General features: G+C 47.5%; 57 protein-coding genes, 6 tRNA genes and 1 riboswitch. Of the genes, 45 read left to right on the top strand and 18 right to left on the bottom strand.

The genetic code is table 11. From position 1 onward, the window contains the following. Positions 1–119: 119 nt before the first annotated feature. On the top strand, positions 120–917 hold the full coding sequence (locus XMA152_RS08205; protein ID WP_173483307.1) for a helical backbone metal receptor: 798 nt from the start codon (positions 120–122) through the stop codon (positions 915–917). Between the two features lie 3 nt (positions 918–920). Here XMA152_RS08205 and XMA152_RS08200 read toward each other — a convergent pair whose 3' ends face one another. The 4 genes from XMA152_RS08200 to XMA152_RS08185 all read right to left on the bottom strand — a co-directional run bounded on the left by XMA152_RS08200 (position 921) and on the right by XMA152_RS08185 (position 4845). Next, the gene (locus XMA152_RS08200; RefSeq protein WP_173483306.1) at positions 921–1250 is read right to left on the bottom strand and encodes a hypothetical protein; all 330 of its coding nucleotides are present in this window, start codon (positions 1248–1250) and stop codon (positions 921–923) included. 39 nt (positions 1251–1289) lie between these two features. Next, positions 1290–1853, bottom strand: coding sequence for a cob(I)yrinic acid a,c-diamide adenosyltransferase (locus tag XMA152_RS08195; protein WP_173483305.1), 564 nt, complete (start codon positions 1851–1853; stop codon positions 1290–1292). A gap of 10 nt (positions 1854–1863) precedes the next feature. After that, a complete protein-coding gene (locus tag XMA152_RS08190; protein ID WP_173483304.1) occupies positions 1864–3663 on the bottom strand; it encodes a TonB-dependent siderophore receptor in 1800 nt (599 codons plus the stop codon). Positions 3664–3694: 31 nt separating this feature from the next. Then, positions 3695–3875, bottom strand: a riboswitch (cobalamin riboswitch). Between the two features lie 70 nt (positions 3876–3945). After that, a complete protein-coding gene (locus XMA152_RS08185; protein WP_173483303.1) occupies positions 3946–4845 on the bottom strand; it encodes a ketopantoate reductase family protein in 900 nt (299 codons plus the stop codon). A gap of 67 nt (positions 4846–4912) precedes the next feature. On the opposite strand from XMA152_RS08185, the gene XMA152_RS08180 reads away from it, so the two are divergent. After that, positions 4913–5395: a YajQ family cyclic di-GMP-binding protein gene (locus XMA152_RS08180; protein ID WP_173480538.1), complete on the top strand. Its 483-nt coding sequence runs from the start codon at positions 4913–4915 to the stop codon at positions 5393–5395. A 66-nt stretch (positions 5396–5461) separates the two neighbouring features. Here XMA152_RS08180 and XMA152_RS08175 read toward each other — a convergent pair whose 3' ends face one another. Together XMA152_RS08175 and XMA152_RS08170 are read right to left on the bottom strand one after the other, a co-directional pair. Beyond that, positions 5462–6868 (bottom strand): MFS transporter, encoded by a 1407-nt coding sequence (locus tag XMA152_RS08175; RefSeq protein WP_173480539.1) that lies wholly within the window; start codon positions 6866–6868, stop codon positions 5462–5464. A 111-nt stretch (positions 6869–6979) separates the two neighbouring features. Then, the gene (locus XMA152_RS08170; RefSeq protein ID WP_173483302.1) at positions 6980–7741 is read right to left on the bottom strand and encodes an SDR family oxidoreductase; all 762 of its coding nucleotides are present in this window, start codon (positions 7739–7741) and stop codon (positions 6980–6982) included. A 725-nt stretch (positions 7742–8466) separates the two neighbouring features. Here XMA152_RS08170 and XMA152_RS08165 point away from each other — a divergent pair. From XMA152_RS08165 to XMA152_RS08070, 20 genes are all read left to right on the top strand, one after another. Next, positions 8467–8970 (top strand): FxsA family protein, encoded by a 504-nt coding sequence (locus XMA152_RS08165; RefSeq protein ID WP_173483301.1) that lies wholly within the window; start codon positions 8467–8469, stop codon positions 8968–8970. Positions 8971–9189: 219 nt separating this feature from the next. Beyond that, the gene (locus tag XMA152_RS08160) at positions 9190–9483 is read left to right on the top strand and encodes a co-chaperone GroES (protein ID WP_173480542.1); all 294 of its coding nucleotides are present in this window, start codon (positions 9190–9192) and stop codon (positions 9481–9483) included. Between the two features lie 47 nt (positions 9484–9530). Next, a complete protein-coding gene (gene groL / locus XMA152_RS08155; RefSeq protein WP_173480543.1) occupies positions 9531–11171 on the top strand; it encodes a chaperonin GroEL in 1641 nt (546 codons plus the stop codon). A gap of 284 nt (positions 11172–11455) precedes the next feature. Further along, the gene (locus tag XMA152_RS08150; protein WP_173480544.1) at positions 11456–12805 is read left to right on the top strand and encodes a substrate-binding protein; all 1350 of its coding nucleotides are present in this window, start codon (positions 11456–11458) and stop codon (positions 12803–12805) included. Between the two features lie 89 nt (positions 12806–12894). Then, on the top strand, positions 12895–13911 hold the full coding sequence (locus tag XMA152_RS08145; protein ID WP_173480545.1) for a branched-chain amino acid ABC transporter permease: 1017 nt from the start codon (positions 12895–12897) through the stop codon (positions 13909–13911). A gap of 1 nt (position 13912) precedes the next feature. Further along, the gene (locus XMA152_RS08140) at positions 13913–15028 is read left to right on the top strand and encodes a branched-chain amino acid ABC transporter permease (RefSeq protein WP_173480546.1); all 1116 of its coding nucleotides are present in this window, start codon (positions 13913–13915) and stop codon (positions 15026–15028) included. Positions 15029–15050: 22 nt separating this feature from the next. Next, positions 15051–15806 carry an ABC transporter ATP-binding protein gene (locus tag XMA152_RS08135; protein WP_173483300.1) on the top strand — a complete coding sequence of 252 codons (756 nt, stop codon included), beginning with the start codon at positions 15051–15053 and terminating at the stop codon, positions 15804–15806. Beyond that, a complete protein-coding gene (locus tag XMA152_RS08130) occupies positions 15803–16561 on the top strand; it encodes an ABC transporter ATP-binding protein (RefSeq protein WP_173480548.1) in 759 nt (252 codons plus the stop codon). The genes XMA152_RS08135 and XMA152_RS08130 overlap by 4 nt, the downstream gene beginning before the upstream one ends. A 109-nt stretch (positions 16562–16670) precedes the next feature. Beyond that, a complete protein-coding gene (locus tag XMA152_RS08125) occupies positions 16671–17600 on the top strand; it encodes a hypothetical protein (protein ID WP_173480549.1) in 930 nt (309 codons plus the stop codon). An 87-nt stretch (positions 17601–17687) separates the two neighbouring features. Further along, entirely contained in the window at positions 17688–18239 is a 552-nt protein-coding gene (gene thpR / locus XMA152_RS08120) for an RNA 2',3'-cyclic phosphodiesterase (RefSeq protein ID WP_173480550.1), read from the top strand. A 26-nt stretch (positions 18240–18265) separates the two neighbouring features. Further along, entirely contained in the window at positions 18266–19618 is a 1353-nt protein-coding gene (yegQ, locus tag XMA152_RS08115; protein ID WP_173483372.1) for a tRNA 5-hydroxyuridine modification protein YegQ, read from the top strand. Positions 19619–19773: 155 nt separating this feature from the next. Then, on the top strand, positions 19774–21282 hold the full coding sequence (locus XMA152_RS08110) for a fumarate hydratase (protein ID WP_173480551.1): 1509 nt from the start codon (positions 19774–19776) through the stop codon (positions 21280–21282). A gap of 124 nt (positions 21283–21406) precedes the next feature. Beyond that, positions 21407–22189: an ABC transporter ATP-binding protein gene (locus tag XMA152_RS08105; RefSeq protein WP_173483299.1), complete on the top strand. Its 783-nt coding sequence runs from the start codon at positions 21407–21409 to the stop codon at positions 22187–22189. 27 nt (positions 22190–22216) lie between these two features. Beyond that, the gene (locus tag XMA152_RS08100) at positions 22217–22954 is read left to right on the top strand and encodes an ABC transporter substrate-binding protein (RefSeq protein WP_169450310.1); all 738 of its coding nucleotides are present in this window, start codon (positions 22217–22219) and stop codon (positions 22952–22954) included. 20 nt (positions 22955–22974) lie between these two features. Continuing rightward, positions 22975–23694 (top strand): ABC transporter permease, encoded by a 720-nt coding sequence (locus XMA152_RS08095; RefSeq protein ID WP_254447044.1) that lies wholly within the window; start codon positions 22975–22977, stop codon positions 23692–23694. Beyond that, positions 23691–24383, top strand: coding sequence for an ABC transporter permease (locus tag XMA152_RS08090; protein ID WP_173480553.1), 693 nt, complete (start codon positions 23691–23693; stop codon positions 24381–24383). Before XMA152_RS08095 ends, XMA152_RS08090 begins: the two co-directional genes overlap by 4 nt. 78 nt (positions 24384–24461) lie before the next feature. After that, positions 24462–26657, top strand: a complete 2196-nt coding sequence (locus XMA152_RS08085) for a YgiQ family radical SAM protein (protein ID WP_173480554.1) — start codon at positions 24462–24464, stop codon at positions 26655–26657. Positions 26658–27035: 378 nt separating this feature from the next. Next, complete coding sequence (locus tag XMA152_RS08080) at positions 27036–27248, top strand: cold-shock protein (RefSeq protein ID WP_173480555.1); 213 nt, start codon at positions 27036–27038, stop codon at positions 27246–27248. A gap of 109 nt (positions 27249–27357) precedes the next feature. Then, a complete protein-coding gene (locus XMA152_RS08075; protein ID WP_173480556.1) occupies positions 27358–27909 on the top strand; it encodes an elongation factor P hydroxylase in 552 nt (183 codons plus the stop codon). After that, positions 27897–28406 (top strand): hypothetical protein, encoded by a 510-nt coding sequence (locus XMA152_RS08070; protein WP_173480557.1) that lies wholly within the window; start codon positions 27897–27899, stop codon positions 28404–28406. Before XMA152_RS08075 ends, XMA152_RS08070 begins: the two co-directional genes overlap by 13 nt. A gap of 4 nt (positions 28407–28410) precedes the next feature. On the opposite strand, the gene XMA152_RS08065 is transcribed toward XMA152_RS08070, so the two are convergent. Genes XMA152_RS08065 through XMA152_RS08055 form a run of 3 tightly spaced genes read right to left on the bottom strand, consistent with a single transcriptional unit; the run spans position 28411 to position 29891 of the window. Continuing rightward, positions 28411–28863, bottom strand: coding sequence for a copper chaperone PCu(A)C (locus tag XMA152_RS08065; protein WP_173480558.1), 453 nt, complete (start codon positions 28861–28863; stop codon positions 28411–28413). Positions 28864–28872: 9 nt separating this feature from the next. Further along, on the bottom strand, positions 28873–29457 hold the full coding sequence (locus XMA152_RS08060) for an SCO family protein (protein ID WP_173483298.1): 585 nt from the start codon (positions 29455–29457) through the stop codon (positions 28873–28875). After that, positions 29454–29891, bottom strand: a complete 438-nt coding sequence (locus XMA152_RS08055; protein WP_173480560.1) for a hypothetical protein — start codon at positions 29889–29891, stop codon at positions 29454–29456. Before XMA152_RS08055 ends, XMA152_RS08060 begins: the two co-directional genes overlap by 4 nt. 162 nt (positions 29892–30053) lie before the next feature. Between XMA152_RS08055 and XMA152_RS08050 the strand changes: the two genes are divergently transcribed. Further along, the gene (locus tag XMA152_RS08050; protein WP_173483297.1) at positions 30054–31211 is read left to right on the top strand and encodes a 4-phosphoerythronate dehydrogenase; all 1158 of its coding nucleotides are present in this window, start codon (positions 30054–30056) and stop codon (positions 31209–31211) included. Then, positions 31208–32320, top strand: a complete 1113-nt coding sequence (locus XMA152_RS08045; protein ID WP_173480562.1) for an ATP-NAD kinase family protein — start codon at positions 31208–31210, stop codon at positions 32318–32320. Before XMA152_RS08050 ends, XMA152_RS08045 begins: the two co-directional genes overlap by 4 nt. Here the strand turns inward: XMA152_RS08045 and htpX are convergent. The 3 genes from htpX to XMA152_RS08030 all read right to left on the bottom strand — a co-directional run bounded on the left by htpX (position 32317) and on the right by XMA152_RS08030 (position 34948). Then, positions 32317–33204, bottom strand: coding sequence for a protease HtpX (gene htpX / locus XMA152_RS08040; RefSeq protein WP_173480563.1), 888 nt, complete (start codon positions 33202–33204; stop codon positions 32317–32319). The genes XMA152_RS08045 and htpX overlap by 4 nt on opposite strands. Before the next feature lie 80 nt (positions 33205–33284). Next, the gene (locus XMA152_RS08035) at positions 33285–33653 is read right to left on the bottom strand and encodes a hypothetical protein (RefSeq protein ID WP_173480564.1); all 369 of its coding nucleotides are present in this window, start codon (positions 33651–33653) and stop codon (positions 33285–33287) included. A gap of 80 nt (positions 33654–33733) precedes the next feature. Continuing rightward, complete coding sequence (locus XMA152_RS08030) at positions 33734–34948, bottom strand: pyridoxal phosphate-dependent aminotransferase (RefSeq protein ID WP_173480565.1); 1215 nt, start codon at positions 34946–34948, stop codon at positions 33734–33736. A 163-nt stretch (positions 34949–35111) separates the two neighbouring features. Between XMA152_RS08030 and msrB the strand changes: the two genes are divergently transcribed. Together msrB and XMA152_RS08020 are read left to right on the top strand one after the other, a co-directional pair. Further along, positions 35112–35510, top strand: coding sequence for a peptide-methionine (R)-S-oxide reductase MsrB (gene msrB / locus XMA152_RS08025; RefSeq protein ID WP_173480566.1), 399 nt, complete (start codon positions 35112–35114; stop codon positions 35508–35510). Further along, positions 35510–36181, top strand: a complete 672-nt coding sequence (locus XMA152_RS08020) for a DNA-3-methyladenine glycosylase I (protein ID WP_173483296.1) — start codon at positions 35510–35512, stop codon at positions 36179–36181. Before msrB ends, XMA152_RS08020 begins: the two co-directional genes overlap by 1 nt. Positions 36182–36202: 21 nt before the next feature. Here XMA152_RS08020 and XMA152_RS08015 read toward each other — a convergent pair whose 3' ends face one another. After that, positions 36203–36799 (bottom strand): SecY-interacting protein Syd, encoded by a 597-nt coding sequence (locus XMA152_RS08015; RefSeq protein WP_173483295.1) that lies wholly within the window; start codon positions 36797–36799, stop codon positions 36203–36205. 130 nt (positions 36800–36929) lie between these two features. On the opposite strand from XMA152_RS08015, the gene XMA152_RS08010 reads away from it, so the two are divergent. From XMA152_RS08010 to XMA152_RS07945, 14 genes are all read left to right on the top strand, one after another. Beyond that, positions 36930–37006: transfer RNA gene (locus tag XMA152_RS08010), tRNA-Asp, on the top strand. A 196-nt stretch (positions 37007–37202) separates the two neighbouring features. Further along, positions 37203–37278 (top strand) — tRNA-Val (locus XMA152_RS08005). Positions 37279–37282: 4 nt separating this feature from the next. Continuing rightward, positions 37283–37359 (top strand) — tRNA-Asp (locus XMA152_RS08000). Between the two features lie 51 nt (positions 37360–37410). Continuing rightward, positions 37411–37486: transfer RNA gene (locus XMA152_RS07995), tRNA-Val, on the top strand. Positions 37487–37490: 4 nt separating this feature from the next. After that, positions 37491–37567 (top strand) — tRNA-Asp (locus XMA152_RS07990). A gap of 117 nt (positions 37568–37684) precedes the next feature. Beyond that, positions 37685–37760: transfer RNA gene (locus XMA152_RS07985), tRNA-Val, on the top strand. A gap of 16 nt (positions 37761–37776) precedes the next feature. Continuing rightward, entirely contained in the window at positions 37777–38691 is a 915-nt protein-coding gene (locus XMA152_RS07980) for a 1-aminocyclopropane-1-carboxylate deaminase/D-cysteine desulfhydrase (protein ID WP_173483294.1), read from the top strand. A 96-nt stretch (positions 38692–38787) separates the two neighbouring features. Further along, entirely contained in the window at positions 38788–39672 is an 885-nt protein-coding gene (locus XMA152_RS07975) for an NAD(+) kinase (protein ID WP_173480570.1), read from the top strand. A 2-nt stretch (positions 39673–39674) separates the two neighbouring features. Further along, positions 39675–40637, top strand: a complete 963-nt coding sequence (locus XMA152_RS07970) for a metallophosphoesterase (RefSeq protein ID WP_173483293.1) — start codon at positions 39675–39677, stop codon at positions 40635–40637. Then, positions 40637–41497: a rhomboid family intramembrane serine protease gene (locus XMA152_RS07965; RefSeq protein ID WP_173480572.1), complete on the top strand. Its 861-nt coding sequence runs from the start codon at positions 40637–40639 to the stop codon at positions 41495–41497. Before XMA152_RS07970 ends, XMA152_RS07965 begins: the two co-directional genes overlap by 1 nt. 80 nt (positions 41498–41577) lie before the next feature. Further along, positions 41578–41847, top strand: coding sequence for a YeaC family protein (locus XMA152_RS07960; protein WP_173480573.1), 270 nt, complete (start codon positions 41578–41580; stop codon positions 41845–41847). Beyond that, the gene (locus XMA152_RS07955) at positions 41840–42682 is read left to right on the top strand and encodes a DUF2797 domain-containing protein (RefSeq protein ID WP_173483292.1); all 843 of its coding nucleotides are present in this window, start codon (positions 41840–41842) and stop codon (positions 42680–42682) included. The genes XMA152_RS07960 and XMA152_RS07955 overlap by 8 nt, the downstream gene beginning before the upstream one ends. Before the next feature lie 11 nt (positions 42683–42693). Continuing rightward, a complete protein-coding gene (pepN, locus tag XMA152_RS07950; protein ID WP_173483370.1) occupies positions 42694–45297 on the top strand; it encodes an aminopeptidase N in 2604 nt (867 codons plus the stop codon). 14 nt (positions 45298–45311) lie between these two features. Beyond that, the gene (locus tag XMA152_RS07945) at positions 45312–45698 is read left to right on the top strand and encodes a hypothetical protein (RefSeq protein WP_173483291.1); all 387 of its coding nucleotides are present in this window, start codon (positions 45312–45314) and stop codon (positions 45696–45698) included. A 43-nt stretch (positions 45699–45741) separates the two neighbouring features. Here XMA152_RS07945 and XMA152_RS07940 read toward each other — a convergent pair whose 3' ends face one another. Further along, on the bottom strand, positions 45742–47355 hold the full coding sequence (locus tag XMA152_RS07940) for a GMC family oxidoreductase (protein WP_173483290.1): 1614 nt from the start codon (positions 47353–47355) through the stop codon (positions 45742–45744). Positions 47356–47471: 116 nt separating this feature from the next. On the opposite strand from XMA152_RS07940, the gene XMA152_RS07935 reads away from it, so the two are divergent. Beyond that, positions 47472–48368 (top strand): LysR family transcriptional regulator, encoded by an 897-nt coding sequence (locus XMA152_RS07935; protein ID WP_173480577.1) that lies wholly within the window; start codon positions 47472–47474, stop codon positions 48366–48368. Here XMA152_RS07935 and XMA152_RS07930 read toward each other — a convergent pair. Continuing rightward, the gene (locus XMA152_RS07930; RefSeq protein ID WP_173483289.1) at positions 48347–48961 is read right to left on the bottom strand and encodes a riboflavin synthase subunit alpha; all 615 of its coding nucleotides are present in this window, start codon (positions 48959–48961) and stop codon (positions 48347–48349) included. The two genes, XMA152_RS07935 and XMA152_RS07930, sit on opposite strands and share 22 nt — an antisense overlap. An 80-nt stretch (positions 48962–49041) precedes the next feature. Between XMA152_RS07930 and XMA152_RS07925 the strand changes: the two genes are divergently transcribed. Beyond that, positions 49042–49923, top strand: a complete 882-nt coding sequence (locus tag XMA152_RS07925) for a TIGR01777 family oxidoreductase (protein ID WP_173483288.1) — start codon at positions 49042–49044, stop codon at positions 49921–49923. A 4-nt stretch (positions 49924–49927) separates the two neighbouring features. Here XMA152_RS07925 and XMA152_RS07920 read toward each other — a convergent pair whose 3' ends face one another. Next, positions 49928–50779 (bottom strand): ion channel, encoded by an 852-nt coding sequence (locus tag XMA152_RS07920; protein ID WP_173483287.1) that lies wholly within the window; start codon positions 50777–50779, stop codon positions 49928–49930. A gap of 119 nt (positions 50780–50898) precedes the next feature. Between XMA152_RS07920 and XMA152_RS07915 the strand changes: the two genes are divergently transcribed. After that, positions 50899–51936, top strand: a complete 1038-nt coding sequence (locus XMA152_RS07915; protein ID WP_173483286.1) for a quinone-dependent dihydroorotate dehydrogenase — start codon at positions 50899–50901, stop codon at positions 51934–51936. A 27-nt stretch (positions 51937–51963) separates the two neighbouring features. Here the strand turns inward: XMA152_RS07915 and XMA152_RS07910 are convergent, their stop codons facing one another. Together XMA152_RS07910 and rmf are read right to left on the bottom strand one after the other, a co-directional pair. Continuing rightward, positions 51964–52455, bottom strand: coding sequence for a peptide-methionine (S)-S-oxide reductase (locus tag XMA152_RS07910; protein WP_173483285.1), 492 nt, complete (start codon positions 52453–52455; stop codon positions 51964–51966). A 99-nt stretch (positions 52456–52554) separates the two neighbouring features. After that, positions 52555–52761: a ribosome modulation factor gene (gene rmf, locus XMA152_RS07905; protein ID WP_173480583.1), complete on the bottom strand. Its 207-nt coding sequence runs from the start codon at positions 52759–52761 to the stop codon at positions 52555–52557. A 275-nt stretch (positions 52762–53036) separates the two neighbouring features. Here rmf and rlmKL point away from each other — a divergent pair, with 275 nt between their 5' ends. Continuing rightward, positions 53037–55199 (top strand): bifunctional 23S rRNA (guanine(2069)-N(7))-methyltransferase RlmK/23S rRNA (guanine(2445)-N(2))-methyltransferase RlmL, encoded by a 2163-nt coding sequence (rlmKL, locus tag XMA152_RS07900; RefSeq protein WP_173483284.1) that lies wholly within the window; start codon positions 53037–53039, stop codon positions 55197–55199. Between the two features lie 244 nt (positions 55200–55443). After that, positions 55444–56658 carry an ammonium transporter gene (locus XMA152_RS07895; RefSeq protein ID WP_173483283.1) on the top strand — a complete coding sequence of 405 codons (1215 nt, stop codon included), beginning with the start codon at positions 55444–55446 and terminating at the stop codon, positions 56656–56658. Positions 56659–57102 lie beyond the last annotated feature (444 nt).

Below are 57102 nucleotides of genomic sequence, written 5' to 3'. Positions count from 1 at the left end.
CTCCTTTGTGTGACTCGAACTCTATCCGATAAGAATAAATGAAAGTCGCGCTAAAGCCCATGCTAAACTTGAGGCTTAATTCAATTATTGCTCAGTAATAAGTATTAATGAGGCTAGTTTTGCTGCTGCGCTTTCTGATTATTCTACTCATTCCTGCTTCGGCTCTAGCAGACCTTCGGTTGGTGGTGTTGTCGCCGGACCTTACTGAAAATATTTATGCACTGGGAAAAGGGGGTTGGGTTGTTGGTAGGGTATCTGCCGCGGATTACCCTAAAGAGATTTTAGATGTTCAAGTGATAGGGGACTACCAATCGCTCGATGCCGAAGCGATTGTGAAGTTAGATCCCGATTATGTATTGGCTTGGCAGGAGGGTAACCCCGAACGGCAGTTAACTTACCTTGAATCTCTGGGTCTGAATTTGATCAGGATTAAAGGCGATACTCTCACTGAGATACCTGCTCAGTTAACGGAGTTGGGTAGATTGCTCAATGCAGAGGCAGAGGCGAGTAATTTGATTGCCGAGTTTAATCGCCGCTTGGCCAGCAGCGCCGTCAAGGTAAAAGAGCCTAAGAGAGTTTTTTACCAACTATGGTCAGATCCGATGCTCACGCTTAACGCCCAATCGGTTGTTTCAGAAGCTGTGGATCATTGCGGTGGAGTCAATGTATTCAAAGATCGGCCTGAAATGGCACCGCAAGTCAGTATTGAATCGGTCATCGGTATGAATCCAGAGCTGATTTTAGCATCCGATGGTCTTCCCGATGCTTGGCAAGAGGCTTGGCAGCAGTGGCCATTTCTTGATGCGGTTAGGCACCAGAATCTCTATAAAATCAATTCTGATTATCTGCACCGTTTGACGATGAGAACTTTGGATGGAGTGGATGAGGTCTGTGAAATTTTGAGTCGCTTGGATTAACCACTACTCTGTTGCTTCATCTTTAGGTTTGTCGATCATTCCATCGATAAACGATTTGGTGTTTTCCCAAGCCTTTTTACCCAGATCTTTAGCTTGATCAGCCGTAAATCCTTCAATAAAGGATTTTGACTCTTCTAGTGCTTCTTCACCAAACTCTTTCGCTTTACCCGCCCCGATTTTAGCCGAACAGAGAGTTCTTTCAGCAACGCAACGCGAGATACAACCCGCTTTTTCAGCATCATTGGTAATGAAGCGAAGTTTACAGGATGCTTCGCACACATCTTGATCAAAGGCACAGTCTGCATAACTGGTTGTGCTGAACGTAAGAAACATAAGAAGAGCCAGAAAGCGCATGGTTCAGTTCTCGATAGATTAACTTGTAGGTGAACGTTGTTGCCAGAGTATCTCTTCTTGTCCATCGCGTCGAGCTAGGACTCTGCCTAGTACAAACAGCAGATCCGACAGGCGGTTTATATAGGCTATTGCTTGCGGATTGACGCTACTCTTCTGTGCGAGCTCTACCAAGCCGCGTTCAGCTCGTCGGCAGACCGCTCTGGCAAGGTGAGTATGGGCCGCGTCGGGTGTTCCACCTGGAAGAATGAAATTCTCTAGTGATGGTAGCGTGTCGTTGTAGTGATCCAGCACCTCTTCAAGCCAATTAACCATCTCGAGTGAAATAACCACATAGCTGTCATCAGCAATAGCAATCTCACCGCCAAGGTCGAAAAGATCGTTTTGAATTCTGCGAAAGATTGGCGATAGATCATCAGCTTCTGAGAGGTGTGAATCGACCACACCAATCAGACTATTTAACTCATCAACAGTACCCATCGCTTCAACACGCGGATGTGTCTTATGCACTTCTGCACCAGTGGCGAGGCGGGTAGTCCCTTTATCGCCAGTACGTGTATAGATTTTGGTAAGTCGATTAGCCATATTTTTACCATTAAAAGCTGTAAGTTAACGTTGCTTCAAAGTATCTGCCGCGGCCATTGTAATCATAAGCAACCTGATAATCTTCATCTAAAACATTATCCACTTTTAAAGAGACTTTCATTGAATCTGTATAGTTTTTTATCAAGCCTAAATTGATTGTTGTCGAGGCTGGCAAATGACCGTTGCTACCGTATGTTTTTAATCGATTTATCCAATTTAGTGATGAATTAATACTGAAATCACTCGCTATATCTTGGTTGTAGGATAAAACGAAATTATCCATTGGACGCTCATCCAGTTGGTTGCCGTTTGCATCTTTAGTTTGTGTGAATGAGTAAGATGCAGATAAATCAGCCGATGCCCATCTCTGTTTTAGTGAAATCTCTGTGCCTTCGCTGGTCGCTTTGGCTACGTTTTTCATGCCACCAGAAGAGTATTGAATAAGGTTTTTAAAGTCATTTTTAAAAAATACGATTTCAGAAGTGAAGGAGCTGTTAATTAGATTTCTAACCCCAACTTCAGTTGATTTAACCTCTTCTGGTTTAAGGTCCGTATTACCGTAAACTGGATCTAAGTCTGAGAAGGTTGGTGCGGAAAAGGCTGTTTTCATTGAGCCGAAAATAGATGCCATTTCATTTAAATTATAATTAAATCCCGTCGACCAAGTGTTATTGGTTCCCCATTGGTCGTGATTTTCATGGCGAACGGTACCTTCAATAACCAAGTCATCAATCGTGTGCTCAGCACCCAAATAGAAACCTTTGGTTATGTAATCTCCACTACCGTAGGTGCTACTTCCATACTCTCTTCTTAAATCAATCCCTCCATGAAGGTTGGTTGTATCAGAGAGGCTATAATTTACGGAGGTGTTCCACTCATTGGTATCAATTATAGTCTTGCGAGTATCAGCAGGTTTATTTAACCGCTCGTTTTCCGTTCTGCTTAACTTTGAATCAACAGAGAATTGGCTCGTTGTGTGTTTGAACCCAAGGCTTAAATATTTAGTTGTGTATTCAGTTTCATTATTGTATTTGATGTTCCAAGTTGGGTTATCAAAATCAATGTAGTCATACTGGTTTGTGCCCTTCCAAAAACCAGTATCTAAATTGACCGTTGTTGTATTGCTTAATGATTTAGAAAGGTAAACATCAACATTCTGTTTTTTGTAACCATCATCATCGTTATCGCCACGGATTATAGAAGTGTGAGTGTCGAAACCATCGCTTTTTTCATGGGCTACAACAATTTTGCTTTCAAAACTGTCATCGCCACGTTTGAGCTCGATTTTTTCTTTTAAAGTATTTTGAGAGCCCGCAGTTATGCTTACTTTGTTGCTGTTAGTTTCTGCACCAAAATCTTTAGTGAATATCTGGATGACACCGCCAATTGCATCCGCACCGTATTTGCTCGACAACCCACCACGCACTACTTCGATTCGTTCAATTGAATCTAGAGGTATATTTTCTAGTTCGGCACGGCCATCATTTGTCGATGTAAGTCTTCTGCCATCCATAAGAACAATGCTGTGGTTTGATGATGTTCCACGCAAATAAACTTTAGCTTGCGAACCATTCCCACCAAATCGCTGGATATACACTCCAGCCATTGATTCTAGTGCTTCACTCAAAGAGGAGAATTGTCCGCTTTCAAGTTCCTCACTGGTTAAAATAGATATCGCTTGAGGTGTGGTCGCAATAGAAGAAGTTATTCTTTTTGCGGTCACTGTAACTTTTAATGGGTCAATTGATTCAGCAATAGCAAAAGAGGAAGCTGTCGACGCTGCCAGTAATAGGGTCGTAAATAATTTCATGATCTCTCTTGATGCGCCCACCGCGCATAGTTGGATGGTATTGAGAGTGGGCCGGTATCCGGGCTTGGAGGTCTCTATTTCAACGCCTTCCCAGCTGTCGCCAGTGGCATGATGTTGAAATAACCGTCCTTACCGTTGCGGGGGCAGCGTCAGTTTTTCACTGAACTTCCCGTTTAACCCCATTAAAGGGCACCTACTCCGATGAGTGACGCGCATTGTATCAGCGCGACTAGGTTAGGCAACTTGAATCGATTCAAGCGATGTTGAATGGCATTCACTCTGTTAACGTTCAGCAAGCGTTAGGCTTTGGATGGTATTAAGCATCTTTTTGTTACAGGGAACTTCGACTGCGTACTTTTTAGCGAGATCCACAATGGCCCCGTTAATATGCTCAACTTCAGTGCGTCGACCCTTTGTGACATCCTGCAACATGGATGATCGGTTTTTAGAGGTTAATTCAGCAACGCTTCTAACTTCATCAATGAGAGGGGTTTGACGATCAACCCCTATCTTGATCTCAAGCCGCTCAATTTCCTCTGCCAGGTTGGTTGTCACTGTTGCCCGCTCGTCAGTCGAAAATATTTCGCCATTAGTGCATTGATGTATGGCAGTGACAGGATTTATACAGCAGTTTATCGCGACTTTTCGCCATAAGATGGTATCGATATTATCGATCCAGTCGGCTCCAAAAAGCGGTGATACTTTACTATCTACCTTTTTATTAAGGCTTCCGATTAGCGTAGTGCCATCTGCCGCATGAACCGTATGGAAAGGTGCCCGATTAAATGCACCATCGGTCGTACTGGCAAATAGAATGTTGTGATCTGGAAAGGTCTCTTGAATCGTCTGTTGTACGCCGTAGCCATTGATCATAACGACGATGGTGGCATCGCTCGCTAACTGGTTCTTAACCCTGTTAATGGCATCAAGTGCATCAAACGCTTTAGTAGTGATTAGTAAATGTGTAATGGTGTCTGAAAGATCTTCTGCCCAGGTCGCTTTGCATTGAACCACTCTCAACTCTTTATTAGGGCTCTCAACACGAAGTGATTGTTCGTTGTGATTGAAGGCGTCGACCTGCTCAGAGGAGCGGAGTATTAATGTGATCGCTTCGCCTTGTCGATGTAATCGATCAGCCCAAAGGCTGCCAATCGCACCTGCACCAATAATATGCCAAGTCACACGTACCACTCCTAATGAAAAAAGGTATTATATCGACCATTCATTCGTTTTAAGAGAGGAGAGGGCGATGCCATCGTTCGATATTGTTTCTGAAGTAGATTCTCATGAAGTGGCTAATGCGGTCGATCAAGCGAATCGTGAGATCTCAACACGTTTTGACTTTAAGGGCGTGGATGCCAGTTTTGAGCTAGACGGTGAGTCGGTTAAAGCGGTTGCTGAAGCGGACTTTCAGTTAAAGCAGATGATCGATGTGCTTCGAGCAAAATTGGTTAATCGTAAGATCGATCCAAACTGCATGGACATTCAAAAAGCTGAGCAGAATGGTAAACAGGCTCGCCAGACGATTGTTCTTAAGCAAGGTCTAGATCAGGCGGCGAACAAGAAGCTAGGTAAATTGATCAAGGACTCAAAGCTAAAAGTTCAGACTCAAGTGCAAGGCGAACAACTGCGTGTCACCGGTAAGAAACGTGATGACCTTCAAGCGGTCATGGCGCTGCTGCGTGAGTCAGATTTTGAACTGCCTTTACAGTACAAAAACTTCCGCGACTAGAGGTTACGCTCAATAAAAAAGCGACGTCTGAAAAGAGGTCGCTTTTTTGTTTCTTAAGAGTCGTGATCAGCTTTGCTCACGTTGATTCTGTTCTAGAGTCTTAGCTTGAGCTACCTCCAGTTTGTCGCGCAGCATCCACAGCATGACCAGTGATGGAATGACCATCAAGAAGGTGATGATAAAGAACAGTGACCAGTTACCATCAAGGCCATCTACCATGGTGCCACTGAAGCTCGCCAGCGTTGTACGACCGAGGTTACCCAACGACGCGAGTAGGGCGTATTGAGTGGCACTGAACGCTCGTCCTGTCAGTGCTGTTAGGAAGGCTACAAAGGCAACTGTTGAGAAGGCGGTAGTAAAGTTATCGACGATAATAGTTGCTGCAAACAGCCACTCTACTGGCCCAACTTCTGCTATCAGTGCGAACATTAAGTTAGATGCACCCATTGCGATACCACCAATCATAAGCCCTTTAAGCACACCAAAGCGAACGTTGATGGCACTGCCGATGAGTGTGAACACTACCGTCGCGATCCAGCCTAGCATCTTGGTGTATTCACCAATCTGCTCGTTTGTAAAGCCAACCTCTTTATAGAAGACCACTGACATCCGGCCCAAGAAAGCCTCGCCAATCTTAAACATAAAGATAAAGGCGATTAGTGTGATGGCTACCGACAGACCGTTTCGGCGAATAAAATCGGCAAAGGGTTCAATGACCGTAACTGCGAACCAGCTGGCGAAGCGACCTAAACCAAAGCGGTTTTGGTAGTTCTCTTCCAGTTTGCTCTGAAGGTTGGAGCGGCGATCGACTGGCTCACCCACTAACAGAGTAAATACCATTAATAGGCCCATGATCACTGCCATAACACCGTAGACACCATTCCAGCCCATTGAGTCGGCATTAACGAAGGCTAGGTAGCCTGGAAGCGAGTAGCCAGTCCACCAGCCGACAACGGCCATAGCTGAAGCGGGCGGCATCTTCGTGGTTTCATTGATATCAAACTGGTCGATACGGAAAGCGTCAACTGCAATGTCTTGGGTGGCCGATGCAATGGCGATCATCAATGCGATCAGTGAGATGTAGAGCATACCCGGCACTTTGCCAGACTCTGTGGTTGGTTCTCCCATCGCGGAATAGGCACTGCTTGGGTCTGCCTGAGTGATCAGCAGAATCATAAACAGCATGATGCCCTGACATAAAAATATCCAAGAGCGGCGTTGTCCTAAACGGCTTAAAACCGGCAGGCGAACACGATCGACCAAAGGGGCCCATAAAAAGTTAAATGCATAGACGGCAAAGATCGAACCGAAGAAACCGATGGCGGTTCGAGATAGGCCCTCATCTTTGAGCCAACCGCTCATGTTGGAGCCGATTAGAACCCAGGGGAAGCCGGAGCTACACCCCATCAAGAAGACCCAAAGTAGGCGCTTATCTTTATAAACTCGAAGGGTATCGATCCAGTTTGTTAACATTTTTTATAGCATCCTTAAAACTTAAAGTTGATGCTATCAATTCGTGTATGAACGGTAAATGAAGCAATAAAAAAGCCGGCAGAAGCCAGCTTTTTTAGAGAGCGATTCGAATTAGATTCGAAGACCGCCATCAACCTCGAAACAACGACCTGATACATAGTCGTTTTCAAGGATGAAAGAGACTGTGTGAGCGATCTCTTCAGGTTTACCAAGACGTTTAGCCGGGATGCCCGCAGCGATTTTCTCGCGTGCTTCCTCTTTCATCGCCATAACCATCTCAGTACCGATGTAGCCTGGTGCAATCGATGCTGCACGGATACCGTAGCGAGCAAGTTCTTTCGCCCAAGTAACGGCCATCGCTTCAACACCTGCCTTAGTAGCGGTGTAGTTGGTCTGACCCATGTTGCCACTGCGCGAGATAGAAGAGATGTTGATAATGCAGCCCTCTTGCTTGTTTTTGATCATTTGTGCCGCAGCTTCACGGGCACAAAGGAAAGTACCAGTAAGGTTTACATCCATTACTAGGTTCCACTGATCCATGCTCATTTTCGAGACGATTTCGCCATCTTTTACTTTGATGAATAGACCGTCACGTGTGATGCCAGCATTGTTAACAAGACCGTTTAAGCCACCCATATCAGCAACCACCGATTCGAATAGAGCTTCAACTTCAGCCTCTTTAGAGACATTACATACGTAAGTGCGGCCATCGCTGCCAGCAGCTTTTACTTGATTGAGAGTCTCATCAAGGTCTTCTTGGTTAAGGTCTACCAGTGCAAGACGTGCACCTTTGTTTGCTAGCTCAAGTGCCATTGCACGGCCAAGACCACGACCACCACCAGTGATCACTACTACTTTATCTTTTAGATCCATTTCCGGACTCCTACCAACAATCTAATATTTTCAGCGCTTAAGGCTGATTGCTGCCTGTTTTTATTTTGCGGTGCAATTATTTTTGCATTGCAGTTGGGGAACCTGCGAACAAGTCCCGCACTCCTCTGGCTGTCAGGGCAATTCGAGATAGAGGCAGCGAGTACAGGCGGGCTGGTTGCCCGGCGAAAATCGCTAACGAAGAGATCGACTTGCCCTGACAGCCCCGAAGGGCGAAGCCTTAAGTAGGCAATAGCTTTGTCAGACAGCTTGAAAATGACTTGTCATTCTCTGCACTGCCTTTCGCGCTCTTGCCTACTTAAGGCTCCCGCAGAGAAGATGCGATACTTATTCGCAGGTTCCCTGATGCACTGCACAAACTAAGCCTTCTGCAGTGCAAAATCCATAGCTTTTGTGGAGTTTTTTAAAAATTGAAAAGAATTGTTTGCAGAGGTTCGGGTCAAACCCTTTTTTGTGCATTTAAGTAATTGAATTTATTGTTTATTCAAGTTGGTTATACCCGCCATCTAAGGTATTAGACATAGGTAAAAGATCACTGCACAAAAGTGATATTGCGCTGCAAAAGCCCAGTTGTAGTCCGGTTGTGGCTCGAATGTAGCCCATATGTAAATAGTTGCCTGAATGTAAATTTAAGTTAAACAATCAGCTGTTCACTTTAGATTTCTTCGCAGCCTTGATAGCCTTGGTTAAAACAGAGCGAGAACAGCATGCCAATACTCTTTATTATCTTTGTCGTAATCCCCGTTATTGAAATCACCATCCTTATAAAGGTCGGTCAAGCGATTGGTGGCTGGTATACCGTGGGCCTGGTTCTGCTGTCAGCTTTTATCGGGGTAAATATGTTGCGTTATCAGGGTGTGACGACTCTGTTAAAAGCTCGCAGTCGTATTGAGAGTGGAGAGATTCCGCTATCAGAAATGAGAGATGGGATATTGATAGCGATAGGCGGAGCCCTTTTGGTTACTCCTGGGTTTGTGACCGATGTAATTGGTTTCTCCTGCCTGTTGCCATTCACTCGTGGCCTGTTTTTTAATCTTTTCGGACAACGCATAAGTGATGCGTTTACTAAGAGTGGTGGGCAAGCACACTTTTACTCATCGACCCAGAACTCCCAGGATCCCTTCTCTCAAAATAGAAGTGACATCATTGATGGTGATTTTGTTGAGGTGAATGACCCATCAAGCAATAACGACGACAAACGGTTGCACTAATTTACACTGGGTTGTCCATTAATAAGTCCTGCACTTTCTGCTTATGGCTTGCTAAGACCTAAGTTGGAAATTTAAATTTTTTTCAGCTTGGGTGTTGAAATCTTTTCCCCCCTCCCCAATTAAATATTTCACCTAAGAATTGTCGGTGAATTATTGGTTCACTGGCTTTAAACAAAAAACCAACATCGTATTGGATCCTAGATTCAGGAGAAGAACCAGATGAAAATTCGTCCACTTCATGACCGTGTAGTAGTTCGTCGTAGCGAAGAAGAAGCTACTTCGGCTGGCGGTATCGTATTGCCAGGTGCAGCTGCAGAGAAACCAAACCAAGGTGAGGTTGTCGCAGTAGGCGCTGGTCGTGTCACTAATGATGGCCAGGTTGTTGAGCTGTCTGTCAAAGTCGGTGACAAAGTGATCTTTGGTCAGTACGCGGGCACTAACACTATCAAAGTAGATGGTGAAGAGCTGCTGATCATGCAAGAGAGCGAAATTTACGGCGTACTAGAAGCCTAATTCGTTTTACTGGTAAAGAATTGAATAAATTTAAAGGATTCTAAGAAATGTCTGCTAAAGAAGTACTCTTTGGAAATGATGCTCGTCAGGGCATGCTTGCTGGCGTAAACGTTCTAGCAAATGCGGTTAAAACAACTCTAGGCCCTAAAGGTCGTAACGTTGTACTAGAAAAATCATTTGGTGCACCAACAGTGACTAAAGATGGTGTCTCAGTCGCTAAAGAGATCGAACTTAAAGATAAGTTCGAAAACATGGGCGCACAGATGGTTAAAGAAGTAGCCTCTAAAGCTAACGACGTTGCTGGTGACGGTACTACGACTGCAACTGTTCTAGCTCAAGCGATTGTTAATGAAGGTCTTAAGTCTGTTGCAGCGGGAATGAACCCAATGGATCTTAAGCGTGGTATCGATAAAGCGGCTGCTGCTGTAGTTGCTCAGCTTGCTGAAATGGCTGTGCCATGTGCTGATTCTAAAGCGATTGCTCAGGTTGGTACTATCTCTGCAAACTCTGACGCTGAAGTGGGTAACATCATTGCAGAAGCGATGGAGCGTGTAAGCCAAGATGGTGTCATCACTGTTGAAGAAGGTTCTGGTTTCGAAAACGAACTAGACGTTGTTGAAGGTATGCAGTTCGATCGCGGTTACCTATCTCCTTACTTCGTAACTAACCAAGACTCTATGGTTGCTGAACTAGAAGATCCATTCATTCTTCTAGTTGATAAGAAGATCTCTAACATCCGTGAGCTGCTTCCAGCACTTGAAGGTGTTGCTAAATCATCACGTCCACTGCTTATCGTAGCGGAAGACGTTGAAGGTGAAGCGCTAGCGACTCTTGTAGTGAATACTATGCGCGGCATCGTGAAAGTGTGTGCTGTTAAAGCGCCTGGTTTTGGTGATCGTCGTAAAGCAATGCTAGAAGATATCGCTATTCTTACTGGTGGTCAGGTGATCTCTGAAGAGGTGGGTCTGAGCCTAGATGCAGTTGAACTTGAGCAGCTTGGTCAAGCTAAGCGCGTAGAGATTAGCAAAGAGAATACTACCATTGTTGACGGTGCTGGCGCTAAAGCAAACATCGACGCTCGTGTTCAAGCGATCCGTGTACAGATGGAAGATACTACATCTGAATACGACAAAGAGAAGATGCAAGAGCGTGTTGCTAAGCTAGCAGGCGGTGTTGCAGTGATCAAAGTGGGTGCTGCGACTGAAGTTGAGATGAAAGAGAAGAAAGCTCGTGTAGACGATGCACTTCACGCAACTCGTGCAGCCGTTGAAGAGGGTATCGTTCCTGGCGGTGGTGTTGCTCTGATTCGCTCACTTCAGGCTGTCGAGAGCCTAGAGGGTGACAACCATGATCAGACGATCGGTATTCAGCTAGCACTACGTGCAATGGAAGCACCACTTCGTCAAATCGTAGCAAACGCAGGTGGTGAGCCATCAGTGGTTGTCAACGAAGTTCGTAACGGTAAAGGTAACTACGGTTACAACGCGGGTACAGAAGTCTACGGCGATATGCTTGAGATGGGTATCATCGACCCTGTTAAGGTAACTCGTTCGTCACTTCAGGCGGCAGCGTCAATTGCGGGTCTAATGATTACGACTGAAGCGATGGTTGCTGAGATCCCAGAAGATAAGCCAGCTATGGGTGCACCTGATATGGGTGGCATGGGTGGTATGGGCGGCATGATGTAATCATCCCCCCCCCAAATGTGAAGCCCCGAGCGGTCAGCCGCTCGGGGTTTTTTTATGTCTATAATTCAGTAGTTGAAGAGGTTCTTTATACCGCTAAGTTTTTGTATTTACTTTAATATTTTTACTTTGGTTATAGGTTGGTATGAGATTTCATATCTTGAAAGAGTTTTCCTAGTACATTGGTCTAAATCAACCTTTAGTAGGGTAGTCACTCAGTGTTGACTCTAGTAGTTTGCAGTTTCCGATTGTAATAAAAACAAACCCAACAACGGAGTTACAAAGTAATGACTGATAAGACTCAAGGCGTTTCACGCCGTACGGTACTTAAAGGCACTGCAGCTTCTGCAGCGGCTATCGCAGTACCAAGCTTCTACATCCCAACTGCTTCTGCTGCAGGTTCGTTCCGTAACGACCCTAAGGCTTCTGGTAAGTGTGTCCTAGGTTTTAACGTACCTCAATCAGGCGCTTACGCAGATGAGGGTGCAGACGAACTACGCGCATTCAAACTTGCTGTTAAACACCTTAACGGCGAAGGCGATGGCGGCATGATGCAAACCATGAAACCAATGAACCTTAAAGGTAACGGTATTCTTGGTATGAAAGTTGAGTACGTAACTGGTGATACTCAGACTAAGTCTGACGCAGCACGTGCATCGGCTAAACGTATGATCGAGAAAGATGGCGTTATCATGTTCTCTGGTGGTTCATCTTCAGGTGTAGCTATCGCAGTTCAGGCTCTAGCTGAAGAGATGGGTACCATCTTCATGGCAGGTCTAACACACTCAAACGATACAACTGGTAAAGACCGTCGTCGTCACGGTTTCCGCCACATGTTCAACTGTCACCAATCAGCACTAGCGCTACGTCCAGTACTTAAAAACGAGTACGGTACAGATCGTCAGGTTTACCACCTAACAGCTGACTATACTTGGGGCTGGTCTCAGCAGGACTCTATCGAGAAGGGTATGGCTGCTGAAGCAAACTGGAACACAGTTGCTAACGTTAAAACACCAGTAGGTGCAGGTGACTTCTCTCAGTACATCACACCAATCCTAAACTCTGGTGCAGATACTCTTATCCTTAACCACTACGGCGGTGACATGGTTAACTCTTTGACTCAGGCGATTCAGTTCGGCCTGAAAGATAAGCAAGTTAACGGTAAGGACTTCCAGATCATCGTTCCTCTATTCTCTCGTCTAATGGCGAAAGGTGCGGGCGACAACATGAAGGGCATCCTAGGTTCTACAAACTGGAACTGGAAGCTAACTGACGAAGGTTCTAAAGCATTTGTTAAGTCGTTCGGTCAGGAATACGGTTTCCCACCATCACAGGCTGCTCACACTTGTTACGTACAGACTATGCTTTACGCAGATGCTGTTGAGCGTGCTGGTACTTTCGATCCACAAGCAGTTATCGCTGCTCTTGAAGATCACGAGTTCGATGGCATGGGTAACGGTGCTTCTCTATACCGTAAAGCGGACCACCAGGTAATGAAGAATGGCCTAGTGGTACGCGGTAACATGAACCCAACATCTGACTTCGACCGTCTTGAAGTATTGGATGTGGTTTCACGTGAGAAGCTTACTTACGATCCAAACGAAGGCCCATTCGCCGGCGGCGCTCAGTGGTCTTAATCCAAGTGTAATTTTAATTACACCTTGGCACGCGAAGGGGTCCAAGGGACCCCTTCGTTTTTTATTAGCTTTTTTGGAGATTCATAGCTGTGGATGCAATAATCCTCCAGATCTTGAACGGTCTAGATAAGGGTGGTGCTTATGCACTGATTGCCCTAGGTCTAACGTTGATTTTCGGTACCTTAGGTGTCGTGAACTTTGCTCACGGTGCTCTTTTCATGTTGGGTGCTTTCGTCGCAGTTTCAGTTCGCGAAGTACTTACTATTTCAACAAAAGTTAAAGATGAGTCGGTTACTTTCTTTGAAGCATTCAAAGAGATCCCATACCTAGAGCTCTGGCTCGGTGATACGGGTAGAGCCATTATCGACTGGTCTGTTCCAATATCGATTTTAATCGCTATACCTATCATGCTTGTGATTGGCTTGGTGATGGAGCGTGGTCTAATTCGCCACTTCTACCGTCGCGCACATGCTGATCAGATCCTTGTAACTTTCGGTCTTGCGATCGTTATTCAAGAGATCATCAAAGCTATCTACGGTGCAAACCCGATTCCACAGCCAGCACCAGAAATGTTTGAGGGTACAGCGAACATCGGCGCACTCTTGGGCTTAGGTGACAATATCGTCTACCCGAAATGGCGTCTTGTTTATTTAGGCTTTGCTGCGATTGTCATCGCTGCAGTGTTTGCCTTCTTGCAGTTTACAACCTTTGGTATGGTGGTTCGTGCCGGTATGGCGGATCGTCAAACGGTTCAGTTGTTGGGTATCAACATCACCAAACGTTTCAGTATCGTCTTCGGTCTAGCTGCGGTCGTCGCAGGTTTGGCAGGTTTGATGTACACACCAATACTCTCTCCTAACTACCACATGGGTATGGACTTCCTAGTTCTGTCATTCGTGGTTGTAGTAGTGGGTGGTATGGGTTCACTACCGGGTGCGGTAGCGGCAGGTTTCCTACTCGGTATCCTCCAATCGTTCGCATCGATGAACGAAATCAAACAAATCATCCCAGGTATCGACCAGGTAATTATCTACCTAGTTGCAATGATCGTACTGCTCGTTCGTCCACGTGGTCTAATGGGTCGCAAGGGTGTAATGGAGGACTAAGATGCATATTGATAAATTTACACCTAAATCAGACATGATGATGCTGCTGGGCTTTGCAGCAGCCGTCCTGCTAATGCCACTTTGGCTTCAGCCATTCGGTGCAGCCTACCCAGACTTAATGCAGCGTTTCGCTATCTTCGGTCTGTTCGCAATTGGCTTTAACATTCTATTCGGTCAGACAGGTTACCTGTCGTTTGGTCACGCAGCGTTTATCGGTGTGGGGTCTTACACAACGGTTTGGATCTTCAAGCTGTTTACACTGAACATCCTTCCAGCGATGGTTGCCGGTGTTGTGGTGTCAGGTATCTTCGCCCTAGTCATTGGTTTCATCTGTCTTCGTCGAACAGGTATCTACTTCTCGATCCTGACACTGGCTTTAGCTCAGATGAGTTACAACCTTGCTTACTCTGTACTCACACCTATTACCATGGGTGAGACAGGTCTGCAGGTTGAAGCGGCTGACCCACGTGCTTGGGATGCGCCTCTAGCTGAAGGTGCGGTACCTCGTACTAACCTATTCGGCATTGAGATGACAGACTTTGGTGGCCTAGCAGGCTTCTACATCTGTGCAGCATTCTTGATTGTTGGTTTTTATGTCGCTCTACGTATCACTCGTTCACCTTTCGGTTCGATGCTACGTGGCCTTAAAACTAACCAAAACCGTATGTCATACACAGGTTTGAACACTCGCCCATATGCACTGGCAGCGTTTGTAATATCAGGTATGTATGCGGGTCTTGCTGGTAGCTTAATGGCAGCGATGGACCCTCTAGCGGGTGCGGAGCGTATGCAGTGGACTGCATCAGGTGAGGTTGTTCTTATGACAATCCTTGGTGGTGTCGGCACATTGGTTGGCCCGTTCCTTGGTGCGGTAGCTATCAAGTACTTCGAGAACATCTTCTCTGCTATCGATGGTGCAGTTCTGACTAGTGCTCTAGATTTCCTACCAGACTTCTTGGTTTCTGGCCTTGTTCCAGTACTGTCTCTGTTCGTAGGTAAAGGTTGGCACCTAACGCTAGGTCTAATCTTCATGCTGGTCGTTATCTTCCTGCCTGGTGGCATCATGGAAGGTTACCGTCGAATCAAAGCTCGCTTCTCGAAGCAGGGCGAAGAGTAACTCAAGCTAACAGGATATTTATATGTCAGTACTAGAAATCTCTGGCGTAAACAAAACATTCGGTGGCTTGAGAGCACTGGATGACGTCAACTTAAAAATTGAAGAGAAAACCGTTCATGCGGTCATCGGTCCGAATGGTGCCGGTAAATCAACACTGCTGAACGCAGTCATTGGTAAGTTGATTCCAGATAACGGCACGATTTCGTTCTCTGGTAACAGCATGATTGGCCTTAAGCCACATAAGATTAACCAGTTGGGTATTTCACGCGTATTTCAGACTCCTGAGATCTTTGCTGATCTTACGATCATGGAAAACATGATGATCCCACTGTTGGCTCACCGCGATGGCGAATTCAAGCTAAATGCTTGGAAACGTTCTGATCAGGATGCAGACCTGCAAGAGAAGGCTGCTAAATACCTAGAGTATGTGAACATGCTAGGTAAATCTGATACTCACGCGGGCAGCATGAGCCGTGGTGATAAGCGTCGTCTTGAGTTGGCAATGTGTCTCTCTCAAGAGCCAAAACTACTACTTCTTGATGAACCAACCGCGGGTATGGCACGTGCCGATACCAACAACACCATCGATCTGTTGAAGAAGATCAAAGCGGATGGAATGACGATGGTCATCATCGAGCACGATATGCATGTAGTCTTCTCACTCGCTGATAAAGTGAGTGTAATGGCAGCAGGTCACGTGATCGTTGAGGGTTCTCCAGATGAAATTAAAGTGAACCCTAAAGTTCGTGAAGCATACTTGGGAGGAGCGGAAGTATGACCAATACAGTCGCAACTGAAGCCGTTAGAACTCAAAACCTGGGTACACCGGTTACCTACTGTTCTATCCACGATATTCATGGTTACTACGGTGAGTCTTACATCGTTCAGGGTGTGAGTTTCAATATCCATGAGGGTGAGATTCTTGCTCTACTTGGCCGTAACGGTGCCGGTAAAACATCAACGTTGCGTACCATCGCACGTTGTGATGACCCAGTATTAAAAAGCGGTGAGATCTGGTTGGATCACCAAAATATTCACGACATGACAGCGTATGAAGCGTCACAAGCGGGTATTGCACTGGTTCCTGAAGATCGCTGTATCATTCCTGGTTTGACGGTAGAAGAGAACCTGCAGCTGGCTCAAATTGCGCCTCCTAAAGGTTGGAATATCGAACGCATCTACGAGCTATTCCCTCGTCTGGGCGAGCGTCGTAACCAAGAGGGCGTCACTCTGTCAGGTGGTGAGCAGCAGATGCTTGCGATCGGTCGCGCGCTCTGTCGAGACATCAAAGTTCTTCTTCTTGATGAACCTTATGAAGGTCTGGCTCCTGTTATCGTTCAAGAGATTGAGCGTACTCTACGTGAGATCAAAGAGCTGGGTATTACTACCGTGATTGTCGAGCAGAATGCAATTGCTGCACTGAAGCTTGCTGATCGCGCAGTGATCCTTGATACCGGTAACGTTGTATTCGACGGAACCGCTCAAGAAGTTCTTGATAACGAAGCGCTTCGTAACGAGTACCTAGCGATTTAATCGCGCTCTTATCAGTACTCCACCTGTGCCCAGCTTTGCTGGGCACTCTTTTTTGGGGGGGATAAAACTGGTACTGTATCCCTTTCTAATTGAGTAAGAACCCTCTTCAATGTCTGAACGTCGCGAACCAGGATTCAATTTAGATCAACTGGCCGAGCCAGTGCCTACTCTTGAACCTGAAAAGCAAAAACCTCAAGTGCCTAACAACCCCACTAATGCCGCCGTTAAGCCCTCTTCTAAAAGTAGTGGTTTAGCAACGGGTGTTGCTGTTATTGCACTGTTAGTGGCTGTGGCTATGGCTGTATGGAACTACCAACTGACTCAAAAGATGGATCAACAATCCGTTCTTCTGGAACAGATGAACTTATGGCTTGAGAGTACCGATGCAACGCTGACGAAGACAACGACTTCAGCGTCACAATCAGGTGAAACCCTCTCTTCTCGATTAGAGCAGCTTAATGGTCGTGTTGAAGATCGTATTAAGCATTTTGACTCTGAGATCGCTAAGCTTTGGACCGTTTCGTATCAGCGCAATAAGCCTCAGTTGGAGAAGCAGGGCAAGACGATTGAAGCACAAGCTAAACTGATTAAATCTCAGGCTGAATCGATAAAAAGCATTCAGTCAGGTGTGGATCAAGTTCAAGCACAAGCTAAAAAGAGCGAAGGGTCTGTTAATAAACTGTCCAAATCAGTATCAGAATTTGATAGCAGTTTGAAAAAACGTGACCAGCAACTATCAAAACTTAATGACCTAGTTGCCAGTAAAGATAAGCAGATCGCTCAATTAAGTGAACGGGTAGCTCAACTCAACAGTGACCTTGAGTTTCAGCTCTCTATTGAACGGGACGAGAGAGCAAGGCTTTCAGAGCAGCTTGAACAAGTTAAGGCAGGTTCCAATTCCAGTGATCTTGATGGCCGTTTAGCGACCATTGAAGATCGTCTCCGCTCCATTGATTCTAGTCGCCAGTCGGTCAATGCCGAACTATTGAACATCAAACAACAGCTCAATACGCTGCTGCTTGAAGGAGCTATTCGTTAGTTGAATTATTCGCAACTGATCAATACTTGTCCAAATCCTTGCCAATGGGCACAATACGCGCCACATGAAATGGAGCTGAGTTAAGACGTGAAGCTAAGAACCTTTTTTGCTTTACGCATTCCTGATAGAACGGCTCGAGAGCTCGCTAATCTTTCTGATGAGTTGTGTCAGTTTGATTTAGGGCTGGACGCAACCTGGTTTGATTCATCTGGCTATCACCTGACGCTCTGCTTTTTAGGAGATGTCAGCCTAGAACAGATAGAACAGCTCGAGAAACGTGCCACTCAAATAGATTTTGGTAGTCGTTTTACCGTTCAGCTAGATCAGGTCAGTTATTACGCCGTTAATCCGAGACTCTCCCTGATCGCGGCGATGACCGCGCAGAATAGTCAGCTAACGATGCTCCATGAGCAGTTAGTGGCGTTAGCCGAAGAGGTTGGCATTGTTTGTAAAGATCAGAACTTTATGCCCCACGTCACCTTGGCACGCTTGCCAGCGGACAATCGATTTGCTGTCGACAGAGAGTTGCCGCCTATCGATCATAGCCTGCCGGCTGACTCGATTGTGCTTCTTCAGAGCACTGAGGGTGATCATGGCAGTGTCTATAAGCCGCTTTTCGAAGTGCCACTTACACGCTAAACCGTTTAACCAATTTTGAGAACATGATGCGAAAACCCGAGCTATTGTCCCCTGCAGGGACCTTGCGAAATATGAAGTATGCCTTTGCCTATGGTGCTGATGCGGTCTATGCCGGTCAACCGCGCTATAGCCTTCGTGTACGTAACAACGACTTTACTCTTCAGAACCTTGAAGAGGGGATCAATATTGCGCATCAACTGGGTAAAAAGTTTTTTGTCGCCAGTAACATTCTGCCGCACAATTCAAAGTTGGGTACCTACATGAAGGATATTGATCCTGTTGTAGCGATGAATCCTGATGCCATGATCATGTCCGACCCTGGCCTGATTATGATGGTCAAAGATAAGTATCCAGATCTTCCGATTCACCTCTCTGTTCAGTCGAATACTATGAACTGGGCTGCAGTGAAGTTCTGGGAGCGAGCAGGTATTGAGCGAATCATCCTGTCACGTGAACTCTCGCTAGATGAAGTGGCTGAAATACGTCAACAGTGTCCGGATATTGAGCTTGAGGTCTTTGTTCATGGCTCACTCTGTATCGCCTACTCAGGTCGCTGTCTGCTATCGGGTTACATCAACCACCGAGATCCAAACCAGGGTACTTGCACAAATGCTTGTCGTTGGAAATACGATGCTCATGAAGCTCAGGAAGATGAGTCCGGTGATGTGGTTCCCGTTCAGAGCTTTGATCCAAGCGAAGAGAAGCAGCCTGCCCTAGGTGAAGGTAAGCCATCAGATCAGATCTACCTGCTCCAGGAGGAGACTCGCCCTGGAGAGTATATGCCGGCCTTTGAAGATGAGCACGGTACCTACATCATGAACTCAAAAGATCTGCGCGCCATTCAGCACGTGCATCGCTTGACGGAGATGGGCGTCGACTCTCTGAAAATTGAGGGACGCACTAAGTCGCACTACTACGTTGCCAGAACCGCGCAAGCTTACCGTCAAACCATTGACGATGCAGCGGCTGGTCGCCCATTCGACAAGGGGCTAATGGATGTCCTTGAGAATCTTGCAAACCGAGGATACACCGAAGGTTTCTACCGTCGTCATGTTCACGACGAATACCAGAACTATGAAACGGGTAACTCTGTGGGTGTGCATCAGCAATTTGTCGGTGAAGTGGTTGAGCGTGACGCGGACTCTGGCAAGCTTGTTATCGATGTGAAGAACAAATTTGAGGTGGGTGACACACTTGAGTTGATGACCCCTCAGGGTAATCGTCGCTTCAAGCTTGATGAGCTGTATGACAAGAAAGGTGCTCGAGTCCATGTTGCCCCAGGTTCAGGACACCGTGTGACACTACCACTCGATTTTGATACTGATATGGAATACGCGCTACTGATGCGTGATCTTCCAAACGCTCCAGAGAGGGCGTAAATGATAGCCGGCGACTGAGCCGGCTTTTTTGTCTCTATAGGTTCTGCTTAGCCGTTAGACAAAGTGTGGTCATCCCATCTGATTTGGATGATGTATAATCTGGCTGCACTGCAGGGGTGGAGCCCCCTGATCATCACTATAAATGGAGTTTTCCAATGAGCGTTATTCGCCAAGACGACCTTATTGATAGCGTTGCTGATGCGCTACAGTTCATCTCTTACTACCACCCAATCGACTTTATTGAAGGTGTGCACGAAGCCTACCTGAAAGAGGAGAACCCAGCCGCTAAAGATGCGATGGCGCAGATCCTAATCAACTCGCGCATGTGTGCTGAAGGTAAGCGTCCTATCTGTCAGGACACCGGTATCGTTACCGTATTCCTTAAAGTGGGTATGAACGTTCAGTGGGATGCTTCAATGAGCGTCACCGATATGGTCAATGAAGGTGTTCGTCGAGCCTACATGCACCCAGATAACGTCCTACGTGCCTCGATTCTTGCTGACCCTGCTGGCAAACGTCAGAACACCAAGGACAATACTCCTGCTGTTATCCACTACGAAATTGTAGAGGGCGATGAGGTAGAAGTTCATGTGGCTGCTAAAGGTGGTGGTTCAGAGAATAAATCGAAGATGGTGATGTTGAACCCATCTGACAGCATCGTGGATTGGGTGGTTAAAACGGTACCGACTATGGGTGCTGGTTGGTGTCCACCAGGTATGTTGGGTATTGGTATTGGTGGTACTGCCGAGAAGGCAGCAGTCATGGCCAAAGAGTCTTTGATGGACCCTATCGATATTCATGAGCTACGTGAGCGTGGTCCGCAGAACCGTGTCGAAGAGCTACGTTTAGAGATCATGGATGCGGTCAATGAGCTAGGTATTGGTGCACAGGGTCTTGGTGGTCTGACAACGATTCTAGACGTTAAGATCATGGACTACCCAACGCACGCGGCATCTTTGCCAATCTGTATGATCCCTAACTGTGCTGCGACTCGCCATACTCATTTTACTTTGAAAGGTGATGGGCCGGCCGTTCTCACACCGCCAAGCTTGGATCAGTGGCCAGAAGTGACCTTTGAAGTCGGTGCTAATACACGCCGCGTCAATCTAGATGAGATCACACCTGAGTCGGTTAAAGAGTGGAAGGTTGGTGAGACTATTTTGCTTAATGGTAAAATGTTGACCGGTCGTGATGCCGCCCATAAGCGCATGGTAGAGATGCTTAACAACGGTGAAGAGTTGCCAGTTGATCTGAAAGGGCGATTCATCTACTACGTGGGTCCTGTCGACCCTGTCCGTGATGAGGTTGTAGGCCCTGCTGGCCCAACAACGTCAACACGTATGGATAAGTTCACACGTCAGATTCTAGAGTCAACGGGCCTACTGGGCATGATTGGTAAATCAGAGCGTGGTCCAATCGCTATTGATGCGATCAAAGATAACCAAGCGGTCTACCTAATGGCTGTTGGCGGTGCTGCTTACCTTGTCTCTAAAGCGATCACTGACTCAAAAGTGCTAGCCTTCCCAGAGATGGGCATGGAAGCGATCTATGAGTTTGAAGTCAAAGATATGCCGGTGACTGTGGCTGTAGATGTGAATGGTGAGTCTGTTCATACATCTGGTCCAGCTAAATGGCACGACATAATCGTTAAAGCGAAAGGCTAAACGAAAACTCACATTAAGGGCCGCGTTTATCGCGGCTTTTTTGTTTGTGGAATATAGAAGGCTTGCCGTGTGTCACTATTCTCGCTAAAGTCCATTGATTACATGACTGTTTGGTTAAGTTTTAATGTCTCAAGATTCACAACCCGCTACTGCGCTTCGCATGATCGATATTCATAAATCCTACGGATCCCTGAACGTTATCAAAGGGGTCTCACTGGAGGCGAAAGATGGCGATGTGATCTCTATTCTCGGTTCGAGTGGCTCGGGTAAGAGTACGCTACTGCGTTGTATTAACCTGCTTGAAAATCCAAGCAAGGGTGAGATCTATCTTGGGGATGAGAAACTTGAGTTGGTGCCATCTAAGAGTGGCGAGTTGCAGGCTAAAAGTCGAAAGCAGCTTGAAAATATGCGTTCGCGTATCGGTTTTGTATTCCAGAACTTTAATCTCTGGCCGCACCGTACTGTGTTAGAGAATATTACAGAAGCTCCCATTCAAGTTTTAAAACAGTCTAAAGATGAGGCGGTGGGGCAGGCAAAACTGATCCTAGAGCAGGTCGGTCTCGTAGATAAGATTGATGCCTATCCTAGTCATCTTTCAGGTGGCCAGCAGCAGCGTATTGCGATAGCACGTGCTTTAGCGATGGATCCACAGCTGTTATTGTTCGATGAGCCAACTTCAGCGCTTGATCCTGAGTTGGTCAATGAAGTGCTGGCGGTCATGCGGGATCTGGCCTCACAGGGACGCACTATGCTGATAGTAACCCATGAAATGCGCTTCGCACGTGATGTTTCGAGCCAGATTGTCTTTCTTCATGAAGGACATATCGAAGAGCAGGGAACACCAGAGAAACTATTCGAAAATCCTTCATCTGCAAGGGTGAAGGCCTTTATGTCGAGTCATCAATAGGACAGTAGATCCTAATAGGAGAAAATAATGAAATTAAAAAACCTCGTCGTTGGTCTTACTTTGAGTGCTGTTGCAGCCTCTTCAGCTTTCGCAGGCGATAAAATCCGTATCGCTACTGAAGGTGCATACGCGCCTTTCAATATGGTCGATGACAAAGGTCAGCTTCAGGGCTTTGACGTAGATATCGCTAATGCACTTTGTGCTGAAATGAAAGCAGACTGTACGCTAGTGGCACAGGATTGGGACGGTATTATCCCTGGTCTTATGAGCCGTAAGTACGATGCAATCATCGCATCAATGTCGATCACAGAAGAGCGTCTAAAAGTTGTCGACTTCACTAACCCATACTACTCAAACGTTCTCGCTTACGTGGGTCCTAAAGGTCAGTCTATGGGTGACATGAAGGGTAAAACGCTTGGTGCGCAGCGTGCGACTATCGCTGGCCAGTACCTTGAAGACAACATGTCAGGAAGCGCGAGCGTAAAACTGTACGATACTCAAGATAACGCATACTTAGACCTTGCTGCCGGCCGTCTTGATGGCATGCTGTCAGATAAGTTCCCAGCATACGACTGGCTACGAACTGATGACGGCAAAGGCTTTGAGTTCAAAGGCCAGGATATCGACATCGACGATAAGATCGGTATCGCAATTCGTAAAAACGATGCTCTAAAAGAGAAGTTCAACAAAGCACTTCAAGCGATTGTTGATAACGGTACTTACGCGAAAATCAACGCTAAGTACTTCCCATTCTCGATCTACTAATCGGGACAGGCTGTGCCTAAATGGCGCAGCCAATATCTTACTCTATGTTTGATCTTCACGGCTTCGGTCACCTTCTTTGGGAGGGTGCCTGGATAACTATTCAGCTTGCGCTCGCTAGCCTATTTTTTGGCCTTATTATTGGGCTTGCTGGTGCCTCTGCGAAACTATCCTCGATTGCGCCACTTCGCTGGTTAGCAACCGGATACACAACGCTGATTCGTGGAATACCGGAACTGCTTTTAGTGCTCACCATCTACTTTGGTGGCTCGATGCTGTTGATGGCTATCGCAGAGCGTTTTGGTTATACAGATTACATAGAGGTGGGTGCTTTTGCAGCGGGTGTCACGGCGCTCTCTATTGCATTTGGTGCCTACGCTACTGAAGTTTTTCGAGCGGCTATTCAAGCGCTCCCGAAGGGCCAGTGGGAGTCAGCCTATGCTTTGGGCTTGCCTCGCCTGACGACCTTCTATCGAATTATTCTGCCCCAGGTTTGGCGTCTTGCGCTGCCAGGTCTTGGCAACCTTTTCCAAGTACTTCTAAAAGATACCGCACTCGTCTCTGTTGTTGGTTTGAACGACATTATGCGACAGGCCTACGTTGCGACGGGGTCTACAAAAGAGCCGTTCACTTTCTACATGGCAGCCGCACTGATCTATCTTGGTCTCACGGCAATATCTACTTTGATAACTACTTATCTTGAGCGCGCATCAAATCCTGCTGAGAAGAGGGTTGCAGCATGAACTGGTCATGGGATGTGATCTGGGAATATTTTCCACGCCTCTTTGATGGCGTTTGGTTAACACTAGAATTGGTTCTCTATTCAGCCTTAACGGGGCTAGCGATTGCAGTGCCTCTTGCGCTGATGCGTGCCTCTAAAAATCGCTTAGTTTCTGCGCTTCCTTGGGCATACATCTATTTCTTCCGTGGCACGCCGTTATTGGTCCAAATATTTTTGATCTACTATGGCTCAGCTCAGTTTGATCTCATTCGAAATACATCCCTTTGGGAAATTTTCAGTGAACCCTTCTGGTGTGCACTGATAGCGTTAACGCTGAACACTGCAGCGTACAGTGCTGAGCTTGTTCGTGGTGCAATCCAGTCTATTCCAAAGGGGGAGATTGAAGCTGCAGAGGCTTTTGGTATGTCGAAACTGGTTCAGATACGACGTATCGTCCTGCCTCGTGCTTTCGGTATTGTGCTTCCTGCTTACGGGAATGAGTTAATTCTGATGTTGAAGGGTAGTGCGCTCGCCTCAACCATTACTCTGTTGGATCTTACGGGTATGGCGAGAACCATTATTGCTCGTACTTATACCCCGCTGGAGATCTTTTTTGCGGCAGGTATGTTGTATCTTGCTATCGCTGCGCTATTTATTTTGGCGTTCCGGTTTATTGAGCGCTGGCTAAATCGCTATCAATACCCGCGATAACTTTTATCGATTCTGAGCAGATCTTCTAACTGCTCTCACGTATAATTTCACCATACTCATTAGATCTCTGGATTGATCATGCAAGCCACTCCAACAATCACCTCGATTGCTCAGCGTAACGATGCTCCGCACGCACCGTTTTTGCCGCTGTCTAAAGCTGAGATGAAGAAGTTGGGTTGGGACCAGTGTGACATCATTATCGTGACCGGTGATGCCTATGTTGATCATCCATCGTTTGGTATGGCCATCATTGGCCGTCTGCTGGAGTCGCAGGGTTTCAAGGTAGGTATTATTGCTCAGCCAGATTGGCAGAGTGCTGAGGCCTTTAAAGTATTGGGTAAGCCTCGCTTATTCTTTGGTGTTGCGGCGGGTAACATGGATTCTATGATCAACCGTTATACGGCCGATCGTAAAATTCGTTCTGATGATGCCTATACGCCGGGTGGTAAAGCCGGTAGCCGACCTGATCGTGCCAGCATTGTCTACAGCCAGCGCTGTCGAGAAGCTTATAAAGAGGTTCCCATTGTATTGGGAGGTATCGAAGCGTCACTGCGTCGTATTGCTCATTATGACTACTGGCAAGACAAAGTTCGTCGCTCAATACTGCTCGACTCCAGGGCGGATATATTGCTCTACGGTAATGCTGAACGTGCCATTGTTGAAGTGGCTCAGCGAATGTCAGCCGGCGAATCGGTTGGCGACTTGACCGATGTCCGAGGCACCGCTTTTATTCGCACGGATACGCCCGAGGGCTGGATGGAGATAGACTCCACTCGTATCGATAGACCGGGCAAAATTGATCGAATGATCAACCCCTATGTTAACACCCGAGACCTTGAACAGTGTGCGTTGGAAAAGGGTTCTAAAGAGGAGCCTGAGGCTGATGAAGTTCAGGTTCTGCATATTGAACCTAAGGTGCACCTTGATCGCAGTAAAACAGTCATTCGCATTCCCCCATTTGAAAAAGTCTCTAAAGATCCTGTTCTCTACGCTCATGCGAGCAGAGTACTCCACTTAGAGACAAATCCCGGTAATGCTCGCGCGTTAGTCCAACAGCATGGTGATCAAGAGGTGTGGTTGAATCCACCTCCGATTCCATTGACCACTGAAGAGATGGATTTCGTTTTCGGGCTTAACTACGCACGTGTTCCACACCCGATCTATAAAGGGCAAGAGATCCCTGCCTACAAGATGATTCGGTTTTCGGTGAACATCATGCGCGGCTGTTTTGGCGGTTGTACTTTCTGCTCCATTACAGAACACGAAGGGCGCATTATTCAGAATCGCTCTCACGAATCGATTTTAAATGAGATTGAAGAGATCAGAGATAAAGTCCCAGGCTTTACAGGGGTTATCTCAGATTTAGGCGGGCCAACGGCCAATATGTATCGAATTGCCTGTAAGTCACCGGAGATCGAAAAGTCCTGTCGTAAGCTCTCTTGTGTCTACCCGGAGATATGCCACAACTTAAATACTGATCACTCCTCATTGACGGAGCTTTATCGCAAAGCACGCAAAACAAAAGGGGTGAAGAAGGTGATGATTGCGTCAGGTCTTCGCTACGATTTGGCTGTGGAAGACCCTGAATACGTGAAAGAGCTGGTGACCCATCATGTTGGTGGTTATCTAAAGATCGCGCCTGAGCATACTGAACGAGGTCCGCTCGATCATATGATGAAGCCGGGCATTGGTACTTACGATGCGTTTAAGAAGATGTTTGAACGCTTCTCTAAAGAGGCAGGGAAGGATCAGTATCTGATTCCTTACTTCATCGCTGCGCACCCCGGTACCACTGACGAAGATATGATGAATCTCGCTGTCTGGTTAAAGCGCAATGACTTTAAAGCGGATCAGGTGCAGGCGTTTTACCCTTCACCGATGGCGACCGCTACCGCCATGTACCATACCGGTCGTAACCCTCTGAAACGTCAAAGCTACAAAAAGTCTTCAGAGCGGGTTGAGACGGTCAAAGGTGAAAAACAGCGTCGTTTACACAAAGCATTCCTACGCTACCACGACCCTGAAAATTGGCCGCTGTTACGTGAGGCTCTGAAGTCGATGGGACGTGCTGACTTGATAGGCGATGGCCCTAATCATTTGATTCCTTCAAACAATTCAGAGGGTGATCAATATAAGAGTCCGCGCCGTAAGAACGTTAATAAGCAAAGTAAGAGTGTTAAAAAAGGTAGATTATTGACTCAGCATACAGGCTTGCCACCTCGTGGTAAGGCTAAAAAAGGGTCATCTAGCGTTAAAAAGCGGCAAAAAGCGTAACATTGATAAAAAATAGTTGTATTCGGCACTAACTGGATTAAACTTAACTCAGTTGTTTACGTTGTGGCGTTTGAAACGTCCAGAGAAACAAGTTGCACTAGAGCTTAACCCTAGGGTTGGCTGGAACACCGAAAGTAAAACTTCGCATCTGATCTTCTGCTCCTTTTCCACTCTGAACTAAGCACTAATTTTGTTAGTTTTGAGTGTTGTGTCATCGTTTTGTCACTTCATCCTGCTAATAAATAACTGGGTTACAAGATAGGCTTGTAATTTAGTTCGCGGCACAGGTCGCACTCAGGCCAAGTCATTGACTTGGTAGATAACTCCCCTCGGGGATGCACTAAAGTTCCTAAATGGGACAGGATTAAGAGGCAAGAAATGTCAGAGCAGCTAACTGGTACAGTTAAATGGTTTAACGACGAGAAAGGTTTTGGTTTCATTCAGCAGGAGAACGGTCCAGACGTATTCGTTCACTTCCGTGCTATCAACGGTACTGGTCGTCGTACACTAGCTGAAAACCAGCAGGTAACTTTCGAGGTTACTCAGGGCCAGAAAGGTCCTCAAGCTGACAACGTAACTGTTGTAGCATAAGAGTAAGATTCTTAGAAAAAAGCGCCATATGGCGCTTTTTTTGTGCCTGTCAGATTAATTACAGACTTTAACCCGACTATAATCTAACGGTCTTTTTCTGGAGCCTGATATGGATCTCGATCCTCAAGTCGATCAACTGATTGAGTGTTTTAATACTCTCTTTTTGGAATCCCTTAATACCGAACTGGTTCGCGGTGATGGGGAGCCTATCTACTTGCCTGCCGATTCCGATTATCCTCATCATCGAATTATCTTTGCACATGGCTTCTTTGCAAGCGCATTGCACGAGATTGCTCACTGGTGTGTGGCGGGTCCAAAAAGACGACTGCTTGAAGATTTCGGTTACTGGTACAAGCCAGATGGCCGTACAGAAGAAGAGCAAGCCGAGTTTGAGCGAGTGGAGGTATCCCCTCAAGCTTATGAGTGGATTCTAACGGTATCGGCGGGTCGAAAATTTCATTTCAGTGCCGATAACCTCTCTCAAGGGTTAGGAGCTTCAGATAGCTTTAAAGAGGCTGTTCTTAACAGGGTGCATCAACTGCTCGACAATGGAATGAACCCACGCTTGAAAGCGCTCAGCGAAGCTCTGAGAACACTCTATGCTGTGGAGCCTCTGAGTGTCGATCAGTTCCAATTAGAGAGTTATTCGTGCGCCAGTTAAGCATCACTGCAACCGATTGGCTTTTACAGGCCAAAGGCGATGACTGGTCTCTCTTTGCTAGCGTTACTAATCGCTTTAACTATCTAAGATTGACGCTGCCGACAAAAGAGTATCTTTACGCTGAAGGTGAGCAGGAACTGGGTCAATCAGATCGAGGTGTGTGGGTGCTCGGTGTATTTGATCATGTCGAGCAGTTACAGTACTTTCTTGCGTTGCATAACGACAACCCATTAAAAGTGCCGGCGCTGAAAATTGAGCAGAGTTGGCCAGTGGTGGCATACCAAGAGCAATCTCTAATGGATTATCCACACTACTCAGGGGTCTATCGTGTCGGTTTCAAATCCTATCGGGTGACTCAAGAGATAGACGGATATCGGGTGGAGTATATTGACGGTTATAAAGCGGCACTGCTGGGAGTGTTGGAGTCAGAGGTTGATGCCTGTCTAGCACTCTACAGCCACTTCGACAGTCGTACCCGTGGCTGTAAGATGTGCTGATCGATCAATGCTGCATATCGTGCTTCATCTCTTTTTTCATACCAGGCTTTTGAATCATTTTGACGGGCACTTCTAATGCTTGGCTAGTTCCATCACTGAAATTTAATTTCAGATCGATTGTCTGATCGATGGAGAGTGGCTCCTTTAGTCCGATAAACATCACATGTAGGCCGCCTGGTTTCAAATGAGTGGTGCTGTTTGCTGGCAGATCAATGGCAGGAATTTTTCGCATACGCATCACTTCACCATCTTTGATATGAGTATGCAGCTCGACCACTTTAGAGATAGAGGACTCAGCTGAAACCACTTGAAGATCGGCACCACTGTTTTTGATATCCATGAATGCGCCGGTCATTTTCTGGCCCGGTGGAACAGCACGCACACGCGCATCTGAAATCTCGACCTCGGCCTGGGCAAGGGTGCTGGTTAAAAGTGACGCGATTAACAGTTTTTTCATCTTAGTTTCCTACTGCAAGATGGAACGGATTTTCTCAACAAGTTGGTTGGGATTGTTGTGTGAGACGCTTCCTAGAAACTCACCTTGTTGATCGATTAGATAGATTTTAGAAGAGTGGTCGACGGTGTAGCCCATCGCTGAATCAGGCTGCTCGACCATTCGATAGTAAGCCCCGTACAGTTTAATCGCGCTGTCGATCTGCTGACGGCTGCCGGTCATACCAAGAATGAGAGGCGAGAAAAACTGAGAGTAGACCTGTAGCTGTTCCAGTGAATCCCGATCAGGGTCGACGCTGTAAAAAATGGGTTGAATTTGGTTTAGTTGCTCATCATCGAGTTCATTGAAAGCAAACTTCATACTGGTTAAAGAAGTGGGGCATATATCGGGGCAAGAGGTGTAGCCAAAATAGAGCAGCACCAGTTTGCCTCTGAAGTCAGTCAGTGACACATCGCCATCAATACTTTTACCCTGAAACTCACCACCCAGCTGAACCGGTTGGTAACTGTTGTTGGGTTTTAGGTAAACCAGGCTAACAATGACGGCTGCCAAAATCAGCATCACAATAATCAGTAGATTTATGTTGCGTGTCATCATCGTGCATCAAACCTCAATTCAACAATCTCTTGTTTCGAATCCGTTTCAAAAATCACCTTTGCTAGCCAGGTCATCGTCCCTGTGGTGCAGACGGCTAACTGAGTCCGTCCCTGCCAAAGGTGTTCACTCTTTTCCATTTCAAACTGGTTAACGCCCATGTACATATCGGCGCCTTGCAGATCGACCCAAACTCGATTGATCCCAGGTAGATCAGTTTCAGCCGTCAGAGTCATATTGTTCAGAGATCGAGCTGGCATCGGTCCCAGTGTAAAGCGGTACCGAATATCATCGTTAACGACTTCGCATCTGCCGCTGTTGATATCACAATGTGACACCGGTTTCGGTCCCAAAAAGAGTTGAGAAGCCCAAGTTAAAAGTACTATGGAACTGATCAGGAACAGACTGATAACGATTCGCTTAGGTGGATTAGTCACTTAAATTCCTAACTCTATTGTGCGTATGTTTTCATGCTCGAGCCTAACAGTGAACCAACTTTACGTTTATTTACACGGCTTTTTACACCGGATCAGTGGTATCAGTTCAGATCGCACTTTTATCGATAGGCCGTATAATACAGCTCTTCAAAAGGGGTGTTCATGATAAAGCTCAAAAAAGTCATTGTTGCAGATGAGAATATGCCGGCCGTTGAGACATTGTTCTCCTCCTTCGGTGAAGTTCGCCGTGTGGCGGGTCGCTCAATAGAACCCAGTCAGTTGGCTGAAGCTGATACGCTTCTCGTACGTTCTATTACCCAAGTTAATGCACGGTTATTGAGTGAGACTAAACCGTTAGAATTTGTCGGTTCGGCGACCATAGGTATGGATCATATGGATTCTCACTACTTGACTGAGCGCGCAATTCCCTTTTCTAACGCAGCAGGCTGTAACGCCGATTCAGTTGTGGATTATGCGCTAGCAGCTATTTATGAATATGCCGAACAGAGAGCCTTAGATCCACGGAATCTCTCATACGGGGTGGTCGGTGCTGGTAATGTTGGCTCTCGGTTAGTTAGCCGTTTAACTGCGCTGGGGGTTAATGTCCTTGTATCAGATCCCCCTCGTGCTCTTCGGGACCCAACCTTTATAGATACCCCTCTCGCGCAGTTAATGGCCCAGTCGGATGTTGTCTGTTGTCATCTGCCGTTAACCAACAGCGGTGAGCATGCAACCCATCACTTGATTGGCGAGTCGCTTTTGCAGCAGCTGATTCCAGGAGCACTGCTTTTAAATGCAGGACGGGGGCCCACCATCGATGGTGAAGCGCTCTTAAGCTTTGCCAAGCAGAGAACCGACGTCACCTTGGTGATGGATGTGTGGGAAGAGGAGCCGACAGTCGACCGTGAATTGGCCTGTCGTGTGTTGATCGGTACGCCCCATATAGCGGGTTACAGTTTAGAAGGTAAGTTACGCGGAACTTACATGCTTTATGAGCGTTACTGTGAGATTTTAGGTCTTGAGGTTTCTGCGGCTTTCGACGGCCTTTTGACAGATTACCCGACCCCAAAACTTGAATTAACTCAACAGACAACGATTCAACTGGTGATTCAATCTGTCTACTCCATAAAGGAGGATCATCAGCGTTTTATAGACTCTTTGACCCCTGCGGAAAATCAACCTAAAGCCTTTGATCAATTGAGAAAGAGTTACCCGGTGCGTCGAGAGTTTTCATCGCTGAAGCTGACCGGTCAGACGACAGGCGCGATGAAAGTTCAGCTTGCAGCTTTAGGGTTTAAGGTGGATGAGGTGCAGGTATGAAGTTTCGCTTAGGCGTATTGGTCAACCCTTATGCCGGTATTGGTGGCAGTGTTGCATTGAAAGGGAGTGATGGTGAAGCGATCAGAGATGAGGCTTTAAGCCGAGGTGCTCAGCAGCTTGCTCCGGTCAAAATGCGTCACGCCCTTGAGGCCATAAAGAGTGATCAAATTGAGCTGTTTACCTGGGGCGGTGCCATGGGTGAAGAGTCAATTAAAGAGTTAAAGTTAGAGTGCCTTGTCTTAGGTTCACCGCAGCACTGGCCGACCAGTGCAGAGGATACGTTGATCGCTGCTAGAGCAATGGTTGACGAGGGTGTCGATCTCATTCTGTTTGCGGGTGGTGACGGTACGGCACGCAATATTTATGAAGCCATTGGGCAACAGGTGCCTGTCCTTGGCGTTCCGGCGGGTGTGAAGATTCATTCAGGCGTCTATACCCTGACCCCTTCGCTAGCAGGGTCATTAATTACTGATCTTATCGAAGGGCGTCTGGTTCGCATGGAGCAGGCTGAGGTTCGCGATATTGATGAGTCTGAGTTTAGGCAGGGCCGAGTTCGTGCAAAATATTATGGCGAACTGCTTGTGCCTGCAGAGCATCAGTATGTGCAGTCTGTGAAAGAGGGCGGCAAAGAGGTTGAAGAGCTTGTAGTCGCTGATATCGCGGCCGATTTTGTTGAGCAGATGGATCCCGAACTTCTCTATGTGATGGGATCCGGCACAACCGTCGCGGCGATCATGGATGAGTTGGGACTCGAAAATACGCTGTTGGGTACCGATCTTATTAAAGATGGAGAGGTTGTCGCTAGTGATTGTTCAGCACAGCAGTTACTTGAGCTAGTGGGGGATGCGCCTTTCAAGATTGTCATCACACCGATTGGCGGGCAGGGGCATCTTCTTGGTCGCGGTAATCAACAGTTGAGCCCGCAGCTGATTCAAAAGGTAGGTCTACCGGGTCTCTATGTCGTTGCGACACGCTCTAAAATCGTCGGACTTAATGGGCGCCCGCTTATTATTGACAGTGGTGACCCAGAGCTGGATCGAAAACTAACCGGTGTGGTGGCGGTGCACACCGGTTATCGAGACGCAGTTATCTACCGAGTCGGAATTTAACGGCGGTTTTGCAGAGCCTCAATACGAGCTGCTAGAGGAGGGTGGCTCGCAAACATCTCCATAAAGCCCTGCTTCTTGATGCTGCTGATGCCAAAGGCCGTGAGCTGTCCGGATAGCTCTTGCGCTTGACCCGATTCAGCCTGCAGTCTTTGCAAAGCATTAATCATGCCCTGCTTGCTCGCTAGGTCTGCACCCGCTTCATCTGCCCGGAACTCACGGCGACGCGAGAACCAAGCCACAATCATATGAGCAAATACGGCAAAGACCATCTCAGCGATAAAGGTCGCGATGTAAAAGCCTATACCAACACCGCCTGAGTTATCGCCACGGCGCAAGAAGCTATCAACGGCGTAACCGACGATACGAGCTAAGAACATCACAAAGGTATTGATAATCCCTTGAATCAACGACAGAGTCACCATGTCGCCATTCGCAACGTGACCTACCTCGTGTGCTAGCACCGCTTTCACTTCATCGGCTTTGAATCGCGAAAGCAGACCGCTACTGACCGCAACCAGTGCGTTGTTCTTATTCCAGCCAGTCGCAAAGGCATTCGCTGCATTGGATGGGAATACCCCCACTTCTGGCATGCCAATACCGGCTTTTTGAGCCAGTTCTGCCACCGTTTCAACCAGCCATTTCTCCTCGGCATTGCGAGGTTGCTCAATAATTTGAGTGCCCGTTGTTCTCTTCGCCATCCACTTAGAGATAAACAGAGAGATAAATGAGCCGGCAAAACCAAACACTGCACAAAAGGCTAGTAGAGCGCCAAGGTCTAGGCCGTTCGATGTTAGGTATGGACCAACGCCAAGGATGTTAAGCGTCAAGCTGGCCACCAGAATGATGGCAAGGTTGGTCGCTAAGAAAAGGATTATTCTGAGCATTTAGGTTGCTTCCTCAAACAATTTATCTATTAACACAAATTGTGGCGAAGCAACCTAAATTCAACCTTAAAGGTGAACTCTTAAAGGTTAACGACGCGAGCTTCGATAGCGTTACGCAACTCTTGGTAAGAGTCGATGTTCTCTGGTGCGAAATAGAGTTTGTAGTAGACCTTTTCACGCACGCGGTTGATCCCTTCACGACTATCACCGGTCATCGATGCGTAGGTGTGAGCCATTTGCAAGTGAATGACCAGAGTGCCTGCCGGTTGAGTAAATGAGTGTCCCGCTAGGTCAACGCGCTGGCGCGGTTCATGTTGTGAGTAGAAAGAGATCTCACCAATGTGCGCCATGTTGATTAGAAAGTTTGATGTGATGTCCACAACCAGCTTCTTATCCATGCCGTTGTGGTTCATCTTAATACCGCGATCTTTTTTGATCTTTAAAAACATAACTACTCCTGTTAGTTAGTCGCACTATAGTCGCTAATTGTGACAGTGATACGACATGGCTCCATTCCGTAGAGCTCGGGTTACTGTTTGTAGGTTTTCAGGAAGGTGCCAATTCTAGAGATGGCATCTTCCAAGAGTCTTGGTTCCGGTAAAAATACAATCCTAAAGTGCTGAGTATCCGGAAGGTTGAAACCGCTACCATGCACAATTAGCACCTTTTGCTGCTGAAGTAGATCCAGTGCGAATTTCTCATCGTTGCTGATGGGATGGATCTCGGGATCTAACTTCACAAAACAGTACATTGCCCCTTTGGGTTTAACGCAGCTGACACCGGGGATCTCATTTAGCATCTTGTAGGCGATATCTCGCTGATCGCATAGGCGACCACCAGGAACAATCAGTTCATTGATCGATTGGTATCCGCCAAGTGCAGTTTGAATGGCATTCTGCGCCGGTACGTTTGCACACAGACGCATGTTCGCCAGCATCTCTAAGCCTTCGATGTAGTCGGTTGCCGTGTGCTTAGGACCACTTATAAACATCCAACCTGAACGGAAGCCCGCCGCACGGTAAGTCTTGGATAATCCGTTAAACGTACAGACCAACACATCATCTGTCAGTGATGCGATCGAGGTGTGTTTCGCTTCGTCGTAAAGAATTTTATCGTAGATCTCGTCAGCAAAGATGATCAGATTGTGTTCACGCGCTAATTCGATAATCTCTTTAAGGACCGATTCTGGGTACAGCGCACCAGTTGGGTTGTTGGGGTTGATCACTACTATCCCACGGGTGTGCTCAGAAATTTTGCTGCGAATATCCTCTATATTTGGGAACCACTCGCGCTCCTCGTCACACTGATAGTGAACCGGTGTACCCCCTGCTAGGCTGACGGCTGCGGTCCATAGCGGATAGTCTGGTGCAGGGATTAACATCTCGTCGTTATCGTTGAGAAGCCCCTGCATTGCCATCACGATCAGCTCTGAGACACCGTTCCCAATGTAGATATCTTCAATGGTGACATCTTTGATGCCTTTGCGTTGTGACTCCTGCATGACCGCTTTACGAGCTGCAAACAGCCCTTTTGAATCACAATAACCCTGCGCGCTTGGCAAGTTGTAGATTACGTCTTGAACAATCTCGTCAGGGGCATCGAAGCCCCATGGGGCCGGGTTACCGATATTCAGTTTTAAAATTTTGTGGCCATCCTCTTCCAAGCGTTTTGCTTCTTGAAGGACAGGTCCACGAATGTCGTAACATACATTGTTGAGTTTGTTGGACTTTCTAATCTGAGACATCGGTAGAGCTCTTCTCACGGGGAGATTAATTTAAAGGGGATCGATTTGAGTAGAATACGTCGTACTACCAACGTGTTGATAAGCAAACCGTGTTAGTTGTAACTATACGACTTTGCTCGGTTTGGGTATAGAGTTTACCGAGCTCTTAGAGAGGTTTTTCACAATGCAATATGATGATTTAAAAGACGATGAGTACTGGCGAGATAAATTGTCACCTGAAGAGTTCTACATATGTCGCCAGAAAGGGACAGAGCGCGCTTTCACTGGGGCCTATTTTGATGAGAAGCGATCAGGTCTTTATCGCTGTAAATGCTGTGATGCTGAACTCTTTGATAGCTCTCTGAAATATGATTCTGGATGTGGTTGGCCTAGCTTCTTTGATGAGTTGGGTGAGGGTAGGGTGGATCAGCATCCCGACCATTCACATGGTATGGTGCGTACAGAAATCACCTGCAGTCAGTGTGGATCTCATTTGGGGCATATATTCCCCGATGGTCCACAGCCAACCGGTGTTCGCTACTGTGTTAACTCTGCATCTCTTAACTTTGAACCGGATCACTGATGAAACCTTTTTCACACCTTCTGCAACAGGCTAAGCATTTTTACCCCGATTGGAGCGATGCCGAGCTGCTGGGTCCACGGGCGGCTAATCGGACAGAACTTATGGCAACACCGGACGATCGTATATTGTCGGCGATGACCTGGCGTATCTTCTGTGCAGGGCTCAAGCGCTCGTTAGTGGACGGTAAGTGGCCCGCTTTTGAGAAAGCATTCTTTGGTTTCGATCCTGAAAAGGTCTCGTTGATGAGTGATGATCACCTTGATGCCTTAATGAAGAACAGGGATCTCATTCGCCACTTTGGAAAAATTAAAGCAACTCGTATCAACGCTTTGATGATTCATGAGGTCAGTCAAAAACAGGGTAGCTTTGGTCAGTTTTTGGCTGATTGGCCGGTCGAGGACACCGTCGTTGGCTTATGGGCCTATCTGAAAAAAGAGGGATCACAGTTGGGTGGTAACTCAGGAGCCTATGCACTTCGAATTGTCGGTCGCGACAGTCCAGTCCTGACAGATGATGTAGTGGTCGCGTTAAAGGCGCAGGGCGTTGTTGATAAGCGTCCCTCGGCTAAACGTGATCTACTTCTGGTTCAAGAAGCATTTAACCAGTGGCGTAGCGAATCTGGCGTTGATCTGTGCCAAATCAGTCGTCTTTTGGCTAGGTCGATTGGTTAATCGATCTCCTAATCAGTTGGGTCACTGGTGATGGATACAATTCACCTGGCTGAGAAAGCTCTCTAGATCTTCAGCAATGACACTGAACTTTTTCTGTCCTGGCTTCTCTAGAAGCACACGACCTGTCTCGCTCTCCACCGAAAGAATCTGATCGCCATCCGGTTCAGTAGTAGCAAAGAAGAAGCTGATGTTTTGTCGCAAGCGTCTTTTGTTCAGAGCATGGCCAATGAGGTTCTCTCTTAAGCGCTCCAGATCCTCAGGGTTCCAGACAAAGATGAGACTTAATTCGCCCTCGGTATGGGTTGCTAAGATGGGTTGTGACCAATAACTGGTGTAGTAATCAATGATCGATTGGGGAATCTCTATCTCTAGAGCTTCTGAAAGTCGCTCAAACATGTCCAGAGTCGAGTTATTGATAGGGCTGGGTAACCACTCAGACTCTTGGTCAACCTCATAGCCTGGCAGCAGTGCAGGGCTCAACCAATCCTCTTCAACCAGAAGTGTTGGATTACCCTGTTGTTTGCATTCGGTTTTGAATTCGTCGAAGAGGCGAGTCAATTGAGCGGTAACGGCGGACATGTCATTTCTCTCTAATTTATCCAGCGCGTAGGTTAACAAATAATCAACCTTCAGTTTGGTTAAAAAAAATCGCTATTTTTTAGAAAAATATCGGATAAAGGTTTGACTCTGATCGAAAAGCCATTAAAATTCGCACCCTGTTCTTGAGCAGCAATGCTCAGTTACTGCTGGAGCGGTAGTTCAGTTGGTTAGAATACCTGCCTGTCACGCAGGGGGTCGCGGGTTCGAGTCCCGTCCGTTCCGCCATTTAAGAACTTACAGGTTAGAATATCTGCCTGTCAGATCTTAAGAACTCAAGGGTCGCTAAGTTCCGTGAGTTTAGTTTTTTATGAGATTGCAGTCCTCTAATTCTGCACTTCTTGTAGGAGCGATCTTGCAAAGGTCGCGATTTTCGCATCGTCTTCGACAATGCTCCTACAGATACGGCGCAAGCCACCGTTATGGGCGAATAGCTCAGTTGGGAGAGCATCTGCCTTACAAGCAGAGGGTCGGGGGTTCGAACCCCTCTTCGCCCACCATAACGGAGCGGTAGTTCAGTTGGTTAGAATACCTGCCTGTCACGCAGGGGGTCGCGGGTTCGAGTCCCGTCCGTTCCGCCATCTTTCATGAATTGGTTTGAAAGATTACGTCGCAAGACAAACCACCGTTATGGGCGAATAGCTCAGTTGGGAGAGCATCTGCCTTACAAGCAGAGGGTCGGGGGTTCGAACCCCTCTTCGCCCACCATAACGGAGCGGTAGTTCAGTTGGTTAGAATACCTGCCTGTCACGCAGGGGGTCGCGGGTTCGAGTCCCGTCCGTTCCGCCATTTACGAGTTCGCAGTTCTCTGATTCTGCAGCTTTTGTTGGAGCGATCTTGAAAAGGTCGCGATTCATCGCATCGTCGATGACAATGCTCCAACGAACTAGCACACGCCTACGATATGGGCGAATAGCTCAGTTGGGAGAGCATCTGCCTTACAAGCAGAGGGTCGGGGGTTCGAACCCCTCTTCGCCCACCATATCGAGTTCTGATTCATGCAGACACCTTCAATCTCTATCGAAACTATAAATCTACCTAACGGCTTTAGTTTTGATTTATTGCGTCTAGATCAAGCTGACCCTCTGATTTCGGGTAATAAGTGGTTCAAGCTGCTCCCTAATCTCACAAATCTCAACCTGGGTGACCTAGTGGCCAGCTTTGGAGGTCCTCACTCCAACCATATTCATGCACTGGCCTACGCGGCACAGAATCTAGAGCTTAAGTCGGTTGGTATTATTCGCGGCGAACCTCAATCCACGCCAACACTTGAGGATGCTAAAGCCTGCGGCATGCAGTTAGTATTCATCGATCGTGACACTTACCGTGAAAAGCCTACTCAGTGGTTAGCAGATCATTATCAGTTAATCGACCCCTGCTGGATACCGGAAGGCGGAAGTAATCTTAGCGCCGTCAAAGGCTGTGCCTCTATCTGGCATCAAGCCTGTTTGCAGGATCGTGAATACGATCAGGTCTATGTGGCGGTGGGATCAGGGGGAACTTTGGCGGGTTTAGTCGCTGGAGCGCCTGATGGAGTCGAGCTGATTGGGTTGTCTGCTCTAGGAAGCCTTGCCGACCTAAATGAACGTGTCATTGAACTGCTAACACAAGCAGGTCATCGTCAAGCGGAGCAATTAGTGCAGTGGTCTATTGAGGTGGCTCTGCAGCAACGCTATGGCAAGGTGACCGCTGAGCTAGCGGCCACGCAGGTTCGAGCTCAGTTTCTAGGTCTACAGCTAGACCCAATCTATACCTTGCGAGTATTCCACTATCTGAATCGTCAGTATCTCAAGCATCGTTTAACAGGCAAGCGTCTACTGATGGTTCATACCGGAGGTTTGCAAGGTCTTAGGGCTCAACAGCAACGTATCCACCGTCTGGCAAATGAGTTTGTCGGCCCACTCCCTTTTTAACGGCTTTTAACACCTAGGTCGGCTAACGTTCTCCCTCTACAAGCTTTATACTGCAGTCTACTTATTCATTGATATCCGCAGGGAAACGCACAGGGTATGTATCAATTTCGCAATATTGGTCTGATAGGCCGCTTAGGAAGCAAAAAAGTCATCGATACCATGAAGCAGCTCATTCGCTTTCTTGAGCAGCGTCATCTGAACATTGTCATTGACGATAAGATTTCAGAGCTAATGCCTGGCCATGGTCTGCAGGTCTCGCCGCAAAAGCTGATGGGCGAAGTGGCTGATCTGGTGATCGTAGTGGGTGGTGACGGAAGTCTGCTTGGGGCTGCGCGCTCATTGGCGTCGTCAAACGTACCTGTGTTGGGTGTTAACCGCGGTAATCTTGGCTTCCTGACGGATATTAAACCTGAAGAGATCGAAGAGATGGTCGATCAGGTATTAGAAGGTCACTACGTAGTTGATAAGCGTTTCTTGCTGGATGTCACCGTGAAGCGCAATGGCGAACCCATTGCCGAGACAACGGCCCTTAACGACTGTGTGTTGCACCCAGGTAAAGCGACTCGCATGATCGAGTTTGAACTCTGGATTGAAGGTCAGTATGTCTACACGCAGCGTTCAGATGGTTTGATCGTCGCAACACCAACAGGCTCTACCGCCTACTCACTGTCAGCCGGTGGTCCTCTGATGCACCCTAAACTGGACGCATTGGTCTTAGTTCCAATGTTCCCGCATACACTATCAAGCCGCCCAATTGTGGTAGACGGTAACTCTGAGCTGAAACTGGTGATCAGTGAAAATAATGAAACATACCCGTCCGTAGCCTGTGATGGCCAAAGTAACATCGCTTTGGCGCCTGGTGATACCGTGACGATCAGTAAGAAGCCACAAAAGCTGCGCCTGCTCCACCCAGAAAACTACGATTTTTACAGCACCTGCCGGACCAAGCTCGGTTGGAGCTCAAAGCTCTGGGATAAGTAGTTTTGCAGAGACAGGGTATAGATTTAATTGGCGATATCCACGGCTGCGGCGAGAGTTTAAAGCTTCTGCTCAACCGCATGGGATACAGGGAAATTGATGGTGCATACCGTCACCCTAACCGCCGCGTTATTTTCCTCGGTGATGTAATCGATCGTGGTCCACGCATTGTTGAGACCTATGAGATCGTTCGGGCCATGGTGGAAAAGTCGGGCGCCGAAATTGTCATGGGTAACCACGAATACAACTACTATTGTTATAAAACGCCTAAGGGTGATGGTAGTGGTGACTTTCTTCGTGAGCACACGCCCAGACACCAACGCATTGTTCAAGAGACTTTAGATCAATTTGCTCATCGTCAATCGGATGAACAAGAGCTGTTGGATTGGATTGAGTCGATTCCACTGTTCATCGAGCATGATGATCTGCGAGTGGTGCATGCCTGTTGGCACTCAACCTTGATCAACCGTTTAAAAGAGCGAGTAGGTTCTGCTCCAGTCGTGGATAAGCAATTTCTTTTGAACTCTGTCAAACCGCACAGTTTTGAGTTCTTGGTCATGGATCGATTGACCCGTGGCACCCATTTGCGACTGCCCAACAATGAAGTGATGATCAGCAAAGATGGATTTAGACGCCACTTCTTCAGAACTCGTTTCTGGGCGCAAGAGCCTAAACGAATGGGGGATGTGGTGTTTCAACCTGATCCTTTGCCGGAGCATATAGCTCGTACCGAGCTAACACCCGCTGATTACGTGGATCTGCAGTTCTATTCGCGCGATGAGCGGCCACTGTTTATCGGCCACTACTGGTGTGAAGGTGAACCTAAACCGGTTGCCGATAACATCGCCTGCCTAGATTACAGTGCGGTTAAATACGGTAAGTTGGTGGCCTACCGATTCGATGGTGAAAAGACGCTCGATAGCAGCAAGTTCATCTGGGTCGATGTCGATGCGGAGTTCCCGCGCTAGTGGTTCCTGTGGTTAAAACCGATCTAACGGTCGATCTAACAGAGTTCACCCAATTTTTATGGGCTAACGCCATTCCTCATCGGGTGGTGGAAGAGGGTGACAGCCAAACACTCTTTGTTGCGGCCCACATTAACCGCGAAAAAGTCCTCGAACTCTTTCAATATTGGCGAGAGGGTGGGGATCTCGCTAGCATCAATGTGCAAGTTCACAACCCTAAAAGCCGATCCCCCTTTAAAATTTCAGAGCTAAAACAACTGCCTGCGACGGCTTTACTGATTTTCCTATCGGCCATCATCACGCTGCTCATCGATTTCGGTGGCAATGCCAGCTGGATGGTGAGATTCAGTTTTGCCGACTTTACACTCAGCTCCAGCCAGATTGAGTATCACACACTGAGTACTATGCTCTCATCGGGAGAGTTGTGGCGGATTTGGACTCCGATGTTTATGCACTTCTCTCTGCTACATATCTTGTTTAACCTGCTTTGGGTCTGGATGATCGGTGGTTCGATAGAGCGCCTTCAGGGGACGACCCACTTCTTGCTGCTGGTGCTTTTCTCGGCAGCTCTCTCTAATCTGGCTCAGTTTTGGGTGACGGGCCCGCTCTTTGGTGGCCTCTCTGGTGTCGTCTTTGCTGTATTGGGTTACACCTGGTTATGGGATCAATTGAGCAGTAGGCCATTGTTTAGGCTCCCTAAAGCGCTGTTTGGGTTCATGATTTTTTGGTTGGCTCTGGGATATACCGGAGCGCTGGAATTCATAGGTTTAGGGGCTATTGCTAATACCGCTCATTTGGCCGGTCTGCTGTCGGGTTTGGCCTTCGCACTGATTAGCCGAGTTTGGCTGCCCAAATCCTCTTAAAAGCCAGTATCAAAAGCCCTCTCAAACGATCCTCTCTATGGTATTCTGAACGCTTGAAATTTGAATGAATGGGTAGCGGTTTGAATTACGAAAAAATGATCGAAACCATGACGCCTGATGTCTATCAGGCGCTCAAAGTGGCCGTTGAAATTGGTAAATGGCCCAATGGTGAAAAACTATCTCCTGAACAGCGTGAGACCAGTATGCGTGCGGTCATTGCCTATGAGGTGGCGCGTGATATTCCAGAGGATCAGCGTGTAGGTTTCATCGATCGTACTCGTCCTGATGGAAAACAGCATGGTTCGGATCCAATGCAGCCTGACGTGTTGAGAATCCTAACCGATGACTAATGACGCTTTATCGCTGCGAGCAGAGGGTATATTGGAGAAGATGCGAGTGCATCTCGACTCTCCTGTCCGTTATGAGCTATCCCTGAACGGCGAGGCTGGTCCGTTAGTGAATGATTTTATTGGCCAACCCATTCGCCTTGAATACATCGGACAAATCAACTGCCTCTCCTGTGGTCGTAAATCCAATAAAAGTTTCAATCAAGGTTTCTGTTACCCCTGTTTCAAAAAACTTCCGGGCTGTGATACCTGTATCGTTAAGCCTGAAACCTGTCACTTTGCCGAAGGAACCTGTCGTGATGAAAGCTGGGGTTTGAAGAACTGTTTTGCCCCACACATCGTCTATCTAGCCAACTCTTCGGGGCTCAAGGTGGGAATTACTCGCAAAACCCAGATCCCGACTCGCTGGATTGATCAGGGTGCTGTGCAAGCACTTCCGATTATGGAGGTCGATAACCGCCTGCAGTCAGGTCTTGTTGAAACGATATTTGCTAAACAGGTGGCCGATAAAACCAATTGGCGTGCCATGTTGAAAGGCGATGTTCTGCCTCTTGATCTGAAACAGGAGCGCGATCGTCTGTTTGAACTCTGTGATGAGCCCTTGCAACAGCTCATCAGTGCTCAATCTGGCGATGCGATCCGTAAGCTTGATGCAGAGGTCGTTAAAATTAACTTCCCAGTGCTTAACCACCCTGCCAAGGTAACCAGTTTTAACTTTGATAAAACGCCCGTTGTAGAGGGCATCCTAGAAGGGGTTAAAGGCCAGTACCTCATGTTAGATACGGGCGTGATCAACCTGCGCAAGTTTGGCGCGTACAACATTAAATTTTTCGCGTGATTGGAGAGACAATCTTGAGTGAACAACCCAACACAATTTATCTAAAAGATTACCGTGTTCCTGAATTTTTGATCGACTCAGTAGCGCTTCGTTTTGAATTGGATGAAGAGGAGACGTTAGTCTTTGCAACATTGCAGATGCGCCGTAACCCCGAATCTCATCTTCGCAACGCCCCTCTGATTTTAAATGGCGATAAAGACCTTCAGCTCAAACGAATCTGCATTAATGACCAACAGGTGCCTGAAGGCGAGTATAAGGTCACGGATGAGTCACTGACGATTGAGGTTGTTCCTGATCAATTTACTCTGCAAACGCTCTGTCGCATTCAGCCACAGCTGAACACTGCATTGGAGGGTCTCTACCGTTCGGATGGTGTCTTCTGTACCCAATGTGAGGCAGAGGGCTTTAGACGCATCACCTATTACCTTGATCGCCCTGATGTGATGTCCCTGTTTGAGACAACCATCATTGCTGATCCCGAACAGTATCCCGTGTTGCTATCCAATGGTAACGCGGTTGATAAAGGGGTCACTGATGACGGACGTCATTGGGCTACTTGGCAGGATCCACACCCCAAACCCGCCTACCTGTTTGCTTTAGTGGCGGGTGATTTAAGCTGCATTGAAGATCAGTTCACAACAGCCTCTGGACGTGAAGTTCAGCTGCAAATTTTTGCTGAACCTAAAGATCACGACAAGCTTGCCTATGCGATGGACTCCCTAAAGAGATCGATGCGCTGGGATGAAGAGGTCTATGGCCGTGAGTACGATCTTGATATCTACATGATCGTGGCCGTCGACTTCTTCAACATGGGTGCGATGGAGAATAAAGGCCTCAATATCTTCAACACCAGTTGTGTATTAGCCAGTCAAAAGACCACTACAGACCTTGGGTTTCAGCGAGTAGAGGCGGTGGTTGCTCATGAGTACTTCCATAACTGGTCAGGCAACCGTGTCACCTGTCGTGACTGGTTCCAGTTAAGTCTTAAAGAGGGCTTTACCGTCTTTCGTGATGCGGAGTTCTCGGCCGATATGAACTCGCGAACCGTGAAGCGAATCGAAGATGTGACACTGCTGAGAACGGCACAATTTGCTGAAGACGCTGGCCCCATGGCGCATGCGGTGAGACCGGAATCGTTTATCGAGATCTCAAACTTTTACACGCTGACCGTCTATGAGAAAGGCGCAGAAGTGGTGCGCATGATCCATCAGCTTTTGGGTGAAGAGACCTTCAGAAAAGGGACGGATCTCTACTTTGATCGTCATGATGGCCAGGCCGTTACGACGGATGACTTTGTGGCCGCGATGGAAGAGGCTTCAGGACGCGACTTAACACAGTTTAAACGCTGGTATTCACAAGCAGGTACTCCTGTGGTTGAGGTCTCTGATCAGTGGGATGCTGCATCAGGAACCTACCAGCTGACCTTTAAACAGAGCTGCCCAAGCACTCCAGGTCAAGATCATAAAGCACCCTTCCATATGCCCATCCGTTTTGGACTGCTCACACAGGAGGGGACGGAACTCTCTTCAGGTGTTTTGGAACTTACGGAAGAGGTACAGAGCATTAGTTTCGAAGGCCTTTCTGAACAGCCAACTCCGTCTCTGCTTCGCGGCTTCTCAGCACCGATTAAGTTGCGTTTTAACTACACGGATGACCAACTGCTGCATCTGATGCGTTTTGATACTGACGGCTTTAACCGTTGGGAGTCGGGACAGCGCTACTTAGTGAACAAACTGCAAGCAGGCATTGCGGGTGCGGCGGTCGAATCCAACGCAGCGCTTTTAGATGCTTGGCGAGCGTTACTGGAAGATGAGTCCTTAGATGAGGCGATGCTCGCTAAGTTATGCACCTTGCCGAGCGAAGCCTATCTGAGTGAATTAGCTGAGGTCATTGACGTTGAAGCGATTCACGCGACTCGTAAATCTTTTGTCAAAGCCCTAGGCAAAGCCCTAGCACCAGAGTGGTTGGCAGTCTATCAGCGTTGCACCTCTAAAGAGGCTTACCAACCAACTGCAGATCAAGTGGCTAAGCGCAGTCTGAAAAATTTAGCCTTGAGTTACCTGATCGCGGCTAACTATGAAGGCGCCATTGAGTTAGCAATGGAGCAGTTCAACAGCGCTGATAATATGACCGATCAACAGTCTGCACTGGCGGCACTGGTTCACTCTGAAGATGCCCAAGCAGCTGAACAGGCGCTTGCGGCATTCAAGCAGCAGTGGTCAGGTGAAGCGCTGGTGATGAACAGTTGGTTCTCACTGCAGGCCTGTGACTCCAAAGAGGGCGCTCTGGATCGAGTTAAAGCACTTGAAAACGATGAGCTATTTGATGCAAAAAACCCCAATAAACTGCGCAGTCTGATTGGTGCTTTTGCCAGTGCAAACCCAGTTCAATTCCATGCGCCGGATGGCTCGGGTTACCAATACTTGGCTGATTGGATCATTCGCTTGAATGAGCAGAACCCTCAAATTGCATCGCGAATGTTAACGCCTTTAACTCGCTGGAAGCGCTATACTAGTGATAAGCAAAAGTTAATGAGAGCTCAACTGGAACGCATCATGAAGCAGAAGGCGCTGTCGCCCGATGTTTATGAAGTCGTCAGTAAGAGCTTGGTGTAATAGGAGTCATTGGTATGGCTATCTCTATCGATTCTGCGATTAAGTTTGATCTGCAACAGAACTACCGTCGTTACCTGAACTTTCTAGATCAGTACGGGGCTGAAAACGATGCACTGAAAAATGCGCGAAGCTCTAAGGTCTGGATTGTTGCATTGGTGCTACTGATCTTCGCTCTAGCCTCTGATTTCTTCTTAGGCGCGAGTGCTGCTCTGTTTGGTATCTTCTTCTATCGAGTCGTGATGGCTTGGTTGGAGGTGAGAAAAGCGGAAGAGGGGCGTGAACAGGCAGAACGCTGGTTCTCGACTAAGGGGTTTAAGTTCGAAGGACGCGTACTCTTCTTCAAAGAGGACGAAATGCTGGAAGAGCCTGTAGATCCTTTTGATGAGCGAATCTACAAATAGTCTCAATCCCAAAGGGGCAGATCATTGATCTGCCCCTTTTAGTTTAAGCGTTATCCTCAAGGATCATGTCAGACGCTTTCTCTGCAATCATAGTGATCGGTGCATGAGTATTACCCGAGGTAAGGGTTGGCATCACTGAACCATCCACTACGCGCAGACCGTCAATGCCGTGCACTCTCAATCGCGCATCCACAACGGACATCTCATCACTGCCCATTTTTGCGGTGCCGACCGGGTGGAATATTGTTGTACCGACATCACCTGCGGCCTTCGCGAGCTCTTCATCCGATTGAAGCTGTGCGCCCGGTTTTAACTCAATTGGATTAAATTCACGTAAACGCTGAGTCGCCATTAGCTTGCGAGCGTGGCGTAAGCTATCTGCTGCAACCTTGCGATCGCCGTCCGTCGAAAGGTAGTTCGGTTTAATTGCTGGCGGAACATTAGGATCGGTCGATTGAATATGACAGGTACCGCGGCTCTCTGGACGCAGGTTACAGACCGAGACGGTGATAGCCGGAAACTCGTGCAGATCCTCACCGAATTTCTCAAGCGATAGAGGTTGAACGTGATACTCAATGTTCGCCGTAGCATGCTCATCCGAGGATTTAGTAAAGATACCGAGCTGACTGGGGGCCATTGACATTGGGCCTGAACGTTTTAAGAAGTATTCAGCCGCAATTTGCGCTTTACCCAACAGGGTTGACTGCCACTCATTCAGAGTTTTTGTGTTTTCAACGGTGTAGATGGTTCGCAACTGTAGGTGGTCCTGTAGGTTTTCACCGACACCAGGGAGCTCGTGCACCATCTCGATATTGTGCTCCGCTAAAACCTTGGCAGGGCCAATGCCAGAAAGCTGTAGGATTTGAGGCGAATTGATCGCACCGGCACTGAGCAGTAGCTCTTTATCGGTCGTCACGCTCGCAGCTTGCCCATTAACGATTAAATCAGCACCCACAACGCGTCTGTTTTCAATGCGCAGCTTGGTGACCTGAGCGTGAGTCATAATGGTGAGATTAGGTCGTGCTTTAACGGGGTTGATAAAGGCTTTGCGTGCATTCCAGCGAATGCCATTTTTTTGGTTAACTGGGAAATAACCTGAACCCTCATTATCACCACGGTTGAAGTCTGAGGTTTTCGGTACATCAATCTCTTCAGCCGCCTCTCGAACGGCTTCTAGAATAGGCCAGCTCAAGCGCTGCTCTTGAACGAACAGTTCCCCTTTATCATTGTGGAACTCATCAGCGGGTTGGTAGTGTCGTTCAGAGCGTTTGAAATAGGGAAGAACCTCTTGCCAGCTCCAGCCTTGATTGCCTAATGATGCCCACTCATCATAGTCACGCTCTTGTCCACGCATGTAGATCATGCCGTTAATCGAAGAGCAGCCACCGAGTACTTTACCTCGAGGGTAGATGAGTGAACGCCCGTTCAGACCCTCTTCTGCATCGGTCGAGAAACACCAGTCAGTTTTCGGATTGCCTATACAGTAGAGGTAACCCACTGGAACATGGACCCAAAACTGGTTGTCACTGCCACCCGCTTCCAGCAGAAGCACGCGGGTGTTTGGATCTTGGCTCAAACGGTTGGCTAATACACAGCCGGCCGACCCAGCGCCAACGATGACGTAATCGTAAGTTCCAAGATCTTTGACAGCAGACATGGCGTTATCCTTTCTATACTTATTGGTGTGTTCACTATCTTATGATTATTTGTGCAGTAGTTTTTGATTATTTTGCTAGTTTGCTGTGCTAAATTGCACAAATGATGGATGACAAATTGAATTGGAACGATCTGCGTTACTTTCTCGAGGTCGCTCGCGCGGGTCGTTATTTGACTGCAGCAAAACGAATGGGCGTGAACCATACAACGGTGTCGCGTCGAATAGCCGCTCTTGAAGATGCGTTGCAAACCCCACTGTTTGAGGCGGATGATAAAGGCTTGCACCTCACTCCGGCCGGTGAAGCTGTTTTGCCTCTGGCTCAACAGTGTGAAGACATTACTGTCTTGACCAAAGAGAGAGCGGCTTCAGATCAGCGATCCCTATCCGGGAACCTAAGAATTGGGGCGCCAGATGGTTTGGGAAACCTCTTTATAGCCAATCAATTAACCCATTTTGTCCATCGTAACCCTGATCTAAACCTACGCTTGGTACCCGTTCCACAGAGCCTTAACTTGATGAAGCGTGAGGTGGACATAGCGATCACATTGGAGCCCTCTGAGAGGCGGGATATTCATTGTAAGAAACTGACGGACTACCAGCTTTTTCTCTATGTAGGTCGTGAGTATCTGCAGAATAATTCCGTAGATTTAGAGGATATTGAATCGGTTAAACAGCACCCGTTTGCCGGTTATATTCCCGATATACTCTACACTGAGCAGTTAGGGTTTAACCGATTGATCGATGACCAACTGATTGAGCGCTTTCAGGGGGCAACCGTGATGTCCCAATTCCAGTTTATTGCTAATGGTGGAGGGTTTGGGGTGTTACCCCATTATATGGTGCAAGATGACCCGCGTTTTGTTCAGGTTCTGCCAAAGGAGATTAGCTTTATACGAAGCTACTGGCTGCTGACGCCACTAGAGCTGAGGCGTCGCGCCAATGTGCGTTCTATCTCAACTGAGTTAGAGCAGTTAATCGCGCAGCACAGAGATCAGTTTTTGCCGCGCTCCTGAAGGTAACGCTCGACGGTATCGACAATCGCTTGGGTTTGAGGGTCGATCTCTAGGTTGATCAGATCACCTACCTTAGCTTTGCCAAACAGTGTGCGCTCCAAGGTTTCTGGGATTAGCCAAACAGAGAAACGGTCGTCCGTTACTTGCGTCATCGTCAAACTACAGCCATTCAGTCCGACAAACCCTTTATCCAATAGATAGGGTGCCCATTGGCTCGGACGATCAAACTCAACTCGGCAATTGGTCTCTGTCTTTTCGATCGCTGTTATCGCTACTCGGTCGCAAATATGGCCCGACATTAGGTGCCCACCAATCTCATCGCCAATCTTGGCAGCACGTTCAAAATTGACCAGTGACCCGACCTGCAAATCGCCAAGGTTGGTCAGTTCTAGTGTCGATTGGATCGCATCAAACTTGGCTCTGTTACCTACAAATGAGGTAATCGTTAAACAAGTACCATTAAGTCCGACGCTGGCTCCGATCTGGAAGTTATCACAACAGTTTTCCGGGAACTCAAGCTGCAGTGTCATAAAATTATCGGCTGGGGTTAGAGCAGTGACAGTCGCCACACCTTGAACAATACCAGTAAACATTATCGATTCTTCCTTTAGCTTTAGCAGTCCGAACGCTAGCATGGGACGTAGATAAAGCAAACAGTTAAGGGTTTAACAGCATGCACATTCTTTTGACAGGCGGTACAGGGTTTATTGGTGATGCAGTCGCTAGAGCGCTCGTCGCTCGAGGTGACCGAGTCACTCTATTGATACACAAACGATCCTCGAAAGTGGCCGGTGTTCAAACAATCTCAAATTTGTCTGACTTGAACACCGCTGTCGATGCCATTGTCAATTTAGCAGGCTTACCGATCGCTGATAAACCTTGGACTCACTCGCGAAAAGTGGCCCTGCGTGCCAGTCGTGAAGGAGTTACGGGGCAGTTAGTGCGTTGGATTGCTCAACAAGAGGTTAAACCCAAGGTGCTAGTCAGTGGCTCAGCGATCGGTTTTTACGGGGCGACTCGCAGTAATCAGACGCTTTCTGAGGCGGATCAACCTCTGGTTCAAGACTTCTCCAGTGAGCTTTGCAAAAGCTGGGAGAACATTGCCTTAAGTGCTGAACAAGAGGGTGTCAGAGTGGCGCTACTGAGAACAGGCATCGTGCTTGGTAAGGGTGGCGCCCTGAAGAAGATGCTACCTGCCTTTAAACTGGGCTTAGGTGGTCGCATTGTCGACGGCCAGCAGATGATGTCCTGGATTCATCTAGACGATCAGGTCAACGCCATTCTATTTTTGATTGATAACCCTGATGCGAGTGGGCCATTCAATTTGACCTCACCTAATCCAGTCTCCAACCAAGTCTTTACAGAAGAGCTTGGCAAAGTCTTGAAGCGTCCAACCTTTTTGCCAATGCCAGCTTTTATGCCTAAGTTGATGCTTGGCAAAGAGGGGGCTGCACTGCTGACTGAAGGGTTGGCTGTGATTCCTGCGAAGTTGACTCAGCACGGATTTGATTTCAAATACCCTTCACTCGATCAGGCCTTAACCGCTGTTATCTAATCCGTTAACTTTTGGGTGAGCGTTTTTCAGACTCGAGCGTTTGAATTTGCTCCAACGAAGTCACCGCTTTATTGAGGTTTTGTTCTATTCGCTCTAAACGAGCTTCAAGCATCTGAAGGCGTCGCACCATAGCGTCTTCCCGGTCATTTTTCTCCTCTTCATCTTTTTCGATAAAAAAGACAGAGAAACTAGCGGTCAGCATTGAAAAGATCGCGATGCCAACCAAAATCAGAAGCATGCCAACGATACGCCCCTCAAGGGTGGTTGGAACAAGGTCGCCGTAGCCGACGGTAGTCATCGTGACCCAAGCCCACCAGAAGCCATCGATCGGGTTTTTAAACGCAGGATCCAGTCCAGAGATGAGGAAGGCGGCTAGGATCAGAAATCCCAGTGCGATCGCCAGAGTTACCCCTAGGTTATGCCGGCCCAACACCGAGCGAAGATCGCTAGATAGGCGTGTAAATATACTGGCAAAAATCAGCAGTCTCAGCGATCTTAAGACGCCACTTTGTAAGCCTAAAGCATTCAATAAAATCGGAATTCCGGTTAGCACGATGACCAGACTCATCCAGTTGCCTTTTAGGTATCGTAGTCTGTTGTCTACCAACGCCAACATAACCACAAGATCTAAGGCAAAAAAGCCCCAGATCACCCAGTCGTTTAAACCGATAATGGCAAGCTGTTCGTGATGGTTTGTGGTTTGAAAATACCAGTCGATCAGTATCCAAAACGCCAGAAATAGGAGTGGCCACTCAAAGAGTCGTCCCCACTGTTTGGCTCTATGGTTCTCACGGACATCAACGCCTTGGACCCCTAAAATGCCCATTAAACGGTTGTGCTTATTGTGCTGAGTCACCGGCTGATCTCCTGAATAGATAGATGAATATTATTTATGACACCGGTGACTTAAGCAAACTGTCATTCAGAATGACCACTCTGTATAATTCGCCCAACTAAAATTTCGATTGGATAATCATGTTATACGACTTAGCCCGCTCTTTGATGTTTCGCTTAGATGCCGAGAAGTCTCACGACCTTGCACTGAGCAGTATGAACTTGGCCGCCGATCTGGGTATGCCGAAGCTTCTTGGTGCGAAAATGGTGGAAGCACCAACAGAAGTTATGGGCATTCGTTTTCCAAACCCCGTTGGATTGGCGGCTGGTCTGGATAAGAATGCGGGTGCTATTAACGGTTTGGCAGCCATGGGTTTTGGTTTTGTTGAAGTCGGTACCGTGACACCTCGTCCTCAACCAGGCAACCCTAAACCTCGTCTATTCCGTATTCCTGAGCACAGCGCGATCATCAATCGCATGGGGTTTAACAACCTTGGTGTAGATCGACTGATCGAGAATGTTGAGGCGTCGAACTTTAAAGGCGTACTGGGTATCAACATTGGTAAGAACAAAGATACCCCTAATGAAAATGCGGCCGATGATTACCTAATCTGTCTGCGTAAGGTCTACCCCTACGCTACTTATATTACGGTTAACATCTCCTCCCCGAACACGCCGGGTCTTCGTGATCTTCAGCAGGGTGATAGTCTCAACCTTCTTTTGGACATGCTGAAGAATGAACAGGCCCGCTTGGCAGGTATTCACGGCAAATACGTCCCGATCGCGATCAAAATTGCGCCCGACATGGATGAAGAGGGTTTCGTAACGACCGCTAATCTTCTCAAAACTTACGAGATGGATGGTGTGATTGCGACCAATACCACCATTGAACGAGGTGGTGTAGAGAGCTCTGAATTTGCAAAAGAGGCGGGTGGTTTAAGTGGTGCTCCAGTACGCAACCTATCGACTCGTGCTATCCAAATCTTGGCACGTGAGTTGGATGGTGCTTTGCCTATCATTGGTGCTGGTGGTATCACTGAAGGTTTTGACGCTGTCGAGAAGATCGAGGCGGGTGCTAGCTTGGTTCAGGTCTACACAGGCTTCATCTACCGTGGTCCTAAACTGATCACTGAAGCGGCTGAGGCGATTCGTGATCGTCGTTTGTTGGGACACCGTTAAGCTCAACGCTTTGACACTGAATAGCCGCTATCGATTAGCGGCTTTTTTGTATTTATAGAGCAGTGTTAGCGGGATGTGGCATAAACTATGATCCTCGGGATGACGTGTCAGTCGGTCCTGGTGCTCGTCATCACTTTTGACATAGTTGGATAGGGGGAGTACCTCAATAGTCAGCTGTTTATAATCCTCGCGGCTTTTGAGTATTCGGTGTGCCTCGTCCAAGTGTTCGCGCTCTCGACTGTAGATCCCCGTTCTGTATTTGGGACCAATATCTTGGCCTTGTTGGTTGATGCTGTAGGGATCGATTATTTCAAACAAGCACTCGATCAGCTCGCCTAGCGCTATCTGTTCAGGATCGAAGTCGATCTGTACACACTCCGCATAGCCATCGTACTCAGCGTCTGTCCTATTAGACGTGCCATTGGCTCGGCCTGCTTGCGTGCTAATGACGCCAGGAATATGCCTCATGAACTCTTGGACACCCCATAGGCAGCCTCCAGCGAAGTAAATCTGTTCCATTCGTTCTGCTTAACATTGGTGTTTAACTGTGAAGTGAGGATCTTAAAACGAAAAAGGCTCCTATGGGTATCATTAGGAGCCTTACTTGATTAAATGTTGTTAGTGATAACTTGGATTGACCTGTATCGCTGAAACACCTGATTGGCCATTCCAGTGGGCTTCTCGCCCTTCGCGCCATCCTGTCATCCAGTGGCTGCGTAAGTCTGTCGTAGATACCGGACAATCTGACTGTGATTTACCCTCCAGTCCGGCAGTAAAACCGCGTTTGTATAGTGAATTGCTACGTTCTCGTTTTTGTCTTTTCATATATACGCCTCGTATTGAGTGAGTATCTGCTTTCGCAGTGATGTTTTGGCGACAACAATTGGTAGTCACAGTTTAGTAATAGACCAGATTGGCAATTTAAAGTAATTGTATTGCTCAATTTAAATTCCCCTTCTAATAGATTTAACCTTTTCGCTTCAGCAGCAAAGTCGGCTGAATCAGTAACTTACAGATGAAGCGTAATGCTTTAAAATAGGGACAATATAGCGGATGAAAATTTTTCATTTCATTCGGCGTTAACCAAATTGAGTGTTGAAATGAAACTATTCGTTACCTGCCCTAAGGGCGTTGAGTCTTTACTGCTAGCCGAGTTGAAGTCGATCGGTATAGAGGGGTTAAAAGAGACTCAAGCAGGGGTTCAGGTAGAGGGTGATCTCGCCACAGCCTACACGATCTGTTTGTGGTCACGTCTTGCAAACAGAGTACTGTTGCTATTGAAAGAGGCTGATGCGACTTCGACAGAAGCACTCTATAACGATATTAAGTCGATTAATTGGCTGGAGCACATCCGGGCTGAGGGGACTTTGGCCGTTGATTTTAACGGCCGTAATGAGTCGATCAATAACACCCATTTTGGCGCTCTTAAAGTGAAAGATGCGATTGTTGACTCCGTTCGTGAAGAGACCGGCAGTCGTCCCTCCGTTGCCAAACAGTACCCTGATCTGCGCATCAACGTTCATCTGCGCAGAACGACAGCTCAGGTAGCAATTGATCTGTCCGGTGAGAGTCTGCACCGCCGTGGATACCGACTTCAAACCGGTGCTGCGCCGCTTAAAGAGAACCTTGCAGTAGCGCTATTGATGCGTGCGGGTTGGCCCAATCAAGGTGACTTTAAACAGCTAGTTGATCCTATGTGTGGTTCTGGAACCTTAATCACTGAAGCTGCATTGATGATGGCGGATATTGCGCCGGGTCTGTTACGTCGTCGCTGGGGCTTTGATCGTTGGTGCCAACACCAGCCGTCTATCTGGCAAGAGATCTACCAAGATGCAAAACAGCGCCGTGAAGCAGGGCTAAACAGAGAGGGTTACCCTCGTCTAACTGGTTTTGATGCCGATTCAAATGTTCTGCAGCGTGCAAACAACAACGCTCAAGCCTTAGGTGTCGAGTCACTCGTCCATTTTGAACGTTGTGATCTGGCTAGCTTGTCACTTCCTTCGCCAGAAGATAAAGGGTTGTTAATTACTAACCCCCCTTATGGTGAACGATTGGGTGATCGTTCAAGCCTAAGATTTTTGTATAGCCAGCTGGGTGATTTCTTAAAAGCCCAAGCGCATCACTGGCGTGTGGGGGTGTTTACTTCGAACCCTGAGCTTGGCAAGGTGATGGGTCTGCGTGCAGACAAGCTCTACAAGCTCTTTAATGGCGCACTGCCCAGTCAATTACTGCTATTTACCGTCTACCCACAAGAGGGTGTGCCGCAAAACAGTGCAGATTCCGATTCGGATGTTGTGCACCAAGATAGTGCACCCCTGTCTGAAGGGGCGCTGATGTTAGAGAACCGACTTAAGAAAAACCTTAAACAGCTCTCTAAGTGGGTGAAACGTGAGTCAATCGAGGCATACCGAGTCTATGACGCTGATTTGCCAGAGTACGCGGTCGCAATCGATCGATACGCTGATCAGATTGTGGTTCAGGAGTATGCGCCGCCTGCGAAAGTCGATCCTGTAAAGGCCTTTAAGCGACTTCAAGATGTGATGGCCGTTGTAGGAAGAGTGTTTGCTTTGGGCACAGACTCGATTGTATTGAAACAACGCAAGCGTCAGCAGGGCAGCGATCAGTATCAACGACAGACCGAACAGGGTGAGACGCTGACGGTACAAGAGCATGGCTGTCTGTTCGAGGTCAACCTAAGAGATTACCTAGATACAGGTCTTTTCCTAGACCATCGTCCTGTTAGGCAACAGATTCAGTCTCTCGCTAAGGGTAAACGTTTCCTAAATCTTTTCTGTTACACCGCTACCGCCAGTGTCCATGCGGCTGCCGGTGGTGCGATCAGCACGACCAGTGTCGATATGTCGGCAACCTACCTCGATTGGGCCCGACGCAATTTTGAACTGAACAAACTTGACGCTAAACGTGCTGATTTTGTTCAAGCGGACTGTATTCAGTGGCTTGATCGCCCTCGTTCAGAGACCTTCGATCTCATCTTTATGGATCCACCGACCTTCTCTAACTCTAAGAGAATGTCTGACATCCTAGATGTGCAGCGTGACCACGTTATGCTGATTAAAGGGGCAATGGCGTTGCTTGAACCCGGTGGGCTTCTGATCTTTTCAAATAACTATCGCCGCTTTAAGTTGGACTACGAGCAGCTCGACGCTTTTGAGATTGTGGATACTTCTCATCGTACGATTGATCCTGATTTCAAACGTAACTCGAAGATTCACTACAGCTTTGAGATCCGCCATAAGGCATAAAATTCGTTTAATGCCCAAAGTTGGTACGTTACTTGCTAACTAATGCACAGTCTTGCAGCACGGAGTTTGCTGAAAGTGAGTGATTAGTTTTTAAGTTATTGAAAGTAGATAGAAAAAACATTTTATCTTTTTTTATTAAGCCGTCTAAAACTCATCGCATAGTCATTAAATGCACCAAAAGTGTGCATGAAATATAGAGCTGCACCCTATATGTGCATTTCTAAGCAATTTGAGGAGATTAAGGGTGGAAACGATCAACAGTGCCGTTGAAACACTGGTACAAAGTTCCAATACACTATTCATTTTGATGGGTGCCATCATGGTATTCGCGATGCATGCTGGCTTCGCATTCCTTGAGGTAGGTACTGTCCGTCATAAAAACCAGGTCAACGCACTGGTTAAGATCATGACCGACTTCGGTTTCTCTGCAGTGGTCTACTTCTTTGTTGGCTACTGGATTGCCTACGACGTCACCTTCTTTGCCGATGCAGCCACTTTAGCGGAAGGTAACGGCTATGAGTTGGTGAAATTCTTCTTCCTAATGACCTTTGCGGCAGCGATTCCTGCAATTATCTCGGGTGGTGTGGCTGAGCGTGCTCGCTTCTACCCAATGCTTATCGCAGCTGCACTCTGTGTGGGTCTAGTCTACCCGTTCTTCGAGGGCATCATCTGGAACGGTAACTACGGTTTCCAGGGCTGGCTTGAAGAGACCTTTGGTGCAGGCTTCCACGACTTCGCTGGTTCTGTCGTAGTCCACGGTGTCGGTGGTTGGATCGGCCTAGCGGCTGTTTTGGTTCTAGGTTCACGTAAAGGTCGTTACCGTAACGATCGTGTTGTGGCGTTCCCACCATCAAACATTCCATTCCTCGCTCTAGGTGCATGGATCCTATGTATCGGTTGGTTCGGCTTCAACGTGATGTCGGCTCAAACACTGGACGGTATCTCTGGTCTGGTTGCAGTCAACAGCTTGATGGCAATGGTCGGCGGCATCATCGTTGCGACCCTTCTTGGTAAGAACGACCCAGGCTTCATTCACAACGGTCCGCTTGCGGGTCTTGTTGCGATCTGTGCTGGTTCTGACGTTCTACACCCAATTGGCTCGCTGTTTGTAGGTGGTATTGCCGGTGCACTATTTGTTTGGCTGTTCACACTGGCTCAGAATAAGTGGAAGATCGATGACGTACTGGGTGTATGGCCTCTACACGGTCTATGTGGCGCCTGGGGTGGTATTGCAGCAGGTATCTTCGGTAGCGAAGCACTAGGCGGTCTTGGTGGCGTAAGCCTAGGTGCTCAGGTTGTGGGTACTCTTGCAGGTATCGCAGTGGCCTTGATCGGTGGCTTCCTGGTTTACGGTATTGTGAATGCAGTAGCGGGCATCCGTCTGGATGAAGAGGACGAGTTCCGTGGTGCGGATCTAAGTATTCACCGTATCGAAGCCACTTCGGATGATCGCAAATAAGCGATTGATCCCGTTGCTCTAGGGAACCTGCGAATAAGTCCATGGCATCTCAGGCTTACAGTCGAATTCATCATCAAGGCGTGGTTTCGAAGACCTAGCGGGCTAAGTCAAGAAAGCGCAACACAGAGGGTGGATTTGACTGTAAGCCCCCAAGGGCGTGGCCTGCAATATGCATCTACGGCGTTGCTCCTCTTGCTAAGGGCTACGGCCATTAGCGGCGAGAAGCGCCTTGTATCTGCACATTTCAGGTCTCGCTGAGATACTATGGACTTGTTCGCAGGTTCCCTTGCAACAATCACAAAAAAGCCGAGTTATTTTGAACTGACCCCCAATAGTTGGACATAACAATCCAATTATCGGGGGTCTTTTTATGTCCAGGTATAACAGAGTATTTAAACTGCAATTAGCAAAGCTTTGTGAAACTCAAAGCTCGGCGAGTTTGTC

The organism is Marinobacterium sp. xm-a-152, from assembly GCF_013282965.1.
In the GTDB taxonomy this organism is placed as follows: domain Bacteria; phylum Pseudomonadota; class Gammaproteobacteria; order Pseudomonadales; family Balneatricaceae; genus Marinobacterium_E.
Note: the sequence above shows the minus strand (reverse complement) of the source record. Positions and strands in the feature narration are given on the sequence as shown.

Bases quoted from the DNA above. Each gene is read 5' to 3' on its own strand.
- XMA152_RS08135 (WP_173483300.1), top strand. From the start codon at position 15,051: ATGTCAGTACTAGAAATCTCTGGCGTAAACAAAACATTCGGTGGCTTG.
- XMA152_RS08085 (WP_173480554.1), top strand. From the start codon at position 24,462: ATGCAAGCCACTCCAACAATCACCTCGATTGCTCAGCGTAACGATGCT.
- XMA152_RS08140 (WP_173480546.1), top strand. From the start codon at position 13,913: ATGCATATTGATAAATTTACACCTAAATCAGACATGATGATGCTGCTG.
- XMA152_RS08045 (WP_173480562.1), top strand. From the start codon at position 31,208: ATGAAGTTTCGCTTAGGCGTATTGGTCAACCCTTATGCCGGTATTGGT.
- XMA152_RS07945 (WP_173483291.1), top strand. From the start codon at position 45,312: ATGGCTATCTCTATCGATTCTGCGATTAAGTTTGATCTGCAACAGAAC.
- msrB (WP_173480566.1), top strand. From the start codon at position 35,112: ATGCAATATGATGATTTAAAAGACGATGAGTACTGGCGAGATAAATTG.
- XMA152_RS08160 (WP_173480542.1), top strand. From the start codon at position 9,190: ATGAAAATTCGTCCACTTCATGACCGTGTAGTAGTTCGTCGTAGCGAA.
- XMA152_RS07980 (WP_173483294.1), top strand. From the start codon at position 37,777: ATGCAGACACCTTCAATCTCTATCGAAACTATAAATCTACCTAACGGC.
- XMA152_RS07955 (WP_173483292.1), top strand. From the start codon at position 41,840: ATGACTAATGACGCTTTATCGCTGCGAGCAGAGGGTATATTGGAGAAG.
- XMA152_RS08125 (WP_173480549.1), top strand. From the start codon at position 16,671: ATGTCTGAACGTCGCGAACCAGGATTCAATTTAGATCAACTGGCCGAG.
- XMA152_RS08035 (WP_173480564.1), bottom strand. From the start codon at position 33,653: ATGTTTTTAAAGATCAAAAAAGATCGCGGTATTAAGATGAACCACAAC.
- rlmKL (WP_173483284.1), top strand. From the start codon at position 53,037: ATGAAACTATTCGTTACCTGCCCTAAGGGCGTTGAGTCTTTACTGCTA.
- XMA152_RS08175 (WP_173480539.1), bottom strand. From the start codon at position 6,868: ATGTTAACAAACTGGATCGATACCCTTCGAGTTTATAAAGATAAGCGC.
- XMA152_RS08050 (WP_173483297.1), top strand. From the start codon at position 30,054: ATGATAAAGCTCAAAAAAGTCATTGTTGCAGATGAGAATATGCCGGCC.
- XMA152_RS07940 (WP_173483290.1), bottom strand. From the start codon at position 47,355: ATGTCTGCTGTCAAAGATCTTGGAACTTACGATTACGTCATCGTTGGC.
- XMA152_RS07975 (WP_173480570.1), top strand. From the start codon at position 38,788: ATGTATCAATTTCGCAATATTGGTCTGATAGGCCGCTTAGGAAGCAAA.
- XMA152_RS08130 (WP_173480548.1), top strand. From the start codon at position 15,803: ATGACCAATACAGTCGCAACTGAAGCCGTTAGAACTCAAAACCTGGGT.
- XMA152_RS08060 (WP_173483298.1), bottom strand. From the start codon at position 29,457: ATGATGACACGCAACATAAATCTACTGATTATTGTGATGCTGATTTTG.
- XMA152_RS08075 (WP_173480556.1), top strand. From the start codon at position 27,358: ATGGATCTCGATCCTCAAGTCGATCAACTGATTGAGTGTTTTAATACT.
- groL (WP_173480543.1), top strand. From the start codon at position 9,531: ATGTCTGCTAAAGAAGTACTCTTTGGAAATGATGCTCGTCAGGGCATG.
- XMA152_RS08195 (WP_173483305.1), bottom strand. From the start codon at position 1,853: ATGGCTAATCGACTTACCAAAATCTATACACGTACTGGCGATAAAGGG.
- XMA152_RS08105 (WP_173483299.1), top strand. From the start codon at position 21,407: ATGTCTCAAGATTCACAACCCGCTACTGCGCTTCGCATGATCGATATT.
- XMA152_RS08165 (WP_173483301.1), top strand. From the start codon at position 8,467: ATGCCAATACTCTTTATTATCTTTGTCGTAATCCCCGTTATTGAAATC.
- XMA152_RS08190 (WP_173483304.1), bottom strand. From the start codon at position 3,663: ATGAAATTATTTACGACCCTATTACTGGCAGCGTCGACAGCTTCCTCT.
- htpX (WP_173480563.1), bottom strand. From the start codon at position 33,204: ATGCTCAGAATAATCCTTTTCTTAGCGACCAACCTTGCCATCATTCTG.
- XMA152_RS08200 (WP_173483306.1), bottom strand. From the start codon at position 1,250: ATGTTTCTTACGTTCAGCACAACCAGTTATGCAGACTGTGCCTTTGAT.
- XMA152_RS08020 (WP_173483296.1), top strand. From the start codon at position 35,510: ATGAAACCTTTTTCACACCTTCTGCAACAGGCTAAGCATTTTTACCCC.
- XMA152_RS07930 (WP_173483289.1), bottom strand. From the start codon at position 48,961: ATGTTTACTGGTATTGTTCAAGGTGTGGCGACTGTCACTGCTCTAACC.
- XMA152_RS07915 (WP_173483286.1), top strand. From the start codon at position 50,899: ATGTTATACGACTTAGCCCGCTCTTTGATGTTTCGCTTAGATGCCGAG.
- XMA152_RS08030 (WP_173480565.1), bottom strand. From the start codon at position 34,948: ATGTCTCAGATTAGAAAGTCCAACAAACTCAACAATGTATGTTACGAC.
- XMA152_RS08090 (WP_173480553.1), top strand. From the start codon at position 23,691: ATGAACTGGTCATGGGATGTGATCTGGGAATATTTTCCACGCCTCTTT.
- XMA152_RS08080 (WP_173480555.1), top strand. From the start codon at position 27,036: ATGTCAGAGCAGCTAACTGGTACAGTTAAATGGTTTAACGACGAGAAA.
- XMA152_RS08065 (WP_173480558.1), bottom strand. From the start codon at position 28,863: ATGAAAAAACTGTTAATCGCGTCACTTTTAACCAGCACCCTTGCCCAG.
- yegQ (WP_173483372.1), top strand. From the start codon at position 18,266: ATGCGAAAACCCGAGCTATTGTCCCCTGCAGGGACCTTGCGAAATATG.
- XMA152_RS08095 (WP_254447044.1), top strand. From the start codon at position 22,975: ATGGCGCAGCCAATATCTTACTCTATGTTTGATCTTCACGGCTTCGGT.
- XMA152_RS08150 (WP_173480544.1), top strand. From the start codon at position 11,456: ATGACTGATAAGACTCAAGGCGTTTCACGCCGTACGGTACTTAAAGGC.
- XMA152_RS07910 (WP_173483285.1), bottom strand. From the start codon at position 52,455: ATGGAACAGATTTACTTCGCTGGAGGCTGCCTATGGGGTGTCCAAGAG.
- XMA152_RS08100 (WP_169450310.1), top strand. From the start codon at position 22,217: ATGAAATTAAAAAACCTCGTCGTTGGTCTTACTTTGAGTGCTGTTGCA.
- XMA152_RS07925 (WP_173483288.1), top strand. From the start codon at position 49,042: ATGCACATTCTTTTGACAGGCGGTACAGGGTTTATTGGTGATGCAGTC.
- XMA152_RS08170 (WP_173483302.1), bottom strand. From the start codon at position 7,741: ATGGATCTAAAAGATAAAGTAGTAGTGATCACTGGTGGTGGTCGTGGT.
- XMA152_RS08110 (WP_173480551.1), top strand. From the start codon at position 19,774: ATGAGCGTTATTCGCCAAGACGACCTTATTGATAGCGTTGCTGATGCG.
- rmf (WP_173480583.1), bottom strand. From the start codon at position 52,761: ATGAAAAGACAAAAACGAGAACGTAGCAATTCACTATACAAACGCGGT.
- XMA152_RS08180 (WP_173480538.1), top strand. From the start codon at position 4,913: ATGCCATCGTTCGATATTGTTTCTGAAGTAGATTCTCATGAAGTGGCT.